Here is a 57,671-nt window from a genome sequence, read left to right as displayed (position 1 = left end):
GGCGTGTTCGGGCTGCAACCCCACACGGCGCAGGATTTCGCCCACACGTTCCCGACGCTCCGCAGGCGGCACGCCTATAGCCATCAGCGGCTCGGCAACGGATGTGCCGATCTTCAAACGGGGATTCAACGAGGAAAAAGGATCTTGGAAAACCATCTGCAACCGACGGGAATACCACGTGTCATCACGCCCCGGCACGCCGGGCAACACGGATTCGCCGTCGAAAAGGATTTCCCCGCCCGTCGGGGGAAGGAGCCGCACCGCCATGCGCGCCAATGTCGACTTGCCGCACCCGGACTCGCCCACCAAGCCGAGCGTCTCGCCGCGCCGTATGGAAAGCGATACGCCGTCCACCGCGCGAACCTCACCCCGCACCCTGCCAAGCACACCCTGCCGCACGGTAAACGAACGGCTTACGCCACGAAAATCAAGAAGCGGAGAAGAGGCGGAAACCATGCACACCCCGAAGTTGAAAAGGAACCCCCAAAACGCCAAACCGGAAAATCGGCTAGCATTTCAGCATTATTTCTGATAAAAAAATGGGTCTTTTACCGTTTAAAGACAAAAAGCATCGACAACCACCGACGCTTTTTGTCTTTTTGCTACGGCTGTTTTTTACACGTCAACCTCTTACAAAGCAAGGAAGACTATGAAACGGATTGCCTCCCTGTTGCTTGCCGCCTGCCTGTTGGCGGCCCCCCAGCTTACTGGAAAAGCCCAAGCGGAAGGGTTCGCCTTGTCCGACTTCGGCGCCCGAGGCACGGCTCTCGCCGGCGGCATGGTTGCCCGCGCGGACGATCCCTCCGCCGTGGCTTGGAACCCCGCCGGGATCACCCAGCTCCCCGGTACCCAGATGATGGTGGGCATGACCGCCATTCAGCCTTCCGGAACCGTCGACACGGTGGACCACTTCGGCATCGGCCGTTCCACCGACGTGGACAAGCATACATGGGTAAATCCGCACGCCTACCTCACCCACCAGTTCAGCGACAAGCTCTGGGGCGGCATCGGCATCTTCTCCCGCTTCGGCCTCGGCAACTCCTACCCCAATAACTGGCCGGGACACAACAACCTCGAATATGTCAGCCTCAAGACCGTTTCACTGAACCCCAACCTTGCCTTCAAAATCAATGATAACCTCTCCCTCGCCGTGGGCCTCGAATTCATGTATGCCACCATGCTCATGAAGAAAGATACCGACATTGCTATGATAGGGAACCAGCACCAAATGCTCACCGGTTCCAGCATCGCCCCCGGCTTCAACCTCGCCGCACATTACAAATTCAACGACGAATGGGCCGCCGGCCTGACCTACCGCAGCCGCGTGAAGCAGGCCGTGCGTGGGCATGTGGAATTTGATCAAAAGAATCATATCGCCAACATTCCTGGAATTGGACAGCTCCCTGTCAACCTGCCCAATTCCGATCTGCACGGCAACCTGAACCTTCCCGACACCATTTCCTTCGGCGTGATGTGGAAGCCCATGGAAACCCTGAGCTTTGAAGCCGGAACCGTCTATACCGTGTGGAGCAACTACCGCTCCCTGAACATCCACGTGGATAATCCTCAGTACGGCACGCAGTACAGCCCCAAAAACTGGCGCGACACGTGGGGCTTCAACATCAGCGCCGAATACAAGGCGCTCGACTGGCTGACCCTGCGCGGCGGCTATGTTTTTGAAACCAGCCCGATGAAGGACAGCACCTGTGACTACATGACCCCAAGCAACGGGCGTCACCGCATCACCGCCGGTGTGGGCTTCAACTGGGATCAGTGGACTGTTGACCTTGCTTACGGTTACCTGATCATCAAGGAACTCAGCTACGATAAGTCCAGTGCCGATGGCATATTGGAAGGACGCTCCCACAATGGGCGCAGCCACATTGCCGCCGTATCCGTCGGCTATAAGTTCTAGCGATTGAAGAGAAGAGATGATTGAGGGGGCGGGGAGGACTTTCTGAAGAAAGCCCTCCCCGCCCCCTCAAACTCCCCCACCCCTCCCAAAGACTTTCGTAAGGGTCAGTGACGATCTGGGGGACGGCCCAATCCCGTTTACCGGCCTACGTCCCCCGGTTCCACATCAAAAAGACAAAAAGCAAGGAAACATGCGCTTCCTTGCCTTTTTCATATGGTCAAACCCAGGTCGTACCACCAATTAGATATAATCTATTTAAATCATTAACTGCTTTAAAGCTGTAAAAGATTATATTTTAATTATTTCACATGGTTATATATAAAATGACGGCATAACCTAAAAAATGATCCTTTCCTCTACTCAACGCCTCACAGCCACAGAAAAAATCTGCAAGAAGGATTCAATAGGGACGACCCAGCCTCGTTTACCCGACCTACCTTCCCGGTTCCGCATCAAAAAAATAAAATTCTGCAAGGGATGTGGTTGCTCTATCTCCACAGCAAAGTAAAAAGGCAAAATTTTCTCCGTTTTCCCGTTGGCAGGCTCTATGGCTGAGGCATGTCATTGGTTTTATTCCTTTGGAACTTCAAGAAAAAACATCAAGCATTTCCCACAAACACAGCCAAAACAAAAGGCGAGAAAGCATTTACTTCCTCGCCTTTTTTCATACGGTCAAACCCAAATAAGGCTCTTTCCTCTGCTCAACGCCTCACAGCCACAGGAAAAATCTGTAAGAAGGATTCAATAGGGACGACTCAGCCCCGTTTACCCGACCTACCTTCCCGGTTCCGCATCAAAAAAATAGGCTCTGTTCAAGTTTACGGTTGATAAAGAGAAAGACTCTGTTATCGTTTATGGTTGTTTTATCTCCACAGTGCGGTGAAAATACAGCCTTTTTCTCCAGTTTTCCCCTTGGCTGGATTCACTGATAAGGCATTTTGCCGGTTATCCCTTTGGAACTTCAAGGAAAAAGCATCAACCATTTTCTATAACACAGCCAAAAAAATAAGATTCTGTCAGGGGATGTGGTTGCTCTATCTCCACAGCAGAGTAAAAAGAAAGAGTTTTCTCCGTTTTCCCGTTGGCGGGCTCTATGGCTGAGGCATGTCATTGGTTTTATTCCTTTGGGACTTCAAGAAAAAACATCAAGCGTTTCCTACAAACACAGCCAAAAACAAAAGGCGAGAAAGCATTTACTTCCTCGCCTTTTTTCATATGGTCAACCCCCAATAAGGCTCTTTACTCTACTCAACGCCTCACAGCCACAGAAAAAACCTGCAAAAGGGATTCGATAAGGTCAAAAGTCTTTGAGATAGGAGAGGAGGGGTTTGGGGAGGGGAGGGAAGAACTTTCTACAGAAAGTTCTTCCCTCCCCTCCCCAACATACTTTCTTCCCTTCCCGTTCCTACAAGTACGGATCGGGATTCATCAGATAGTTCTTGATGTAGTCCGAAACGCCGTCCTCAAGGCTGTGGAACTGAATGCCGCAGCCGAGGCGTTCCAACCACGCCATGTCCGCCTGCGTGTAATACTGATAGCGGCCTTTCAGCGTGGCGGGCATGTCGATGTAGTTGATGTCCGGGATCTTGTCCATCGCGGAATACACCGCATTGGCGAGATCGTTCCATGTGCGGGCCTTGCCTGAACCGATGTTCAGGATGCCGTTGGCTTCGGGATGCTCCAACAGCCAGAACATGACGTTGACGCAATCCTTCACATACACGAAATCGCGCATCTGGCCGCCGTCGGGATACTGCGGGCGATCCGACTTGAACAAGCGGAGCGAACCGGTTTCGCGCAGCTCGGTGAAAGCCTTGCAAGCTACGCTCTTCATCTCGCCCTTGTGGTACTCGTTGGGGCCGTAAACATTGAAGAACTTCACACTGGCGATACTCTTGAGCAAATTCTCGCGGTAGGCCCACAGATCGAACATCTGCTTGGAATAACCGTACATATTGAGGGGGCGCAGGGACAGCGTGGTCAGCAGGCTGTCGGAAAAGCCGTGCGAACCGTCACCGTAGGTCGCCGCGCTGCTCGCATTGATGAGGCGCGCGCCCTGCTCAAGGGCGTAACGGCAGACCATCTGGCTGTAGTGCAGGTTGTTGTCCATCAGGAAATCGGCATTGCGTTCCGTGGTGGACGAGCACGCCCCCATATGGATGACGGCTTCAACCTTCTGCGGGGCACGGCCTTCCTGCACCATGCGCCGGAATTCGTCACGGTGCACGTAGTCCCGGTACCGACGGTTGACGAGGTTACGCCATTTCTCGCTGGAAGCCAGATTGTCCACAACCAGAATATCGTCGATGCCCGCTTCGTTGAGCCGCCAGATCATGGCGCTCCCGATGAAGCCCGCACCGCCTGTTACGATGTACATGGTCACTCCTTAAAAATGCAATGACGCCGTCGGGAAACGGACGCCTCCGTTTTTTGTACGCTACAAGGCCGCATCCAGCAACAGATTGTCGCGATGCACCACTTCGGGGTAATGCGCGTCGCCGAGAATGGCGGCGACCTCATGCCTTTTCAGCCCCTTGATACGCAGCAGATCCGCCGCATTATAGTTGCTCAGGCCCACGCCCACCGTTTCGCGGCCAAACACGAGCCGCACGAGCGCCCCCGACTCAAAACTGCCGTGAACTTCCGTAATGCCGCCGGGCAGGAGGCTCTTGCCGTGATTTCTGACGGCATCCGCCGCGCCCGCGTCGAGGTACAGCGTCCCCTGCGGATCGGCCTGATATGCCAGCCAGTATTTGCGGCGGGAAACCGTGCGCTGTTCGGGCCGCACCCATGTTCCGATGGCCTCGCCAGCGAACAGGCGGGGGATGACGTCCGGTTCGCAGCCCGGCAGGATGGCGGTGGGCACGCCGAGCTGCGCCACCCGGTGCGCGGAAAGCAATTTGGAGTACATGCCGCCCGTGCCCACGGAAGTCTTGCCGCCGCACAGGGCATCAAGATTGAGGGAACGGATGTCCTCAATGCAGGGCATGATTGCGGCGTCGGGGGTTTCCAGCGGGTTGGCGTCCAGAACGCCGCCGATGGTCGTCAGGTTGACGAACAAATCGGCCTCCACCGGATTGATGAGCAGGCTGGCGAGGTTGTCGTTGTCGCTGAACTTGAGCTCGTTGACGGACACGGTATCGTTTTCGTTGACCACCGGGATAACGCCCCAGCCCAGCAGTTCACTGAACGTATTACGGATATTGAGGAACCGAGTACGGTTCTTGAGATCGTCACGGGTCAGCAAAACCTGCGCCGTCAGGATGCCCCGCTCGGCAAAGGCGTTGTCATACAGGTGCATGAGCCGCCCCTGCCCTACCGCGGCGGCGGCCTGCTTGCCGCTCAACCCCACGGCAACGGGTTCGCCGGGCAGCTTCTTCAGTGCAGTCCGCCCGGCGGCCACGGCCCCGGAAGACACCAGCACCACGCGGCGCCCCTGACGGCTCAACACGGCAAGCTGATCGACCAGATTGTCCAGTACGGGGAGGTTCAGTTCGGAACCGGTGCTGAGAACCGCCGATCCAACCTTGACCACTACGCATCGGGCCTCGCGCAGCGTCGCGTCCCGTTCTTCCTGCCAGTTCATGATGTACTCCGTATGATGCCTCCGGCGGGCTTGTACCCACAAGGGGCGACGCCCCTTGACCCGGCTTAATGGTCTGCACAACACCCCGGTTACACCACAAATTCCCCTCAAACGCCAGTCCCCGGCCCTTGAGACATCCACTTCTGCAATGAACGCCGTATTTCAACAATAATTAAAGGCTGTGTCATAGAAAAAGGTTGATGCCTTTTTCCTTGACGCTCCAAGGGAATAACCAACAAAAGGCCTCAGCCATGAAGCCCACCGAAGGAGAAATTTGAAAAAAATCTATATTTTCAATGTGTTGTTTTAATAAAAACAACCACGTACTATGACAGCGCCAAATTAAAAAATGGCTGTGTCATAGAAAATGGTTGACGCTTTTTTCCTTGAAGTTCCAAAGGATAACCAGAAAAATACCTTAGCCGCAGCTCCCGCCAAGGGGAAAACCGGAAAAAAGGCTGTATTTTCCACCGCACTGTGGAGATGGGAAACAACCACATACTATAACAGAGCCTAAAAAATACATTTTAAAAAAATCACCGAAAAAGCGAACATCCCGGCTCCTTGTCCCTACAACAAAAAAGGCGGGAAGCTCTCCCGCCCTTCATAATGCAATAAAAACTCTTGCCTCTTCCCCACCCAGCCGGAACGGACTTTGATCAGGTTTCTGGGCCGGACGCCTCCATCCCCTCTTCTCACCCAGACCGAAACGAGCTCATCATTATCCACTATAGATGAAGCATAGAAAAAGGTTGATGCCTTTTTCTATGACGTTCCAAGGGAATAACCAACAAAATGCCTCAGTCATGAAGTCCGCCAAGGGAAAAACTGGAGAAAAGGCTGTATTTTCACAGTGCGGTGGAGATGAAACAACCATGTACTATGACAGAGCCATGAAGAAAAGAACCATCTTCCCCCGGCCGGAACGAACTCCCGCCGCGCGGCCTCCCCACCAGTCGAAAATCTTTGAAGAGGAGGGGATGGGGTTTGGGGAAGGGGAGGGGAAACTTTCTCCAGAAAGTTTCCCCTCCCCTTCCCCAAGAAAAAATATCCAACTAATCCGTCTCGCGGGTGTACACCACCTCGATGTCCGGGAACTCCTCGTCTTCAAGAACCATTTCCTGATAGTGCAGCAGCGGCGCGTGGGCTTCCATTTCGGCGCGGAGACGCCACATGGCGGCAAGCAGCTCCTCAACGCCTTCGCCCTGATCCGCGGACATGAAGAAAACCTCTCGCCCGTCCCTCGCGGCGATGGCGCGGAGGGCATCCACTTCCTCAGGCGTGCGCAGGTCTATCTTGTTGATGACCTGCAACTGGCGGCGCAGGCCAAGCTCTTCATCAAAGGCGTTCAGCTCATCGTTGACAAGGTCAAAGCCCGCCCAAGGGTTCTCTTCGGGGTTCACGTCCTCAATGCTGAGGATGTGGACGAGAAAACGAGTCCGCTCCACATGCTTGAGGAAGCGGTGCCCAAGGCCCTGCCCTTCGCTGGCGCCTTCGATGAGGCCGGGGATGTCCGCCACCACCATACGCTGATCGGGATCGTACTCGTCGATCACGACGCCGAGGTTGGGCGTCAGCGTGGTGAAGGGGTAGGCCGCAATCTTGGGCCGGGCCGCCGAAATGCGGGAAATGAAGGTGGACTTGCCCGCATTGGGCAGGCCGATGATCCCCGCGTCCGCAAGGATCTTGAGCTCAAGGCGCAGGTTGCGCTCTTCGCCGGGTTCACCGGGCTGCGCAAAACGGGGGGCACGCATGGTCGAGGACTTGAAATGCTCGTTGCCCTTGCCTCCGCGTCCGCCCCGCGCCACCAGATATTCGTCGCCCGCTTCCGCAAGGTCGGCCAGCATATGCTCGCCTTCGGGGGTCTGCTCGAATACAAGCGTACCCACGGGCAGGTTGAGGATCAAATCCTCGCCTTTGCGCCCGTAACGCTGGCTGCCCATGCCGCCCTGCCCGTTCTGCGCCTCGTAGTGGCGCATGATGCGGAAGTCGTACAGGCTCAAAAGGCGCGAATCAGCGCGCAGGATGATGCTGCCGCCGTCGCCGCCGTCGCCGCCGTCCGGCCCGCCGCGAGGTACGAATTTTTCACGCCGGAACGATACGCAGCCGTTCCCGCCCTTGCCGGCCTTAACGCTGATCACAGCTTCATCCACAAAACGCATATAAATATCCTGTTCCTTACCATAAAATTATCTATCGCTGCCGCCCGTCTGCAAAAGCCGCCTCTTGCAGACGAACACGGCCAAGGCCAGCCCGACGGCATAGAGCACGCCGTCAACCGCCAAACCGTACGCGGATACCGGCGGCATCCCCCGCTCAGGCGTCCCCACCCAGACGAAAACCGTTGAGACGAGCAGCGCCAGCAAGACGCCGCAGACGGCCTGAATCAGGGAAAAAAATTCCTTCCCTTTGAGCATCCGCCACCGGGCAAGGGCGCAGGCCATCAGGAGCGGCCCTCCGCAGTAAACGATATTCCACAACGCCCCTTCGGGCACCCTGCCGGAATTGGCCCACAACAACGCCTGCATGCTGCGCCAAAAGGGGGCCAGTATCCCCAACTGGACGGCGAACACAAACATCTTGTCCATCACATCTCCTTGAGCCTTGCGCAATGCGGAGGAGGGGAAACGCCTTTTTGTGGAATGAAAAAGGAACGGGGAAGGAAGGCCGGGCCATCTTCGGGAAAACGGGGCGGGAAGGGCCTGCCCTTAGGGAAAGGCACCCTCCGCCCGGAGACGGCGCATACACCAAAAGGGAAGAAGCCTGACGGCCCCTTCCCTTGAAAAATCGTCTTTTCTGCGAACTATTCGGCAGCGGGAGCTTCGAAAGGCAGAATGTGGACGCGCTTCTGGATCTTGCGCTTGCGAACATAGGTTTCGTACTTCACCGTGCCGTCGATCTTGGCGAACAAGGTGTAGTCGCTGCCCATGCCCACGTTTTCGCCGGGATGGATCACGGTGCCGAGCTGACGAACGAGGATGTTGCCAGCGAGAACGGGCTGCCCACCAAAACGCTTCACGCCGCGGCGTTGTGCGTTACTGTCGCGACCGTTGCGGGAACTGCCGCCTGCTTTTTTATGTGCCATGAGGGGATCTCCTTACACTTCGGGCTTAGGCTTCGATGGCCTTCACCTGAATGGCGGTATAGTCCTGACGATGGCCCTGCAGCTTGCGGGAATCGTTGCGGCGCCACTTCTTGAAGACAAGAATCTTATCGCCGCGAACGTGATCCAGCACAGTGGCCGTCACCTTGGCATTTTCAACATAGGGCGCGCCGATCTTCAGTTCGGCCCCACCAACCATAAGCACTTTGTCGAGGGACACTTCGCTGTTCACGTCGGCAGCCATGCGATCCACGAGGATCTTGGTGCCTTCTTCAACGCGGAACTGCTTGCCGCCCGTTTCGATAATCGCGTACATTAAGAACCTCCGAAAAAAGAGAAGGGATTAGTACCCCCTTCTCCGCAACCTGTCAAGCGGATTGGTGTACTTTGCAGGTTCGCCCACGTGCGGTTGCTCTTAGGTGAAGGGTTCGTGCAGGCCAGCGGGCGCGAATTCCGTTTATAATCCTCTTTTTAAGGATATGGCAAGGGGGATAAAGGAGCCGCCCCGGCTAGGCGGCAAAAAGAGCTATTATTTACCGGCAGTTATTAAAAAAGAGGAAAAAATGCAAAAAAAATCCTCCTTCCCCCCTTCCCAACGCGCGCAGGGGAATTATTTAATGCCACGAGAGGCCGGAACACCACGGCCCACTTGCAAGGCTTACCCCCCCGGCGAGCGTCCATCCCGATTTGAAACGAGCGGCCTCTTCCGCTATATCGGGGATACGTCCGCCATTTCGGATGGCTTGCAGGGATTCCCCGCAGGCAGTCCGATGATGACGGGGCTGGTTGCAACAAAAAAATACCTTTTTTGGAGGATAAGTCGTCATGAGTTTGAAACCTTTGAATGACCGTGTTCTTGTGAAGCGCCTCGAATCCGAGGAACGTACCGCCAGCGGCCTGTACATCCCCGACACCGCCAAGGAAAAGCCCTCCAAGGGCGAAGTGGTCGCCGTGGGCCCCGGCAAGCATGCCGACGACGGCAAGCTCGTTCCCATGGCTGTGAAGGTGGGCGACATGGTCCTCTTCAACAAGTATGCCGGCACCGAAGTCAAAATCGACGGCGCCGAGCATCTCGTCATGCGTGAAGACGACATCCTTGCCATCATTGCCTAAGCAGCCCCGTTTTTGCCGCTGCGACTGAAACATCAATTCTTATTTTTTATAGATAGTTCTGGAGGATACTCTCATGGCTTCCAAAGAAATTCTGTTTGACGCCAAAGCCCGTGAAAAACTGTCCCGCGGCGTGGACAAGCTCGCCAACGCCGTCAAGGTGACCCTTGGCCCCAAGGGCCGCAACGTCGTGATCGAAAAGTCCTTCGGCGCCCCCGTCATCACCAAGGACGGCGTTTCCGTCGCCAAGGAAATCGAGCTCGAAGACAAGTTTGAAAACATGGGCGCCCAGATGGTGCGCGAAGTGGCCTCCAAGACCAACGACATCGCCGGCGACGGCACCACCACCGCCACCGTGCTCGCCCAGTCCATCTACCGCGAAGGCGTGAAGCTCGTGGCCGCCGGCCGCAACCCCATGGCCATCAAGCGCGGCGTCGACAAGGCCGTTGAAGCCGTTTCCAAAGAACTCGGCAACATCGCCAAGCCCACCCGCGATCAGAAAGAAATCGCTCAGGTCGGCACCATTTCTGCCAACTCCGACGCCACCATCGGCAACATCATCGCCGAAGCGATGGCCAAGGTCGGCAAGGAAGGCGTCATCACCGTTGAAGAAGCCAAGGGCCTTGAAACCACGCTGGACGTCGTCGAAGGCATGAAGTTCGACCGCGGCTATCTGTCCCCCTACTTCGTGACCAACCCCGAAAAGATGGTCTGCGAACTGGACAACCCCTACATCCTCTGCAACGAAAAGAAGATCTCCAGCATGAAGGACATGCTCCCCGTGCTGGAACAGGTCGCCAAGGTCAACCGTCCTCTGGTGATCATCGCTGAAGACATCGAAGGCGAAGCCCTGGCCACCCTCGTGGTGAACAAGCTCCGCGGCGCCCTGAACGTGGTGGCCGTGAAGGCTCCCGGCTTCGGCGAACGCCGTAAGGCCATGCTCGAAGACATCGCCATCCTCACCGGCGGCGAAGCCGTGTTTGAAGAACGCGGCGTGAAGCTGGAAAGCCTGCCCCTGTCCTCGCTCGGCACCGCCAAGCGCGTGGTCATCGACAAGGAAAACACCACCATCGTTGACGGCGCCGGCAAGTCCGACGAAATCAAGGCCCGCGTGAAGCAGATCCGCGCCCAGATCGAAGAAACCACTTCCGATTACGACCGCGAAAAGCTTCAGGAACGCCTCGCCAAGCTGGTGGGCGGCGTTGCCGTGATTCATGTCGGCGCGGCTACCGAAACCGAAATGAAGGAAAAGAAGGACCGCGTGGAAGACGCCCTCAACGCGACCCGCGCCGCCGTTGAAGAAGGCATCATCCCCGGCGGCGGCACCGCGTTCGTCCGCTGCATCAAGGTTCTCGACGACATCAAGCCCGCCGATGACGACGAACTGGCCGGCCTCAACATCGTCCGCCGCGCCCTTGAAGAACCCCTGCGCCTCATCGCCGGCAACGCCGGGCATGAAGGTTCCGTGGTTGTGGAAAAGGTTCGTGAAGGCAAGGACGGCTTCGGCTTCAACGCCGCTACCGGCGAATACGAAGACCTCATCAAGGCCGGCGTCATCGATCCCAAGAAGGTGGCCCGCATCGCCCTGCAGAACGCCGCTTCCGTGGCTTCCCTGCTCCTGACCACCGAATGCGCCATCGCCGAAAAGCCCGAACCCAAGAAGGACATGCCCGCCATGCCCGATATGGGTGGAATGGGCGGCATGGGCGGCATGTACTAAGCCACGGCTTAGCACGGCCCTCGCAGCCTAGCTGAATCAATCCCCCGGCAGCGCCATGTTGCCGGGGGATTTTGTTATTATTGGGGAGGGGGGAGGAAACCTTTCTGGAGAAAGGTTTCCTCCCCCCTCCCCAAACCCCACCCCTCTCCTTCCCAAGACTTTCACGTTTATCGAATCCCTGTTCGCCGCTTTCCCGATTACCACAATTTCCATACGGGTATGGTTCAGGAAGGCTGTGTTATAGAAAATAGTTGATGCTTTTTTCTTGAAACTCCAAAGGGATAACCGGAAAAATGCCTTAGCCGTAGATCCCGCCAAGGAGAAAACTAGAAAAAAGCTATACTTTTCACCGCACTGTGGAGATGAAACAACTACATGCTATAACAGAGCCATATTTTAAGGCTGTGTTAAATTTCCGGCTGATACAGCAATCAAAGGTCGTTCATCTGCCCCTGTTTCAGCGGAGCATTCGCTGCCGTGAATACGGCCGCACTTCCAGCGCAGTGAAAGGCATCCCCCGAAAACGGCTGATGCTTTATTCCTTGAAATTCCAAAGGAATAACCAATAAAATGCCCCAATCATGAAGCCCGTCAGCGAAAACTGGAGAAAAAACTGGAGATTCAGTATATTGTAGATATGAAACAACCAGATGCATGACAGAGCCCTTGAAATCAATCGAGAGATCCCATCCCTGTGATGTCCAGTTGAGGCTCTACGGCTTTGGAACGGATGCCTCCCAAGGCTATTATCGTATGGTATAAGTAGTCATGCGTAAAAGTTTTCCCTGATGTAGCAGCCTGTTTAAGCGCCGCAACGACATCTCCACGCTTTTCGGCAAACAACTCACTGTACCAAAAGAAGAAAGGGATATTTTTCTGCTCCGGGTATTCCGTTCCCGTCCCGCCTATTGCATGCAAAAACCTTCCATGTTCGCCAAGCAATTGCCCGTGATCGGATACATACACCACAATAGCGTCATAGCCTTTCAACTGCGCGTAGAGTTTCGCAAGAAAATCATCCGTCTTGACGATTGTATTGTCATACGCATTGATGACATTCTGCCGGTGCGCCATCATTGATTCGGGCGTATACTCATCCGGAACAAAAACCTTGAATGTATCCGTATAGTTTCCACGGTAATCGTAGTGCGATCCCGTCGTATGGAGCAACAGCAGCAGGCCGTTCGGATATGCCTTGAACAACGGTTCCGTTTCTTTCAACAAATCCTGATCCGTAGGGGAATGAAAGTACCGTATCTCTTTCGATGATCCGATGAGGGCGTCCGTCAAATGCCCTGAACGGCCAAGCCTATTCTGCCTGGAATAAAAACACGTCATGAAGCCATGCTTGTTGAATAGCGGGATAAAACTCCCCATCGTAGGGACTCTGTTTTCCTCCGTGGCGTTCGTCAGCATGCCGATGAGCGAGTTTCTCGTCTGCACGGCGAAGGAACGGGCAATCCCCAAGTTAATGATATGGCTTACTTGTTCCAGTTGGGGGTTCGTCTTCCTTTGGTATCCGTTCAGGCTGAAATGATCGCCACGGGCACTTTCGCCCAACACGAGGACAACGATGGGCTTGTCAGCCCCACATTCGGAGGGCAAATCCGCCGGCGAAGGCAACGAAGCCAAACGCTGTGATTTTTCCTCCTCTACCCAATACGTCTTGAAAACAGAAAAGAAGGACAGAGGGACAATGTTGCGCGTTCCCAGATACGTCCTGAGGGGAGACTCCGGATCCGTTTTGTCAATATAGAGCTTTCCTCCCTCTTTCAAAATCAGAAAAGCCGAAACCAAGAGAAGCAAACCGGCAATCCATTTTTTATTGCTTATGCGGACAAAACGCAGCAGATAGGCGTGGGCTGCGGAAACCACAAGGGCCAAGATGGCTGTGAAAACGAGAGGGATACTCAAAAAACTTTTTATTTCAAAGGCGTTGGCCTCAAGCATGGCGGCAAGGACATCATAGGTGAGGATTCTGCCGTATACCCAATAAAAATACGTCAATCCCAACCCGATGCCATGCAGGAGGAAAATGCCGACAGCCCCTACCTTTTTCCAACGGGCGAACAGCAATGAGCAGAAAAGGAACAGGCTCGCGTATAAAAATCCAAAGTATATCAACTGAAAACCACGGGCAGTGCTGAAGACTTCCGGATTGTACAAAAGACCGCAGAGCACGCTCACCCCAAAAAAGAGACCGGGCAATATTTTTTCCTTCATGCTTATTACCTCTTAAAAATTCTTCAGCAAAAGGGCTATACCTGTTCGACATCCTATCGTAAAGAGAAACGTCTCTTCTTGATGTCCCCTTCGTTGCCGGAAGAACGGCAGCCAAACACGCAGCCAAGGAACCATCATGAACATTGCCCTCGTCATCATCGACATGCAAAACGATTTCGTCCTTCCCGAAGCCCCGCTGTGCGTGAAGGGCGCGCAGGCCACCGTACCCACCATCCGCAAACTGCTCGACCGCGCACGCGCGGAAGGCTGGCGCGTGATCCACGTGATCCGCCAGCACCGCCGGGATGGAAGCGATGTGGAGATCGGGCGTGCGCCGCTGTTTACCCAAGGGGCAGGCATCTGCGTCCCCGGCACCAAAGGCGCCGAGATCGTCGATGGGCTCACGCCCCTGCCGGGTGAAACCATCCTGCGCAAACTCCGTTTCAGCGCGTTCTTCCAGACGGAACTCGACATGATCCTGCGGCGCCTCAAGATCGACACGCTGCTTATCGCCGGGACGCAATACCCCAACTGCGTCCGGGGAACCGCCACGGATGCGATGAGCCATGACTACAACACCATCGTGGTCACGGACGCCTGCTCCGCCCAAACGGACGAAATCGCCGCAACCAATATCCGCGATATGAAAAATATGGGCATCACCTGCGTCACGCTGGCGGAACTGCCCTCCGTACTGGCCTAGGCCATGCCGCCAATTAGATATAATCTATTGAAATTATTAAACTATTTTCAATCTACAAAAACATTATTTAAAAATTTCAAACAGTTATATATTAAACGACGGTACAGCCTAGAGGACTCTCCGTTATGTGGCCCAAAACAGGCTTCCCCTGTTCTTTCCGTCCAAAAGGGGAAGCCCTGCCTACGGTTGCGGTATGCCCTCCCCTACCCTTTTTCCAACAGGAACTCCCTCCGCGCCGCCTCCCCACCAGTCAAAAGTCTTTGGGGGATGAGAGGAGGGGGTGTGGGGGAGGGGAGAAGGGGGCTTTCTTCAGAAAGGCCCCTTCTCCCCTCCCCCACCTTTCACCCCCAAAGGATACGCCCATGCCTGAACTTTCCCGATCCGGCTGGATCCGCGAAGCGACCCGCACGCTGCAAGAGGCCGCAGTGGACTCGCCGCGCCTGTCCGCCGAACTCATCCTCCAGCACGTCTGCGGCATCAGCCGCGTGGAACTCGCCACCCGCCCGGAAACCCTCCTCACCAGCGATCAGCTTTCCCGCATGACCGGCCTGCTCCGCCGCCGGGCCGATGGCGAGCCCGCCGCCTACCTCCTCGGCCAGCGCGAATTCTACGGCAGGGACTTCCGGGTCACGCCCGCCACCCTCATCCCCCGCCCTGAAACGGAACACCTGATCGAAGCGGCCCTCAAAGGCTGCGGCGGCCCCGTCAGCTTTGCGGATCTGGGTACGGGCAGCGGCTGCATCGCCGTGACCCTGTGCGCGGAACGCCCCGACTGGCACGGCCTCATGGTCGACCTGTCAGGCCGCGCACTGGCCGTAGCCTGCCAAAACGCCGTGCGTCACAATGTCCGCCAACGGCTCCAACCCGTCCGCGCCGACTTCACCCGGCCTCTCCTGCGCCCGGAATCGCTGGATCTGCTGGTCAGCAACCCGCCCTATGTCGGCAAGGCCGAATACGAAGGGCTCTCCGCCGAAGTCCGTGATTTTGAACCCGTCACGGCGCTCATCCCGAATTTTGTGGACTCGGATAAAATCCCCAGCCATGACCACCATCATGATCACGGCGCCGGACACAAGCCCGCCCCTTCCATTTCCCCAGACAGGCCGGAAGGGTTGGAACACTTGATAGCCGTGGCTCAAGAGGCTTTCGTGGCCCTCAAACCGGGCGGCCTGCTGCTTATGGAGCACGGCTATGCGCAAGGCGCTGCCCTGAAAGTGTTGCTTGAAAGCCACAGATGGGAAAACGTCTTCATTCTCAAAGATTTGGCGGGACGCGATCGCGTGGCGAGCGCCCGGAAGCCTGCGGCTTGAGGGCCACAGTGTTGTGAAAAAGACACGATTGTTTTTTTGTCACAATACATTTTTTTCATATTGTTCAAGGGAGATACAAAAATAAAGAATTTGGCCCGCTTCTTGCTATAGGTTAGAGCGGAGGGATTCCATGAACCAGACTACTATTCAACGCGTCGTTACTTGTTCCGGCATTGGCCTGCACAGCGGCAACAAGGTGTACCTTGCCCTTCGTCCCGCTTCGGCCAACACGGGCATCATCTTTGACATCCATACCCCGGATGGCATCCGCCGCGTGAGTCCCGCCCCCAAAGCCGTCGCCACGACGGTGCTCGCCACCACTCTCGGCTCGAACGGGGCCACCGTCTCCACGGTGGAACACCTGTTGGCTTCCGTACTTGGCCTTGGCATCGACAACCTGATCATCAGCGTCGAAGGCGGTGAAATCCCGATTATGGACGGTTCCGCTGCGGCGTTTCTGGAGCTGTTCGCCGAAGCCGGCATCCGTGAGCTGCCCGCGCCCCGCAAGGTGATGCGCATCAGCCGCCCTCTGGAGCTGCGTGACGGCAACAAGTATATCCGCGCGCTCCCCTATGCCGGGTTCCGCGTGGACTGCACCATCGACTTTCCCCATCCGGCCATCGGCCGGGAACGCTTCAGCATGGAAGTCACCCCGGAAACATTCGCCCGCGTAGCCAACGCCCGCACCTTCGGCTTCTTCAAGGATGTCGAATACCTGCACAGCCACGGCCTCGCCCGCGGCGGCTCCCTGGAAAGCGTTGTCGTGCTCGACGACAACGGCGTCATGAATCCTGAGGGGCTTCGCTACAAGGACGAATTCGTCCGCCACAAGGTGCTGGACTTCATCGGCGACATGGCCATGCTCGGCATGCCCATTCAGGGCCAGTTTGAAATCTGCTGCTCAGGCCATCAACTGAACAACGCCTTCCTGCGCAAGGCGGAAAGCGAACGGGCGCTCCAGCTCATCGACCTCTCCCTTGAAGAGGCCCAAAACCGCAAGGCCCGCGAAAAGCGGCCCGCCTACGAAGGTTCGCTGGCTCTGGCATAAGGCACCCCATCCGACCTAACGAGGGGGACGGTATACCCTGCGGGCTTTTCCCCGCGCGGTACGCCGCTCCCCCTTTTCCGTACCCGCCGCCCCTTTCGGGACGGCAGGCGCTTTCCTTTTTCCTCACGGGCGGAAATGCCGCCAACCTTTTTTCGAGGCGCAACAATGACCACCTTCCAGACCATCAAGGCCGACAAAAAACAGTACCTCCCGCTCCTTCTGCTCGCGGATCCCTGCGAAGCCATGATCGATCGCTATCTGGAAGCCGGGGATATGCACGTCCTCTCCATCGGCGGCGCGCCCGTCTGCGTGGCTGTGGTCACCCCGTATTCCGATACGGCCTGCGAACTCAAAAACCTCGCCACCGATCCCCAATTCCAAAAGCAGGGGCACGCGACCCGTCTGATGGCGGCCCTGTTCAAATACTATGCGGCACGTTTCCAAACGATGTATGTGGGAACCTCAGGCAGCGGCGTGGCCTTTTACACCCGGCTCGGCTTCACGCCCTCGCACACCGTCACCGGGTTCTTTACCGACAACTACCCCGAACCTATCTACGAAAACGGCGTTCTCCTCACGGACATGCTTTACCTCAAAAAAGAGCTGGCCTGACTGGGACGTCCAAGGAAACACCAGTGGACTTCATCGAACACTATCTGCGGTTCATCAAGGAAGCCGAACGGCTGAAGGCCGTCACCCGCACGGCATGGGCACACGACGGACGGCGGGAAAGCACGGCTGAACATTCGTGGCGGCTGGCCTTGTTCGCCGGGCTCGCAGCGGGACGCCTTCCCGGACTGGACAGGGAAAAAGTGCTTATGATGAGCCTTATCCACGACATGGGCGAACTCTACGGCGGGGATATTTCGGCGGCCCTGTGCCCAGACCCGCAAGAAAAAAACGACGAGGAAAGCCGGGCCGTACACAAGGCCTTTTCCCTGCTCCCCGAACGGGAAGCCGAATCCTTGCTGGCCCTGTGGCGTGAATACAATGCGAACGCCACCCCGGAAGCCCGGCTCGTCAAGGCGCTGGACAAGGCGGAAACCATCATCCAGCACAATCAGGGGCGCAACCCGGCGGATTTCGACTACCGGTTCAACCTCGGCTACGGAAAAGAATACTTCAAGGGCAACGAATTCCTGCGCGAACTCCGCACGATTCTGGACGAAGAAACCGCCGCCAAGCTCCACGGCACGGATTGAACGCCCCAAAGACGGCAAAGGCATGGGAACCTTCCGGCCCACATGCCTTTGTTCTGCCTGACGGGAACCCCGCCGAAAACCTTCACCTACCCGCCCTCATTATGGGATGCGACCCGGCGGATTCCGGCTATCGGTTCAACCTCGGCTACGGAAAAGAATACTTTGAAGGTAATGAATTCCTGCGCGAACTCCGCACGATTCTGGACGAAGAAACCGCCGCCAAGCTCCACGGCACGGATTGAACGCCCCAAAAAACGGCAAAGGCATGGGAACCTTCCGGCCCACATGCCTTTGTTCTGCCTGACGGGAACCCCGCCGAAAACCTTCACTTACCCGCCCCCATTATGGGATGCAACCCGGCGAATTTCGACTACCGGTTCAACCTCGGCTACGGAAAAGAATACTTCAAGGGCAACGGATTCCTGCGTGAACTCCGCACGATTCTGGACGAAGAAACCGCCGCCAAGCTCCACGGCACGGATTGAACGCCCAAAAAACGGCAAAGGCATGGGAACCTTCCGGCCCACATGCCTTTGCCCTGCCTGACGGAAAACCCGCCGGAAACCTTCACCTACCCGTCCCCATTATGGGATGCGACCCGACGGATCCCGGCTATCGGCTCCATTTCGGCTGCGGAGAGAAAAAAGGGCTGTTAAAGGAAAGGGGCTGCGGAGGGGCGGCAAGCGCACCTGCCTATTCCCGGCCCCCTTCCCGTTTTTGTATGCAGCCGACTACTTGAACGCCGCGACGCCAGCCTTGGCTACGTTGGTATCCTCAGCCACGCTGCCGCCGCTCACGCCGATAGCGCCGACAATGACGCCGTCCTTGTTCTTGAGCAGTTCGCCGCCGCCGAAAATGACCAGCCCGTTGTTGGTGACTTCAATCCCGTACAACTCCTTGCCGGGCTGCGAAGCCGCGCCGAGGGCGGAGGTCGGCATGTTGAACAGGCGGGCGGTACGGGCCTTGCCGATGGAAACGTCGATGCTGCCGAGGAAGGCCCCGTCCATGCGCGTGAAGGCCTTCAGGTTCCCCCCGGCGTCCACGACGGCAATGTTCATGGGCACGCCCTGCTCTTTGGCTTTGGCGAGGGCGCCCTTGATGACCGTATCGGCCTGTGCCTGCGTGATGTCGCCGGGAAGCTGGAGTTTGCTCACATCCACACCGGCGAACGCGGTAAAGGAAAAAGCCAGAACCATCAGGCCGGACAAAAAAAGACGACGCATGGAAACCTCCATCTGTTGCGGTATGGGCAAAACGCCCCATCCCACGGAACGCAGCCCGGCGTTCCGCTTTCTCTTACGGTATCCACTTGCGCCTTTTTCCGCAAGGCACTATATCAAATGACATGAACGAAACACCTCCTCACGGCGGTTCACCTGCCGAACGCCGCGGCATCCACCTCCTTTCCCCCGAACTGCGCAATCAGATCGCAGCGGGTGAAGTCGTGGAGCGCCCCGCGAGCGTAGTCAAAGAACTTGTGGAAAACAGCCTCGACGCCGGGGCAACGCTGATCGAGGTCACGCTGGAAAACGGCGGGCAGAGCCTTATCCGGGTCAGGGACAACGGCGTGGGCATCCCCGCCGCCGAGCTGGAGCTGGCCGTCACGCGCCACGCCACCAGCAAGATAACCAGCATGGACGATCTCTGGCACATCAGTTCCTTCGGGTTCCGCGGCGAAGCCCTGCCGAGCATCGCTTCCGTGTCCAGCTTCCGCATGGAATCGGCTTTCCGCGCCTCGGAAGACGCCGAACCCGATGCGGCCTTCATCCAGATGGAACACGGCGTGCTCGCCCAGCAAGGGCCGAGCGGCCTGCACAAGGGAACGGTCGTCGAAATCCGCGATCTCTTCGCCACCATCCCCGCCCGCCTCAAATTTCTGAAAGCGCCCGCGACCGAACAGAAGCGCGCGCAGGAACTCCTCACCCGTCTGGCGCTCACGCACACGGACGCGGGCTTCATCTTCCTTGCCGGGACGCGGGAAGTCCTCCGCTTCCCCGCCGGGCAGTCCCTTCAGGAACGCCTCTCGGTCATCTGGCCCGACTCCGTTACGGAAACCCTGCTGCCGTTCGACCGCACCACCCATGACATCCGCGTCCACGGGCTGACCTCGCCGCCCGGACAGGCCCAGCCGCGCGGCGACCGGATGCTGCTCTACGTCAACGGCAGGGCCGTCAACGACAAGGTCATCCTGCGCGCCGTCCGCGAGGCCTACAAGGGGCGCCTCCTCTCCAAGGAATACCCGCAGATCGTCCTGTTCATGGAACTGCCGCCGGAAGAAGTGGACGTCAACGTGCACCCGGCCAAGATTGAAGTCCGCTTCCGGGATGAGCGTTCCGTGTTCGGGGCCGTACTCCGGGCCGTGGAAGAGGCGGTTGTCCGCAGCCTTCCCACGGGCGATCTTGATGCGGCCCCTTCCGGCGAAAAAGCGCGCCATGCCCCTGCATACGAACCCAAGCCCCTCGGCTTTTGGGGTGAAGCGGATCGGGAGCGGATCATGCGGCCTCAGCAGCAACCCCTCATACCGCCGGATCACGAGGAAACGCCTTCCTCCGTGCCCCCCATGTCGGGGCGGGCATCCTCCGAACCGGCCTCCGCCCCTGATCCGCTGCTGTACGGCGAGGAAGGGCTTCCTTGGGATATGGCTCCCGACAAGCCCGCCGCGTCTGCCTTCCACGAAGCCCCCCAAGCGTTCGCGGCTCCGCAGCCCCCAACGGCAGGTTCGGCTCCGTCGCCGGAAAACCCGCCGTATGCCGCCGTGCAGCCGTCAGCCGCACCAGCCGCCGACCGCGCCAAACCTTCCGGGCCGAAACAGTCCGAACCGGAACAGCCTGAAATCGAACAGCTCGGCGAAGGCCAAGTACGCGTCGGCCCTTATGTGTACATGGGGCAGATCGGCGGGACGTATCTGCTGCTCCGGGATATGCGCAACAGCCGCGAGAATGCGTCCCTGCTGATCCTCGACCAGCACGCCGCGCACGAACGGGTGCTGGTGTCCCGGATAGAGGCCGGGGGCTTTTCGGGCATGTCCCAGCCCTTGGTGCTGCCGCTTGAATATACGCTGCATCCGGCGGAACGGGAACGCATTCAGGAGTTCCACGAATCCCTCGCCGCGCTCGGCTTTGAACTGGCGCTGCGGGAGCAGGGGGCCGGAACCGTGCTCGAAGTGCGTGCCGTGCCGCCTTTGCTGGAGCGTGCCGCCGCCGGGGAATTCATCCGTGAGGTACTCGCCGGGCGTAAGGAGGATCTCCATTCGCTCTGGGCTACAATGGCCTGCAAAGCCGCGATCAAGGCCGGGGACGCCCTTGCCCCGGATGAAGCGGTCAACCTCATCGCCCAGTGGCTCATGACCGAGAACCGCCAGTTCTGCCCGCACGGGCGGCCCTGCGTCCTGCAATGGGGCACCAGCGATCTGGACAAGATGTTCAAAAGGATGGGGTAAGGGAATTGGAGGGGAGAGGGAGGGCCTTTCTGGAGAAAGCCCCTCCCTCTCCCCTCCAAGCCTCCCCTCTCCCTCCCCAAAGACTTTCGTATGGGTCGATGGCGGATCCGGGGACTGCCGAGCGTTTCCCGTCCGCATACGTCCCCCGGAACTGCGGAGGGCTGGAGCAAATGAACTCTAAAATTTGCTGTGACATAGGAAAGGTTAATGTTTTATTTCTTGAAATTCCAAAGAAATAACCAATAACGTGCCCCCAATCATGGGATCCGTCAGCGAAAAATTGGAGAAAAAGCCTCTATTTTCATCATACTGCTGAAATAAAACAACTATACCCTATGACAGAGCCTAACATTTTATAATATTAAAGTTTAAAACATACTTGCTCCGGCATTGAACAACGCAACATTGTACTTGTACCTTCGCAGCGACAGCCTGCTTCCCGCAATCGGAAGAGCATTTTCAACGTGAAAACGCTCTAGGCTATATTGTTATTTTATATAATTATTTGAAAATTATTTAAAATAATCTTTTGCGACTTAAAACAATTACATAATTTCAATAGATTATACATAATTAGCGAAACAACCTAATATACTGTCCGTGTGATAAAAACAAACCTAAAAAGTTTGGACAAGGTACTGTCATAGGATGTAGCCTTTTTATCTCTACCGCATGGTGAAAACACGGTCTTTTCTTCTGTTTTTTCATTGGCTGACTCTATGACCGGGGTATTTGTTGGCCGGTTCTTTGGAACTCCAAGAAATGGAATATCCATCTTCTGCCGTGACACAGCCTTGGACAAAGTAAAAACGAATGGCTCTGTTTATAGTATGTGGTTGTTTCATCTCCACGGTGCGGTGAAAAATAGAGCTTTTTTTCTAGTTTTTCCCTTGTCGGAATCCACGGATAAGGCATTTTCCGGTTATCCCTTTGGAGTTTCAAGGAAAACAGCATCAACCATTTTCTATAACACAGCCAAACGAATCAACTTCGGGCAGCTTCTTCTTTAGTTTTGTCGTGAAATACAATCCACCTATTCACATAATATATTGAATATTCCGTATTGTTATACTGTTCCACTGAAAACGCCATGACCGAGACGGCCCATTCTTTTTCTATTTTCCATTTCAAAAAATAAAATACCAATATGTTACGCTGGAACAGCCTCCCCTCTTAAAAACAACCTGCCTCAGAAAAAGCTGCCCGAAACATTTCGGGCGGCTTTCATATACAGGGAACACTGCAAACAAGGATTCAATAAACACAAAAGCCTTTGAAGAGGGGAGGAAAAACAAAATGCCAACAAGTTACGCTGGAACAGCCTTCCCTCTTAAAAGCAGCCCGCTTCAAAAAAAGCCGCCCAAAACTTTCGGACGGCTTTCATATACAGGGAACACTGCAAACAAGGATTCAATAAACACAAAAGCCCTTGAAGAGGGGAGGAAAAACAAAATGCCAACATGTTACGCAGGAACAACCTTCCCCCTTAAAAACAGCCCACCTCAGAAAAAGCCGCCCGAAACTTTTCGGACGGCTTTCATATACAGGGAACATTGCAAACAAGAATTCAATAAGCACAAAAGCCTTTGAAGAGGGGAGGAAAAACAAAATGCCAACGTGTTACGCTGGAACAGCCTTCCCTCTTAAAAACAGCCCGCTTCAAAAAAACCGCCCGAAACATTTCAGACGGCTTTCATATACAGGGAACATTGCAAACAGGGATTCAATAAACACAAAAGTCTTTGAAGAGGAGAGGGAGGGGTTTGGGGAGGGGGAGGGGAAACTTTCCTCAGAAAGTTTCCCCTCCCCCTCCCCAATTTTCCTACCTCCCGTCGATAAGGCGCATGTCCTCAGGCGCGGAGGCTTCGACGGTATAGCCGATGACGCTCTTGCCGGAAGCGGGCACGGTGAGGTTCCACGTATTGACGTGATCCTTCACAACCGGGGCGGGCTTGGCGATGACCTTCACCTCAATGGCGCTGTCGCCGATCTGCGGTTCGGGATCTTCCACGCGCACGGCAACAGGCTGCGTATGGTTGTTCGTTACCTCAATCGTCCACTTCCAGTCGCGGGTCTGACGCTTGCCCACAAAGCCCTTGCTGCCGCTCTGACGGAGATCCTGCTTCATGTCCACCGTCACACGGGAATCCCTGCCGAAAAACATATCCTCATGATCCCCCGACAGCGCAAACGTCCCCACCCCCACGGGCAGCCCATCCACCGAATACTGCGCCGGGCCATGCGGCCAGTCCACGGCTTCAGGCAAACGAACCTCGGCCATCAGCCACGCCGCCTTGCCGCCGTAGCCGGGGCGGGCCAAGCGGACGAACGACGCCTTCCAGCCGCCCCGCGCCAACTCGAACAGCACGGGCCGACCGGCTGGAACCGTGCGCGCCCCCAAGTCCCACACCGTAAACGCCGCCATTTCACGGACATCTATGGACGGAGCCGCCTTCATCATATTGGGGGCCGCATCCATCGCCGCCGACTTCATGACGGGGCCCGCAGCCAACGCGCGAGGCATACCTGCCGCCTTCCGCAACGTCCACTCCGGCAGGCTTCCCGGCTGCAACCCGCTGCCCGGATCGGAGGAAGCCAGCGTAAGGTGCACGTCCTTCCAGTCCTGCCCCGTCGCCTGCCGGATTTCCGCCTGCTGCGTGAAACGCACCAAGCCCTTTTCAGGCGCGGCATCAAACCGGTAGGCCGGAGCCCAGCCGCACCCGGACAGCATATACGAATAGCGTACCCGGACAGTTCCAGAGAGATCGTTGACCTGCGCCTCGATCCGGGTGCCCTCCGCAGCATCACCGTATTCGGACAGGGCCTGCTCAAGGCGCGCCACGCCTTCCCGCGCTTCCTTGACCTGCGGCTCCAGCGCGGCGGCCTGCACATACAACGCCTTGAGGCGTTCCGGCATAGCCGCATCCAGCTTTTCCATCTCCGCCATCGAAATTTCTTGCGCCAGCGCGCCCTTGCTCCACAGCGAGATCCGCGCCGCCACCGCCGCGGCTTCGCCTTCCAGCGCCGCCGCACGCGCACGCGCTTCGGCCAAATCCTGACGCAGCGCCGCTACGGCCTCACTGTCCGCCATCGGAACCGGAATTGCCCGGCGGCTGGTGACCTCACCTTTATCCAAAGAAATCACAAGGGAATCCAAGTCAGCACCCGCAGGAAGCACAAACGCTACGGCCCCGTTTTCCACAGCCAGCGTATCGTCGACCTGCACCTGCGCACTTGAAGGGTACAGCACAATATCCACCGCCGGGGCCGCAGCCGCGACACCGGACAGACACAACATCAAAGCCGCCAACAGCACCAGACGGTTCCGCATCACTACCTCACTTTACAGCTCAAAGAAAAAAGGAGGCCTTTCAGCCGCCTCCCCAATGTCCTTTTCCTTTTTCTATCCCAACAGGGAGGTGATTCAGTTTCTCAGAACTCCCTTGGAAAAGCCATGACAATCTCACGCGTTCCCAAGCCCATCCTCACCAGCGCCCACTAAAAAACGCCTCCCGCGGCAGCACCGGAGGCGTTTGCACATGCACTCTTTTCATGCGGCAGGAACCCCACGCATGGGAACCCGGTACACGAAAAGGTTTTTCGGGGCTGTGCCCTTCATCGGCAATCCGAGAGAAGGAAGGGCCTTTTCGGAAAGCCCTCCCTTCCCCAAAAGCTCTTTCACTACTTCTCGTTCGCGCCGCAGCACTTCTTGTACTTCTTGCCGCTGCCGCAGGGACAAGGATCGTTGCGGCCCGGCTTATTCTCGGCCCTGGCCTGAGCGGGGGCCCCAAGCAGTTCCTCCGGTTCGTTGGAATAGGAAAGCTGCTGCGGCTGCTCCTTGTGCTGGAACATCGGTTCCGGTTCGGGCGCGGCTACGGCTTCTTCCGCAACTTCCGCGGGGCGCTGCTCCACGCGTACACGGGTAAGGGCGCGGAACGCCCCCTCACGGATGTGTACGAGCAGTTCTTGGAACATGTTGAAGCCTTCGCGCTTGTACTCCAGCTTGGGATCGCGCTGGCCGTAACCGCGCAGGCCGATGCCGTCGCGCAGGAAATCCATGTTGCGGAGGTGCTCCTTCCAGCCGCGATCCAATTCTTCCAGAAGGAAGTAGCGCAGCAGGTCGGCGTACAGCGGCCCGGCCTCTTCCTTCAACTGGGCCAGAATGGACTGCACCAGCTCCTGCGCCTCTTCACGGGTCGGCAGGGGGGCATCGCCGGGCAGCACGCGGTCAATGTTCATGACCTCGGACAAACGGGCGCGCACGGGCTTTTCTTCCTCGATGTCATGCGCGGCCTTGGAAACTTCGAGCCCGTCATACATATCGTCCAGCAGATCGGACAGATACTCGTTCAGGATGGGCTCAAGATCCGGCTCCCGCATCAGATCCCGGCGCAGGCTGTAGATGACGGTACGCTGCTGGTTCATGACGTTGTCATAGTCCAGCAGGGTCTTACGGATTTCAAAATGATGGCCTTCCACCCGCTTCTGGGCGTTCTCGATGGCGCGGGAAACCATGTTGTTCTCAATGGGTTCGCCTTCCTGCATCCCAAGCTTCTGCATGAGCCCGGAAAGGCGGTCGGAACCGAAGAGGCGCATCAGATCGTCTTCAAGCGACAGATAGAAGCGGGATGAGCCGGGGTCGCCCTGACGCCCGGAACGGCCGCGCAACTGGTTGTCGATACGGCGGCTCTCGTGGCGTTCGGTGCCGAGGATGTGCAGGCCGCCAAGTTCGACGACGCCTTCCCCGAGCTTGATGTCCGTACCGCGCCCCGCCATGTTGGTGGCGATGGTCACCTTGCCGACCTGACCGGCCTGCGCGACGATTTCGGCTTCCTGCGCGTGGTGCTTGGCGTTGAGTACGCTGTGCGGCACGCCTTCGCGCTTCAGGAGCTGCGAAATGAGTTCGGACGTTTCGATGGAAATCGTACCCACCAGCACGGGCTGGCCTGTGGCGTGCAGCTCCTTGATGGCCTGAATGATGGCCTGCATCTTTTCACGCCGCGTCCGGTAGATGAGATCAGGCATGTCCCTGCGGATCATGGGGCGGTTCGGCGGGATGGTGGACACTTCCAGACCGTAGATCTGGGCGAATTCCACGGCTTCGGTGTCGGCCGTGCCGGTCATGCCCGACAGCTTGTCGTACATGCGGAAATAGTTCTGAAACGTGATGCTGGCGAGGGTCTGGTTCTCGGCGGCGATGGTGACCTGTTCCTTGGCTTCAAGGGCCTGATGCAGGCCGTCGCTGAACCGGCGCCCGGCCATGAGGCGGCCCGTGAATTCGTCGACGATGACGACCTGATCGTCCTTCACGATGTAGTCGACGTCGCGGCGGAATACGGTATGCGCCTTGAGGGACTGCAACACATGGTGCTGCGCCGTGATGTTGGCGGTATCATACAGGTTGTCGACGCCGAGCTTTTCTTCCACATACTGCACGCCTTCATCGGTGAGCGACGCGGTTTTGCCCTTCTCGTCAACGGTGTAGTGCTTTTCCTTTTCGAGGGTGCGGACAACTTCGTCCACCTTCTGATACAGATCGGTGGATTCGTCGGAAGCGCCGGAGATGATGAGCGGCGTACGCGCTTCGTCGATCAGGATGGAGTCCACTTCGTCGACGATGGCGTAGTGGTGGCCGCGCTGCACCAACTGCTCGGCGTAGAACTTCATGTTGTCGCGCAGGTAGTCGAAGCCGAACTCGTTGTTCGTGCCGTAGGTAATGTCCGCGCCGTAGGCTTCCTTGCGCTGCTCGTCGCTCAGGCCGGCGACGATGACGCCCACGGAAAGGCCGAGGAAGTTGTACAGCCGACCCATCCATTCGGCGTCACGCTTGGCGAGGTAGTCGTTGACGGTAACGACGTGGACGCCCTTGCCTTCCAGCGCGTTCAGGATGACGGCGAGGGTGGCGACGAGGGTCTTGCCTTCGCCGGTTTTCATTTCCGCAATCTTGCCGTTGTGCAAGGCCATCGCGCCGAGCAACTGCACGTCGTAATGGCGCATGCCGAGCACACGGGTACTGGCCTCACGGACAAGGGCGAACACTTCGGGGAGAACGGCATCCAGATCCTTTTCCCCGCTTTGCACCTGTTCCCGATAAACGGCCAGGCGCTGCGGCAGCTCCTCATCCGCAAGGGCCTGCATTTCGGGCTCAAGCGCATTGATTTTAGCCACCAGCGGCCTGAGTTTTTTCAGAAAACGATCGTTTTTACTACCGAAAATCTTGCGTACGAGGAAACCTATCATGAAAACTCCCAAAAAAGAGGATACACGGCGAGTACCGCATCCCTCAACTAATAAGACATGCTTCACCGATTGGCAAATGACGACGACAGGGTTTTCTTTATAACAGAAAGGGAAGGCCGCCTTTCCACAGGAAAAAGCGCCTTCCCCAAGCCCTCCCATGCCTTGCCCGCGCCCTCGCGTTTCCAGAGCCTTGTACCGTGAAGAGGGATGAATCGGGGGAGGACGCTTTTTGAAAAAAGCGCCCTCCCCCGTACCCCCTCCCGCAAAAACTTCGACGGGTGGGGAGGCTGCACGAAAGGAGTTCAGGGGCGAATCAGCGCAGCCCCCGCACTCTGCCCGTGAGCCCCGCAGACATCAACGTTTTTTCATCCGGCCTTGCCCGGCATACAACGCCGTACCTGACGCCGGTTACAAAAGCCTTTGGAAGATAAGGCGGTACGCGAGGGTGTGAAGCCAAACTATCAAAGGCCACGCCGACGCCTGAAATTCACTGTATAAAATGACAGCCCCGCTGCCGCATCCCTTCATCCGGCCCCGCCCGGCATACAACGCCGCGCCTGGCGCCGGTTACAAAAGTCTTTGGAAGATGAGACAGTACGCGAGGGTGTGAAGCCAGACTATCAAAGGCCACGCCGATGCCTGAAGTTCACTGCATAAAATGACAGCCCCGCTACCGCATCTCTTCATCCGGCCTTGCCCGATATACAACGCCACACCTGACGCCGGTTACAAAAGCCTTTGGAAGATAAGGCAGTACGCGAAGGTGTGAAGCCGAACTATCAAAGGCCACGCCGATGCCTGAAGTTCACCGCATAAAATGACAGCCCCGCTGCCGCATCCCTTCATCCAACCCCGCACGGCATACAACGCCACACCTGACGCCGGTTACAAAAGCCTTTGGAAGATAAGGCAGTACGCGAAGGTGTGAAGCCGAACTATCAAAGGCCACGCCGATGCCTGAAGTTCACCGCATAAAATGACAGCCCCGCTGCCGCATCCCTTCATCCAACCCCGCACGGCATACAACGCCGCGCCTGACGCCGATTACAAAAGTCTTTGGAAGATAAGGCGGTACGCGAAGGTGTGAAGCCGAACTATCAAAGGCCACGCTGATGCCTGAAATTCACTGCATAAAATGACAGCCCCGCTGCCGCATCCCTTCATCCAACCCTGCCCGGCATACAACGCCGCGTCTGACGCCGATTACAAAAGTCTTTGGAAGATGAGGGGAGGGGAGAAGGAAGCTTTTCTTCAGAAAAGTTCCTTCTCCCCTCCCCACATCATCCCACCATCCCAACTTTCCTAACAAATCCTCGGCAACTGGTCGCCTTCGAGCATGGACAGCAGGCGGCGGCCTCCGATGGGCGTCTGGAGCACGACCTGACCGGGACGGGACGGGGCCACGGCTTCGAGCACGGTGCCGATGCGGGCGGCCTCGCGGCCCTGCGGCTCGGAGCGGAGCACGTCGAGCGCGGCCTGCGCCTTGGCTTCCGGCACAAAACACAGCATCTTGCCCTCATTGGCGAGGTAGAGGGGATCAAGGCCGAGCACGTCGCAGCCGGAACGCACCGCATCGTGGATCGGGATCGCGGCCTCCTCAATGGAACAAACCACCCCGGACTGCCCGGCGATCTCGTTCAGCGTGGTCGCCAGCCCGCCGCGCGTGGGATCGCGCAGCACATGGATGTCCCCAACCTCAAGCATCAGGCGCTCCACCATCTTGTTGAGCGCGGCGCTGTCGCTCTCGACGCCCTGCAGGAACGAAAGGCTGTCGCGCTGCCCGAGCACGGCAAGCCCGTGATCGCCCACGGCCCCGCTTACCAGAATGGCGTCGCCGGGCTTGGCGCCGCTGCCGGACGGCGACGGATCCGCAAGGATTTCGCCTACGCCCGCCGTAGTGATGAACAGCTTGTCGCAGGCCCCGCGCGGCACGACCTTGGTGTCGCCGGACACGATGAGCACCCCGGCGCTGCGGGCCGCCTCCGCCATGCTTTCCACCACCTTGCGCAGCAGATCGAGATCGAGGCCCTCCTCAAGGATGAAGCCGCAGGTCAGGTATCTGGGCCGCGCGCCGAGCATGGACACGTCGTTGACCGTGCCGTGCACCGCCAGCGTGCCGATGTTGCCGCCGGGGAAAAACAGCGGGGTGACGGTATACCCGTCCGTACTCATGGCGATGGGGCCGGAAAGTTCCAGCCTGGCGGCGTCGTCCAGCGTCCAAAGTATGGGATTGTCGAACTGTTCGAGAAAGAGTTCGTTGATGAGCCGCTGGGAAGCCCTGCCGCCGCTGCCGCAATCCAGAAGAAGTGTCTTTGTCATAACCGACCTGTCTTAATGATGATTCCACGGATGGAGCAGCCGATGCGAAAGACGCCTGACGCGGCCGCCCATCCTTCCGAGCGAACAGAAGATGCCGAGCAGGTTGAGTATCCCGAACAGGGCGAAATTGACGTGCATCGCTTCCAAAAATTCCGGGATGTTGTTCGGGCCGAGCGCCTCGTCGCCCAGATAGGCGTTCATGGTCAGGGAAATGATGACCATGCTCGACAGCGTCCCGAGCGTGCGGGCCGTCCCCACCAGCCCCGATGCCTGCCCCATGTGGGCCTCGTCCACGCTGGTCATGATTGCGCTGGTGTTCGGAGACGCGAACAGCGCGGTGCCCGAACCTATCACAAGCTGAACCAGCGTGACCACCCACAGCGGCGACGCCCCGTCGAGGGAAGATGCCACCAGCAGGCCGACGCCGCACACCGCGATGCCGAGCGTGGCGATGACGTCCGCGCCGTGCCTGTCCGCCATGCGCCCGCCGAACGGCGAAATAAACACCTGAACGGCGGGCTGCGCCGACAAAAGCAGCCCGGTTTCGAGCAAGGACAGCCCGTGGACGCCTTGGAGATACAGGCTAAAATAGAAGGTCACCCCAAAAATGGAACTATAATTGATGAAGGAGGCCAGCGTGCTCAGGGCGAACGCCTTGTTCCTCACGAGAAACGCGACGTCCAGAATGGGGTGGTGCGAGCGGCGCTCCTCCCACAGGAACAGACCGAGGAACACTACCCCCAAGGCGAACAGGACGCCCGCCCATGCGCCGGAAAAGAGCCAGATGGCCCCGATGGACAATGAGCTGACGGCGAGCGTGTAGAAGAGGCTCCCCTTCCAGTCGAAAGGATCGTCCGGGGCGTCCTTCCAGTCGCAGCGGACGTTGCAGTACATGAGCAGCCACGCGATGATCCCGATGGGGACCACGCTGAAAAAGAGGAACTGCCAGCCGAGGGCCGTGCCGAGGAGGCCGGACAGGCCGGGGCCGAGCGACAGGCCGCTGTACACGCCGATGGAGGTGAGCCCGAGCACCCTGCCGAGCCGTTCCGGAGGCGCACAGCTCACCAGGATCGCCAGCGCGCAGGTGTTCATGATGGCGGTGCCCATCGCCTGCACGAAACGGCAGCACAGGAACAGCCAAATGTCCGTCACGAACGGCAGCAGGGCCGACATCACGACAAACAGCGACAGGCCGCTGAGGAAAAGCCTCTTGCGCCCGATCATGTCCCCCACCCGGCCCGCCACCAGATGGAAAATCGCCAGCGACAACGTATAGGCCGCGTTGATGAGGCTCAACTGCATGGCGCTGGCGTGCAGATCCCGCCCGATGGCGGGCAGCAGCGGCCCCGCGCCGGACAGCATGAACGGGAGCATGAATTGGGCGGCCCCCACAGCAATGATGACGGTTCGCAGGGAGACGACGGGACGTTCCACATCGCAGGAAGTATTCGGATGTTCAGTTCTCATGAAAATCTTGTACGTCCCCTTTGAGAGGGGGTCAATCGTCCGGATTGAACGCTTGAACAATCTTTCTAACGCCCCTCCTGATGCCGCCCCTTAATCTCCCTAAGTTTCGCAGCCCTATTGATTTGCCGCTTTTCATGAACGGACATGCCTTTTCAAGAGGCCGCCGCACTCAGGGCATTCACCTTTCAATGAAATCTGGATTCAACTATATGAAATTTAAAATATTTTTTATAATCCATCGAAAAGATGAATATCCCCTGCATGCGTCCATGCGCCTTGCCATTCCCGACTCCCCAGCATGGCAACCGGGAGAACGCTTGCCGAAATCACGCTGTCATACGCGCCGTTCCATAAAACACACCACGAACGGCAAGTGCGCGAACTTCCGGGTTCCCGTAATGCCGAAGCCATGCCGCTCGTACCAGCGCACCAATTCCCTGTTTTCGTACATGGCCCCGATGCGGATCGTCCCGCCTCCGGCCCGCCGCACTTCCTCCACGGCGTGCGCCACCAGCGCCCCGCCGTATCCCCGGTTCCGGCTCCACGGGGCCACGGCCAGCTTTTCAAGATAAAATGTCGCCCCGTCTTTCCGCTTGAGGGACATGCAGCCGGAAAGCCCGTCCCCATCGGACAGGCCGTACAGGACGGCCCCCCGATCCAGCTCCTCGGCCAGCGCCGCATCCCGCAGGAAGGCTCCGCTTGTGGGGCAGTTCTCTTCCGTGAGGTCAAAAGCCTCGGCGACGGTGGCGAACGCCTGCCGGATGACCTCCGCCGCTGCGGGGATGTCTTCAGGCGCAAGCTGCGTAATGGTGTGCATGGCCCTTCCCGGCCTGTTCCGGCGGCCTTGGCTCAGCCGATCTTGCTCGATGGTGTGCATGCCTCTTCCCATACCCACATATTGAAACATTTCAGCTTTGGGATGCGGTTCATGGCAAAAGTGCCTGTGCCGGAAAAGGCAAGCAGGGGTTCAGCCCGCAAAGCCGCTGGAAAAGGCGGGGCCCCGCACCGGCGTTTTTGGGGGCGGACGGGAAAGGCGTGCGGCCCCTTTCCCCCGGAAACGCTTTCCCTTTCAGCACCGGTGTTCCACCTCAAGCATTGTGTTCCACCGCCGTCAGCTCCATGTCGCCCCAGACGCCGACGGCCCCCCCGCACTGGGCGAAAATCCCGGTAAGGCCATACTTCACGAAACGCCGGGCATAGTCCACCACGGCCTTGACGTCGCCGGGGCCTTGCAGCCGGTTGCACAGCGCCGTCGCCAGCGCGTCCGCCAGCGCCCCGTCCGGGGAGCGCACAAGCACCAGCTCGCCCTGCCCGAAGCTCAGGGAATGCCCGATGGTTGCGGAAGACGCGCACAAGGCCAGCGGGCACGCCGACGCCGCCACGTTCAGCCCGATGAGCACCCCGGACGCAGGGTCGGGAAGCAGCCCCACCACACGATCGCGCCGCGAGTACATAAAAATGTCACCTCCGTTCTCTATAATGAGATCCGGGGAGCGATCCGAAAGCGATTCCGCCGCCATCTGCGCGATGGTTCCCGCCACCGCCGCGAACGGCCCCACACCGGCAATGGCCGAAGCCTCCGCCATGCGCCGGACGATTTCGGGGGGAGGCACGGGACAGGACAGCGGGACGGGCACAAGGCTGTGCCGGAATTCGGGATGCAGCACGATCCACGCCTCCAGTTCGCTGCGCAGGGCACGCACGCGGGCAGCCAAGGCGTCCTTGAAGCCTTCCGGCAGGGGCGACACCGCCGTCACCCGCAGATCCGTCTCCCCGATCACGATCTGGAACCCGCATTCGCCCTCGCGCGGGGCGCACCGCTCCCGGTACCTGCGGTGCGGATCAAGATGAATCCCTTTCACAGCCTGCCCATCCTTTACTTTTAGTGCGATTGATTCTAAAAAAATGTGTTCGCAAAGTCGATTTCCGCCCGCCGGGCATCACCTTTTCACTTTTTCCAAAGCGTCCATACAGGAGAACGTCATGCCAAAGCATTTCATGAGAATCCGCGACCTCGGACACAGCGGGGCATGGGAAATCATCCGCCGTGCCAAGGAAATGAAAGAGACCAACTATCGCGGTCACTGCATGGACGGCAAGGTTGCTGCGCTCATTTTTGAAAAAGCCTCCACGCGCACGCGCGTCTCCTTCGACGTCGCCGTCCGCCAGCTCGGCGGCACGACCATCTTCATGACCCCCGCCGAAAGCCAGCTCGGCCGCTCCGAGCCCCTGCGCGACACCGCCCGCGTGCTCTCCCGCTACGTGGACTGCCTCATCGTCCGCACGTTCGGGCAGGAAAAGCTCGACGAACTCGCCGAATACGGCTCCCTCCCGGTGGTCAACGCCCTCACCGATCAGGGCCACCCCTGCCAGCTCATGGCGGATCTCCTGACCATCTACGAGCGTACCCCCGACTTCTCCAAAGTCACCGTAGCGTGGGTGGGCGACGGCAACAACATGGCCAACTCGTGGATCGAAGCCGCCATGTACTTCCCGTTCCAGCTCAACATGGCCATCGCCCCCGGCTATGAGCCCGATCAGCAGCTCCTCTCCCTTGCGCTCCAGTCCGGCGCGAAGATCTTCCTGACCCACGATCCCAAGCTTGCCGTCGACGGCGCGAACTACATCTATGCCGACGTGTGGGCCTCCATGGGACAGGAAAGCGAACAGAAAAAGCGTGAGGAAGCCTTCAAGGGCTTCTGCGTGGACAGCGAACTCATGAGCCTCGCCGCCCCCGGCGTCAAGTTCCTGCACTGCCTGCCCGCCCATCGCGGCGAGGAAGTGACCGACGAGGTCATGGAAAGCGAAGCCTCCATCGTCTGGGACGAAGCGGAAAACCGCCTGCACGCCCAGAAAGCCATCCTCGAATGGGTTTTCTCCGACTAGAAGCCTCCGCTCCGGCCCCAATTCCGGGCCGGAGCGTTCCGCCCGGAAATCATTGACATCCTCCCTGTCGGGGAGAATGGTTTCAAACCAGCCTTTCTCCGGCGTTCCGGCACAGACGTGTTCTCCGCCCGACAAAAGGAGGATTCATGGAATCGCCCTTCCCTTCCCGCGCCGAACTGGACCCTCCCGAACAAGCGACGCACGTTTGCCTTCTGGCCTGCAGCCCGCACCCCAACGGCAGCACCGATGCCGCCGCCCGCCTGCTGGAACAGGCCCTTTCGTCGCGCGGTGCGGCCGTCGATCGCATCAGCCTCAGGGACTACACGATCCATCCCTGCATCGGCTGCGGCTATTGCTCCTCACATCCGGGGCGCTGCGCCTTTGACGGGGACGGCGCCGCCGGGCTGTTCCGGCGGATGGAACGGGCGGACAGCCTCATCCTGAGCATCCCCGTCTATTTTTATGGCCCCCCGGCACAGCTCAAGGGCTTCATCGACCGGGCACAGCTTTTTTGGGAGCGGCAGAGAACGCCCACGCCGCGCCGCCCCGCCCATGCCGTCCTTTGCGCGGCGCGTACGCGGGGCGACAGGCTCTTTGAGGCCAACCTCCTCATCCTGCGCTGTTTTTTGGATACGCTGGGGTTCAGCCTGCACGAGCCGCTGCTTTTGCGCGGCGTGGAGCGGCCCGACGATCTTTTGCATCCACATCTTATTGCCCAGATTGAACGATTCGGGCTCGAAGCCGCCGAACAGGCCACACGTTTGCATCATGAATGAACGAAGTTTTCGTTTCCTCCAGCCGTTACGGGATCTGCTCCACGCCACTTCGCTGGACGAGCGGCGCTGCATCCTGTGCCATATCCCCTTTTCCCCGCTGAGCGGGGGGGAACTCCCCGCCGATGGCGGCAGCGGGCAGCGCATGCGGATCCCCCTCTGCCCTGCCTGCCGGGCCCTGCTCCGTCCCCGCAAGGGAGGGTACTGCCCCTCATGCGGCGAGCTCCGCCCCTTCCCGGATTCCGAGCCCGCCCTGTGCGAGGCATGCCGAAAAACGCCGCCGCCGTGGGAACATTTCCGCTTCTACGGCGCATACAGCGGCGCGCTGAAAACGCTTCTCCTGCGCGGCAAGTTCGGCGCCGACCCCGCGGTGCTGCACCTGCTCGGACGGTTCCTCGCCCTTTCCTGTAAGGATCTGCCCAAGCCTGACGCCATCGTCCCCGTCCCCCTGCACTCCACCCGGCTGCGCGAGCGCGGATTCAACCAGTGCCAGGAGCTGGCCCGCCCCCTGTCCGACGCCCTCGGCGTGCCGCTTATGCCCGATCTGCTGCTCCGCCGGCACCCCACGCGGCATCAGGTGGGCTTGAGCGAAGCCGAACGCGCCGCCAACCTCAAGGGCGCGTTCCTCTCCCTCCCGGAAGTCCGGGGCAAGCGTATCCTGCTCGTCGACGACACCTACACGACCGGCACGACCTTGCGCCGCGCCGCCCTCGCCCTGCTCGATCCGCATGCCGGGGCCGCCGCCGTGGATGTGGCCGTCGTCGCCAGAACGCCGCGCGAAAAACACGATTTCCAATACAACTGGAGCTCCCCACACGAGCCGCTCCCCCAAAACAGATGAGAACCCCGACTGCGGAGGCCTTTCATGTTCGGACGTATCCTGATGACCATCGGGCTGGCCATGCTTCTGGCCGCTCCGGCCCATGCCGGTTTCGGCCTGCTCCTTCCCGACAGCCCCATTGTTGACGACCCGGAAAAAACATCCCTCAACCTCGTCATCTGCGCCGTCGATCCGGCAACGGGCGCGGGCATCCCCATCGAACGCCCGCAAGTCTTCACCGCACTGCGCTACAGCGGCGACACCTTGGATCGGAGCGAGCACCTTTCCGTCCTCGACGAAGCCGTCGCCTACGGCGCCCGCGCATGGACAACGAACATCTCCCTGCCCCACCCCGGCGTCTACCAGCTCGTCATGCAGACCAAGGCGGGCTGGGTTCCCGAACAGGACAAGTTCGTCCAGTATGTCACCAAGGTACAGATCCCGGCCTACGGCTCCGCCGAAGGCTGGGACAAGCCCGCCAACATCAGCTTTGAAATCTCGCCCCTGAGCCGCCCCTTCGGCCTGTGTTCGGGCATGGCCTTCTCCGGGCAAGCCCTCTTTGACGGCAAGCCCATCCCCGGTGCGCTCATCGACGTGGCCCGGCTCGATCCGGCGATCAAGCCCAACGTCACCCAGCCGGAAGATCCCAACGCGCCGCCGCAGGACGGCAAGGCCCAGCCCAAGGCGAAAAAGCAGGATAAACAGCCCACGCCGCAGCCCATTTCCGCCTTCGGCGACACGCAGCAGGTCAAAGCGGACAGCCAAGGCGTCTTTACGTTTGTCTGTCCGCTCCCCGGCTGGTGGGCCTTCTCGGCCAGCATGGCAGGCGATCCCCTCCAAGATCCGGAGGGCAAGCAAAAGCCTCTGGAAATCAAGACCATTTTCTGGGTCTATATGAACAGCTGCCCTAAAGCGGCTCCGGGAAAGAAATAAGCCATGCGCGAGGCCTCGTTCCACCTGTTCGACCGGGCGGCATGGCCCCGCAGCGGGCATTTCGAGTACTACATCCGCACAGTGAAATGCCGCTATGACCTGACCGCCCACCTGACCGTCACCACCCTGCGCGAACGCGGCAAGGCCCTTGGGCTGCGCTTTTACCCGCTCCTGCTCTATATCGCGGCACGGGCCGTCAATGCGAACCGGGAATTCCGCATGGGCTTCAACGAGCACGGCGCGCCCGGCTACTGGGATTTCATCAACCCGTCCTATACGATCTTCCATGACGACGACAAAACGTTTTCGGACGTCTGGAGCGAGTACGACGAATCGTTTCCCGTTTTCTACCAAAACGTCCTGAGCGACATGGAAACCTACAAAGATGTCAAAGGCGTCCGGGCCAAACCGGGCAGGCCGGCCAACTGCTGCCCCATGTCCGCGCTGCCGTGGCTGAGCTTTACCGGCATGGCCCATGTGCAGGCCGCGGAACCGCCCTTCCTGCCGCCCATCATCACCTTCGGCAAGTACTTTGCGCAGGGGGCGGACACGCTTCTGCCGATCTCGGTTTCCGTCCATCATGCCGCGGCAGACGGATACCATACCAGCAAACTCATCAACGACATGCAGGCCCTTGCCGCCTCCGCCGCCCAGTGGATGCGGCCCTGATGCCCCGAACGGATGAGAAAGCCCGGCTGCGTTTCCCAACAAGGACGTGCCGGGCTTGCTTTTTTCCCACTTCGTCCTTACCCTGTACACTGCAACACCCAAACCAGCGGCAGGAAACGCCTGCCCAACCATCCAGAGGACACATCATGCCCAAGTCGTTTTATGCCTGTCTCAGCACCGTACTGGTTCTGGTCATGCTGGCTTTCGCCTATGGTGAGGCCGATGCCGCCCGTATCGGCGGTGGCCGTTCCTTCGGCGGACGCCCGTCCATGAGCCAGCCCTACACGAAACCGCTGCCCTCTAATCCTTCCTCCTCATTCAACCAGCAGACCAACCGCCAGAGCCAGCAGATGGCCAATTCCGCCGCTCCGAGCCGTGGTCTCTTCGGAGGCATGGGCGGTATGCTCGGCGGCCTTCTCGCCGGCAGCCTGCTCGGTTCGCTGCTCTTCGGCGGCGGCTTCAATGGCGGCGGCTTCCTCGACATCATCCTGATCGGCGGCCTCCTTTTCCTTGCGTTCAAGTTCTTCAGCAGACGCCGCGCCGCGACGCAGGGCGCCGGACAGCCCAATGCGGGCGGTTTCGACTCGCTCCGCAGCACGCCCGACTCCGATTCGACGCATCAGCGCACGGCGGCTCCCCAAAGCGGCAAGGGCGGCTTTGACTGGGATGCGCTGACTGCCCCTTCTTCCGGCCAGCAGCCCCTGTATCAGGACGAGCCCAAGAAGCCCGCCGGATTCGATGAAGAAGAGTTCCTTCGCGGCGCGAAGGCCGCCTATACCCGTCTGAACAGCGCGTGGGACAAGCGCGATCTCTCCGACATCGCCCAGTTCTCCACCCCCGCGTTCCAGAAGGAGATCCAGCAGCAGGCCGCCGAGGACAAGACCCCCGGCAACACCGAGATCATGCTTGTGAACGCCTCGCTCCTCTCCGTGGACACCATCGGCAACGAGCAGATCGCGCAGGTCTATTTCAACGTCCTGCTCCGCGAAGACCCCTCGCAGGAAGCGCCCATCGACGTCCGCGAAATCTGGCATTTCGTCCGTCCCGCCTCCGGCGACGGCACATGGAAGCTCGACGGCATCCAGCAGGTTGAGAATGTGTAGGTGAATGAATCGGGGAGGGGAAAGGGCCCCTTTTGAAAAAGGGCTCCCTTTCCCCTCCCCGAACCCCTCCCCTATCCCCCTAAAACTTTTATAAGGGTCGATGGCGGGACGGGCCGCACGGGAAGCCGCCCCCTATAGGGCGTCTCCCGGCATCTCAGCAAAAAGCAAGCCCCGAACCTTTATGGTTCGGGGCTTTTTTGAGCCTTGCCACAGCATATGGTTGTTTCATCTCCACACTGGAGCGGGGATACGACCTTTTTCTCCAATTTCCCGTTGGCAGGAGCTATATCGAAACCTTTCATCCGTTATCGCTTGAGACATGCAACGGCTCCATCATAGTAAAAGCTCGATGTTCATTTTATGTAATTCAAAATAAGTGCCGACGACTAGTTGAGGAGGGAAAGCCCCACTCTTTTGAAAAAGGGCTCCCTTTCCCCTCCCCGAACCCCTCCCCTATCCCCCTAAAACTTTTATAAGGGTCGATGGCGGGACGGGCGGCACGGGAAGCCGTCCCTCTACAGGGCGTCTCCCGGCATCTCAGCAAAAAGCAAGCCCCGAACCTTTATGGTTCGGGGCTTTTTTGAGCCTTGCCACAGCATATGATTGTTTCATCTCCACGCTGGAGTGGAGATACGGCCTTTTTCTCCAATTTCCCGTTGGCAGGAGTTATAATCGAAATCTTTCATCCGTTATCGCTTGAGACATGCAATGGCTCCATCATAGTAAAAGCTCAATGTTTATTTTAGATTTTTATCGGTTTGACTTAACCGATTGAAGAATAAACTTTTAGCGAATTATTTGAGAAATAGAGGTAACGATTTAGCAACTGTGCGAATTTCAGCGTTTTGCGTTGCTATGCTGTCAAATAACTCTCTTATGTGCAAAGATACGAATTTTCTCAAAAATAGAAAATGTGTATGAATGTTTTTCTTGTTTATATAGTCTCTAATTTATAATGTTAGTATTTACAACTGATTATTAATCAATAATTTACGAGCAGTAAATCGGAAATATGGTCGTAATCTTTAATCGTGTATTCTAAAGGGAGAAGATTTTAAAACAGTAAACATCAAATCTTCCTGCGACTATATACCACCTCTATTATGCCGTTGTATTTCTTGGTACGAATCATTTCCAAGTCAATTTTCTTATCGGTAGCACCAAACAGCCTTGTGCCGTTACCGAGAAGAACCGGTATAATCGCCAGATGATAAATGTCTATTTGATTGTTTGCGATGAGTTGTTGCGCCACTTCTGCACCTCCGCAAATCCACACATCTTTACCCGATTCCTGTTTCAACTCCTCTACCAGTTGGCATACATCCATATTCCTGAAACGGATATTTTCTGTGCCCTCTTCTTCACTGTGATGAGTCAATACATAGGTCATCGCTTCCCCGTAGGGCCATTGGTCGGGAGAAAGTTCGGTCACAATTTGGTCGTAGGTTCTCTTTCCCATAATGACCGTGTCCACACCACTGAAGAATGGAGTAAAGGTGTCTTCCATCTCCACGTTTTTATCTTGTCCGCTTATCCATTCAACGGAACCTTCGCTGTCAGCGATATAGCCATCCAGACTGACGGCAATATAAAGGATTACTTTTCTCATAGGTGTATTATTGTAAAAGAGGCAGCACCATTTCAAACGGTTTATTTATTGTAGGGATATTCTTGCTTTTGCTTGCTTTACCCTTTGGCTTTAAGCAATTCTTCAATCCGACCTTTCATAAACCCGGTAAGCGCGAGCGTTTCATTTTCCATTGTTTCCCATTCGTCAGACAGGTTTCCCAAATAGGCTTCCTTTGCCGTTTTCAACAGGGAAGAAAAGGTTTCCGGCAATTGGGGAATCACCCACTCCGCAGCAACATCTTTCGTTGTCACGTCTTCGGTTTCTAATGTAAACCACATGCGGGATAGCGTCAATAGCACATTTCTTTCATCTCCCTTAACATTGGAAATCAAACCGGGTAGAGAAAATTGAATAGCCTTTTGTATTTCGCGGAACGGAATCGGGAGAATAAGTTGTTTGCAATCTGCGCCCTTCAGCGTCATACTACTTTTTCTCGCCTGCCATAATAGAATCGCTATATCAGGGTCGAAACACGCCTGCGGAATCATTCCGGCTTCCATCTCTTTCCGAAGCCACTCCCCATACATATACTCGCATTTGGGCGGAAACTGCCACGGAATAATGTCTTTTTGATGGATGACAGTTATCTCCAATGGTCTTTTTTCGGCGCAACCTACGAAGCCGGAAATTTCCAATAATTGCTTGGTCAACTCCTTTTTCGTTGACAGATTCAATTCTTGTCTGGTTATTATCAATATATCTATGTCACTGTCCGGACGCAATTTATTCATTGTCGCAGAGCCATATAAATACATTCCCAATATCTGCCCCTGCAATAGGGTTTCTGCTATGGAAACGACTTGCTTCACTTGTTGTGGGATTTCATTCCGATTGTTCATTGTATTTTCCATATAGATTTGTTTCCTTTATTCTTTGATTAATACAACAGCGTCAAATGCCAGTTCCAAGGCGGTGGATACACTTGCTTTTCCCCACTTCCGTTCTTGGTATTTATGAGGATTCGAGAGCGTGTCGGCTGTAAAAAGCAACATAGCCCATATTACTTCTCTAAATTCTGCACATGCAGCCAGTGCAGAACATTCCATTTCCACTACTTGACAGCCTTCCTCTTTGCGGTATTGCACCATTTCCAGTGTTTCTCGATAAAAACCGTCTGTTGTCCATGTCTTGACTTCCAAATATGGGATTTTCTTTTGATTTAAAGCAAATTTGATTGCACTTATTCCTGCTGTTGAAATCTTTATGTCTCTGGATGGCGGAAGATAATGGTAAGAAGTTCCCTCATCTCTCAATGCAGAAACGGGTATTAAGAATCTGTTCTCCGGAATATCTTCCAATACACCGCAGGAACCGACAGAAATAATTTCTGTCACACCTCCTGCTATTAAATACTCTAAAATCTGGACAGCAGCAGCACTCCCAACCGGAGCCGGACATAAACATATCCTTTCCTGATTATGAAAGCATTCATAGATGGGATATAATTTTGTTGCACTCTCAAATTCATCTATCTGTATTCCACTGTGGGCATGTGCATACTTTTCCACTTCATCCCCCAAAAATGCAAATACGGCTTTTTTAGGGAAGTGCTTTTTCCCATTTCCCGGCTGAAAGATTGCTTTTGATGCGGTATCGTATTCCAAAATAGGATAATCGTGCTTTACTAATGCCATACTATCATCTCCAATAAAAATTTTCTTTCTCACATTTTCTGCATCTATTTTTTGCAAAGTTACTTTTTTCATTTGGCTATACATCAATAAACTCTTAGTATTTTGAGTATATTTTTTCGTGAAGCTATCTTTTATCTTCTCATCGAAAAGCCTCTCTTCTGCTGTTGGTCGTACCGCCCCTCTACCACGTTATCGACTTCCCGTCTGGCTTTGATTTGCTCCCGGTTATCCAGTTTGCCTTTCTGCGTGGCAGTAATATACAGAAAATCCCCGGCTGCACGGTGAGACTGCTTATCATCACCGAAGAGGTTAAGGACACTCTTGATGTCCGATACTTGCTCCGTATCGAAACGGGGCTTGTAATAATCCCTTGCCAGACGGATAATGCCGTGTACCGCCTTGCGGAAGATGTCGCTTGTTTTGAGCAGCAGGAAACTGAGACAGCCGATAATGTGGTTTTGCCACAAAATCCGATTTTTGAGCCTCGTGGTTTCCTCCGTATGCGCAGCCTCCTTACGGCTAAGTTCCGACAAGTTCTTGGCTTCCAGCTCCATCCGTTCACGGTGATGGTCGTTCTGCATGGTCTGTATTCGGGTTTGCAGGGCTTCGATGGCTTCCCCGTGCGTGGCTACCTCTCTGTGCAGGGCGGCGTTCTCCCGCTCCGGCGTCTTGACCTTGTTACTGCCGAAAAGAGAACCGACACTCTCGGCGATGTTGGCGGCTGCGGTCGTGGCTGCCCCTTTCAGCTTCTCGGTCTGTATCTCTTTTTTCGTCCGTCTTAGTTCCTCCTGCGCCGTTTCTTTCTGACGCTGCAAATCCACCACCTCCGCTTTGAGGCTGTCGGCGAGTTTCTTCGTTTCATTGTAATACTGCTGCGTGGACTTGTGCCGTGCTTTCGAGCCGTCTATGCCCCTTTGCAGCCCGTATTTCGCCATCGCCTCGGCGTAGGTGTCTTGGTAGGATTTCAGCCTTAGGCGTGTCATAATATCGTCGGCGCACAGCCTCACGGTGTCGGTCGGCTTCTTGCGGTATCGCTTCTTCGCCTGCTCCTCCCTTTTCCTGCGCTTGCGCTCTCCCTTGACGATGGGAACGAGCGTGACGTGTATGTGGGGCGTTTCCTCGTCCCGATGCAGGTGCGCCGCCACGATGTTCTCCTTTCCGAACGTGTCGGCGAAGTATTTCATATTGTCGGCGCACCACTCGTCCAAACGCCCCTCCCTTTCGATGCGTTCCATGTCCTCGTGCGTTCCCGACACGTTGATTCGGATTGCCCGTACTTGGTTGTTTCCGATTTTGCGTGTCAGCCCCGCTTCTTCCAGTCTTCTCCGGATAGCCGCCGAACGGTCTTTTATCCCGTCGGGGTAGGCAACGAGTTTTCGGTTCAGGTGCGTGCGTGTGGGGTCTGCGTTCTTCGGTATGATGAAACGCTCTATGTGGGCGGTCGTTCCGCTGTCGGAACCGTGCGCCTTTTCCATATGCAATACTACGAAACCCATATATATTCCTTTCTTTTTTAGCTTGTGAAACAATGATTCTTTGTATCTTCGGGGGCGGCAAAGAGCCGTCCCCGACGGGGTGTGCAGAGGGGCTTGCCCCTTGCCTTATTGGGGAATTTTCAGCGATATGGAGTATTGCGGCTCGGAAAATTCCCTAATAAGCTACGGTATTTTCTCCGTAAATACCCTGCGGTGTGCCGGCGGTCTGCCCGTGTCTTATCGGCTCGGCGGTTGAATCCGCTTTGTGTACTTGGCTGTCTGCGCTCGTTGTGCCGACTTTACCGACTATACCGAACCCCATCTTATTATTTTTCCCTTTCGGTCGATGGTGGGCGGCGGGGCGGTCGTTTCCGTTTTCAAAGGCTTCTTTGCTCGGGGCGGTCGGATGCAAGGTTTAGGGGAAGAATCTACCCGAAGCATGAGGGTGGAGATTGTTCCCCTAACGGCGTAGCCGCCCGACCTTGCAGCCGACGGAAAGCCCCGTGCTTGCTTCGCCTTTGTAAACGGGAATGACTGTTCCGCTTTCCTGCGGTCGGGAAACAGCCCCTTTCTGTCCGTGCGACGGTATGACCGTATGAATGTATGACCGTGTGACTGTATTACGGACTGATACCCCGACCGACTGACCGTTACGCCATCCATCGGCGGCTTGGCTCGGTGTCGGCAACGACAGACACGATAACCGTCGTTTTCTCTTTTCGCCCGTTCATAATCCTGTCTAATAATAGCTTGCGGACTCTCGCCGCCCCGAACGATTCGACACGGAAAGCGAGGGCGGCTATCGTTTCGAGGTCGTAAACCTCTATGCTGCTTCTGTCCGATAGACGGACAAGGCGTTTGATGCCGTACTCTTTCAATACCCCGCTCTTGCAGAGTGCCTTTATCCCTGCCCGAACCGTCGGGGTGATAACCCCGAACAGTTCGCAGATTTCCCACTCGGTCATGGCGGTTGCGCCTATGTCGGTCGGTAGGGAGATATTGCCGTATTCATCTATCATGATGATGTTCCTTTCTTCTTTCATCGGTATGCTGTTTTAAGGTGACTAAATGGCTCGGCAGATGTTCTTCTCCATCTCCTCTAACTTGTGCGACAAGGTTTCCATGTCTTGGCTTATCTTCTGGGCGGTGATTTTGGCGTATATCTGCGTGGTCTTGATGTTCGTGTGCCCCAACAGGCGGCTCACGGTTTCGATGGGTACGCCGTGCGACAGAAGTACGGTCGTGGCGTTCGTGTGGCGGGCAACATGATAGGTCAAGCGCACCTTGAAACCGCATTGTCTGCCTATCTCTTTGAGTATCTTGTTGCAACTGCCGTTGCTCGGAACGGGGAAAACATGACCGTCCCTTGCAAGTCCCTTGTATTTCTCGATGATACGCTTGGGAACGTCCAAAAGACGGATGTTCGATTCGGTGTTGGTTTTCTTCCGTCGGGTGATTATCCACAGGTTGCCGTCGAAGAATGTTTGCAGGCGGTCGGCGGTGAGGTTCTTCACGTCCGAGTACGCCAAACCCGTGAACACGGAAAAGACGAACAAGTCCCGTACGAGTTCATGGTAGGTGTTCTTCATCGGTGCGTCCATGAGCGTCTGTATCTCCTTTTGGGTAAGGTAGCCCCTATCGACGCTTTCGGGAGAGTTGATGTACCCTGCAAAGGGGTTGAACGGCAGACGCCCGTCGTTCCTCGCTATGGAAACGATGTGTTTCAGCACGATCATGTAGCCCCACACGGTATTGGTGCGGCATTTCTTCTCCGTGCGCAGGAAATACTCGAAGTCGTTGATGAATGTAAGGTTGAGTTCCTTTAGCGGAATGTCCTCACGCTTGTAGGTATGGGGCAGGAACTCCCGAATGTGGTTGCAGACCGTCCGATAACGGGTGAATGTCCCCTGCGCCCTGCTGTGCCCGACCTTCTTGGCGAACTCGGCGTTGTGCTGCTCGAACAGCTTCAGCAAGGTTTCCTGCTTGACGCCGATACCGAGATAGGCGTCTTTGAGCTTGGCGGCGGTAACATACCCGTCCGTCTGCATCAGTTCTTGGTAGCGGCGGTTTACCTCCACTCGGATTTTATCCACCGCGAGGTTGATTCTCTGCGCTTCGACGCTCTTGCCCGAAGCACGGTTGTTTTTCACGTCCCACAACCGCAGGGGAACGTCCATCTTGCAACTGAACTGTTTAATCTCTCCGTCCACCGTGAGGCGGCACATCAAAGGCAGGTTGCCGTTCGGCTTCTCGCTGCCTTTCTTCACGTAAAATAAGACCTTGAATGTACTTCGCATAACTCACTCCTTTTTTTGGTTACAAAATTAGTTTATAGTGAGTTACCGACAGCTATGCAGAATTACGCAAATCGCAGAAAAAGAACCATTTAGCAAGAAATCTGCACCCGTTACGGGGGTAATGAGGTGGTAACTGAACTTCTGCACCGTTTGGCTGTATCGTGGTTTTCTTTGGCTTTTCGCCAAGAGAAAAATATAGCGTAACGAACGCTATTTCAGCTAATTCGCTACGCTTTACTCAAATTTGCAAATCCGCTATGTGTTTATTTTATGCAATTTAAAATAAGTGCCGACAAGCAGTTGAGGAGGGAAAGCCCCCCCCTTTTGAAAAAGGGCTCCCTTTCCCCTCCCCGCCCCCCCCCTCCCCTATCCCCCTAAAACTTTTATAAGGGTCGATGGCGGGACGGGCGGCACGGGAAGCCGTCCCTCTACAGGGCGTCTCCCGGCATCTCAGCAAAAAGCAAGCCCCGAACCATAAAGGTTCGGGGCTTTTTTGAGCCTTGCCACAGCATATGATTGTTTCATCTCCACGCTGGAGCGGAGATACGGCCTTTTTCTCCAATTTCCCGCTGGCGGGAGCTATAGCGAAACCTTTCATCCGTTATCGCTTGAAACAAGCAATGGTTCCATCATAGTAAAAGCTCGATGTTCATTTTATGCAATTCAAAATAAGTGCCGACGAGCATTTTTTGCCACGGAAATCTTCGGCAACTACCTTAAAAAACGCAATGAAGACAATGGCTCTAAAATTACGCCAATCCAATGCCATGACAGAGCCGCTTCAATAAATAAGGCATTAGGACGTGTCGTTAATTACATATAATATATTGAAATTATTTAACTATTCTTCAAAATCTAAAAAAATATTTTCAATAATTTCAAATAATTATATTCAAAATAACGGCACGACCTAGAATAAAGCACCTATCGTCTGCCATGAAACGGCCTTTTTCTAAAAGGCGCTGCATCAAATGATCGTATCTTAACAACCAGCTGTACTGTATATAGGATAAGAAATTGGAACTATTCAAAGGACGGTACCCTCTTGTTTTGTTGAACATGCAAGCGGAAACCGGGACAATCACCTTTGAATGGTTTAGGCCATGTCGTCATTTTACATATAACTATTCGAAATTATTAAAAATAATATCTTATAGCTTTAAAAACAGTTAAATAATTTGGCTCTGTCATAGTATGCGGTTGTTTCATCCCACAGTGTGGTGAAAATACAGCCTTTTTATCCAGTTTCCCCCTTGGCGAAACCTATGGCTAAGGCATTTTGCTGGTTATTCCTTTGAAACTTCAAGGAAAAAAGCATCAACCATTTTCTATAATATAATTAATAATTTCAATGTATTATATCAAATCAACGCCACAACCTAGAAAAAAGGAGTTTTTTAAGGAAAGGGAAAATAGCCTTCGGAAAGCGTTCCTTCACGTCCCCAGCGATTCACTGCACTTGCCCAGCAGCATTTCCAGAACGGCATCGGCTTCCATGGCGGCAGCCATGACGACGCGAGGGGCAAGGGGCGGCATGCCGGGCCCAATGCCGCTGACATGATCGCCGACCACGACAAGACGGCTTCCGAGCTTCCGGGCGGTCATCGGAGCGCCGCCCCATCCAGCCATGCCGGAAGCGGAAACCACACGATGCCCGGCCAAAAGCAAGGCTTCGACGAGGCTCTTTTTCACTTCGGGATCATCTACGGCCTCGACAACGATGTCGCATCCGGCAAACAACGCGCAGGCCGAAGGGCCATCAAGGGCCCGCTGCTCAAGCCGCAGGACAGCGGACGGGTTCAGCTCCCGCAAAACCGCGCCCAACGCCTCAACCTTCGGCAATCCCAAATGCCGGGGGAAAAAATGCTGCCGGTTCAAATTGGACAGCGCCACCACATCCGGGTCCGCAATCACGAAATCCCGAATGCCCGTCCGGGCCAAAAAGACGGCGCAATTGGAACCTAGCCCACCCGCTCCGGCCATGCCGATGCGCGCCGACGCCAACACCCTGCGCTGTCCCGCCGTAAGATGCCCTTCCAATACGGCATCCCAGCCGACAACCCCATCCGCCATTCCGCACCTCCCCACAACGCCCCGCACAACGGAACTCCCGCCGAGCGGCCTCCCCATCAGTCAAAAGTTTTAGGGGGATAGGGGTGGGGTCTGGGGAGGGGAAAGGGAGCCCTTTTTCAAAAGGGGCCCTTTCCCCTCCCCAGTCTCCCCAATCCCCGACCTCCACCCTTCCCCTACGCCGACTTGCCGCAGGCGTAGGCTTCGTCAAGGGGCTCCCACGACTTGCACACGGGCTGATAGCCCTGCGCTTCAATAGCGGCAATCATCTGATCCACATCCCGGTTGTCGGCAATCTCAAACTGGGCGGTATCGTGCTCCCCGGCGGCATCCTGCGCGGCGTGGGCATGCCCGCCCACGGCGGTGGAAACGCCCGCCGAAATCTTGGTGACGCCAAGCCCGATGAGCCTGTCGCGCAGGAACGGGCGCTCGCGCGTGGACAGCGTGATCCCCGCAGCGGGCAGATAGAGCCTGAGCGCCTGGATATACTGCACCAAATCCCGCTCGGAAGCCGGATGGATGTCGTTGAACGAACCCTCATGCGGACGCATGCGCGGCGCGGAAACGGCGATGTCCACACCGGGATACGCCGCCTGAATCCAGTCCGCGTGCAGCCCGGTGTAAAAGGCGTCGCGCCGCCACTGATCGAGGCCGAGCAGCGCGCCCACGTTCACCGAACGCATACCCGCGCGGGCCGCCCGATCCGGGGCGTTCAGGCGGAACCGGAAATCGCGCTTGGGCCCGGCGGGGTGCAGCTTGAGGTACAGCTCCTCGTTATAGGTCTCCTGAAACATCGTGAACGAGTCTACCCCGGCGTCCACAAGCATCCGATACTCATCCTCGCTCATGGAATAGACCTCGACGCCGATGCTTGGGAAATACGGGCGCAGGCGACGGGCCGCCTCCGCGATGTACGCGGGCCCGGTCAGCTTGGGGGCGTCACCGGTCAACAGCAGGATATTGCGGAGCCCGGTCGCGGCGATGGCCTTGCCTTCGGACTCCACCTCCTCCATCGTCAGCATGGAACGATGGATATGGTTTTTCGTATTGAAGCCGCAATATACGCACTGGTTGGTACAGTAGTTGGCAAGATAAAGCGGCGTGAACAACTGGATGGAACGCCCGAACTGCCGGATCGTCACGTCGCGGGCAATGCGGGCCATCGTTTCAAGGTGCGGAGAAGCGGCGGGAGACAGCAGCGCCATGAAGTCCCGCGCGCTCAGACGGCGGCCGTTTGCCGCCAGCTCCAGCGCGGACAGCACATCCGTTTCCGTGGCCGAGGCCAGCCCCTCCTCCACCGCATCCAGAGGCCACTCCGGCAGGATGTCGGAAAACAGACGGCTCATGACGCCGCCCCTTCATCATGCCCGCCGAGGAACCCGGTCAGCGGCGAAGAAGCCGACGCCCCACCCTGCAAGACCGGGCCCGCCTTGGCGAGGAAGGCGCTGCGCCCGGCGCGCACGGCTTCGCCGAAAGCCGCGCCCATGCGTACCGGATCGCCCGCCGTGGCAATGGCGGTATTCACAAGGCAGGCCGCCGCGCCCATTTCCATGGCTTCACAAGCCTGCGAGGGTTTGCCGATGCCCGCGTCCACAACGATGGGCAGGCTGATTTCCTCGATGAGGATGCGCACCATTTCCTTGGTCTGAAGGCCGCGGTTCGTGCCGATGGGCGCACCAAGGGGCATGACGGCGGCGGCCCCGGCATTCACGAGATCGCGGGCCACATACAGATCGGGGTTCATGTACGGCAGGACAGTGAAGCCTTCCTTGGCGAGGATTTCCGTTGCCTTCGCGGTTTCGTAGCCGTCAGGCAGGAGGTGGCGCGTGTCGGAAATGACTTCGATCTTGATCCAGTCGCCGCATCCGGCGGCACGGGACAGACGGGCGATGCGCACGGCCTCGTCAGCGGTGCGCGCGCCGGAGGTGTTCGGCAAAAGCCGCATCGTGCCGGGGATGTGGCTCAGCACGTTGTCTTTCGGGTTGCCGAGATCCACACGCCGCAGCGCCACGGTGATGACTTCCGCGCCGGAAGCTTCCGCAACCGCCGGGATCAGGCTGTCCGAACCGTATTTTCCCGTACCGATGAACAGGCGGCTGTGCAGTTCCACACCGCCGATGATCAATGCATCCGAACTCGTTTTCATGGCCCATCCTTGAGTGAACACTCGGAAAATATGACGGGGCAAACACCCCAAAAGAACGCCCCGAAAAAGCACCCGGCGGTGCGGAGCAACGCCTGTCGGGTTCCCTCAACAGCCGAAGCATGAGGGAGAACAAAGGAAGGCGGAGGCCAGAGGGATTCACGTTTTCAATGAACGTTGCATTTCAACTATCTGAAATGCAAAACCTATTTTTTAGGCCGTGCCGTCAATTAAATATAATCAATTGAAACTATTTAACTTTTTTCAAGCCACAAAAAGATTATTTTAAAATAATTTCAAATAATTATACGAAAAACGATGACATAACCTAGAAAACCATTGAAAAGGCAACTGTCCCGGAGGCCATCCCCCTTCAAGAGAATATCTGCTCCGGGAATCCTTACCCGCCGCCGACAAACTGCAGCAGTTCAAGCGAGTCGCCGTCCTGCAGGGCGGTTTCGGCAAACGTCCCGGCGGGCACGATGTCCCTGTTCCGCTCCACCACGATTTTTTCGGGCGACAGCCCAAGCCGGAGGATAAGGTCGAGCAACGTCGCCCCCTCGCTGCATACGGTGATCTCGCCGTTTACGGTGATATTCATGAAAGCCTCGTGCGGTTGGCCATCAACCAAAAAACGCCCGTCACGAGGGACGGGCGTTTCAGGATCAGGCATGATGACGCTTCCCTACGGCAGTACCAACTGCATCAGGTTCCAAGGGTCTGGGACGAACCCACTCTCAGCCTTTGACAGGCTCCCCTAGCTCGGATGACTATAGCGGGCGGCCCCCCTTCTGTAAAGAGCCGTTTTCTCCCTTCTTTCCGCTACTTTTTGATGATCAGCAATTCCTCAAGGGGACGTTTCGGCACATGATGGACGCCCTGCGCGTCGCGCCAGTACTTCACGGATCCGTCAGCGCCCACGGTTTCAACGCAGCGGGCTTCCTTTTGGAAGCCGAGCGCCAGCACGAGCAGCGGCTCAAGGTTCTCCGGGATGCCCAACGCCTCGCGGATCTTGCGCGGATCAAAGGACAGGAAAATGCAGCAGCCGAGATCCCGCGTGTACGCCGCCAACTGGATGGTCTGTGCGGCGATGCCCGCATCGATGGCATTCAATTTTGCCCGCGCCCCCGCTTCACCAAGAATGGCCACATAGCCGGTGGGACGTTCGCCTGCTTCGGGGCCGTCCCAATCGGGCAGCATCCCCGCCCACTTCAAGGCCGGAAAAACGGCGGCGCAAGCTTCCGGGGATTCCGCAACGGCAAACCGCAGCGCCTGAGCGTTTCCGCCGCAAGGCGTCACGCGGGCACACTCAATAAGCCAATCCAGCATTCCGGCGGGCATCCCCTCGGCTTCCCGGAAGCGGCGGCAAGTCCGGGCCCCGGTTACAAGCTCAAGAAAATCCATAAACAGCTCCTTGGTTGGGATTGTAAGCACCGCTTCTTTCTAGCACCCGCCGGGCCGGCCTACAACGGGTTGCGTCCTGACGGGGCGCGGGATAGTGTGTCTTCGCCCGGTTACGGGGCCGTGTCCCTTGCGGGGCCCCCTCCGCAGGGTTTCCCGCACCATGAGACGCCGCTTCCCTTCCGGGGCATACGACCCATTCCGCAAAGGATTTTTATGAAGTATCTCGCCATAGACTACGGCCAGAAACGCACCGGCATCGCGGTTTCGGATACCGGGGGCAGCATGGCCTTCCCCCGCAAAACCATCCTCATGCGTACCCGCGCCGCCTTTTTTGAGGAATTGCTCGCCCTCATTGAGGCCGAAGCCGCGGACGCCATCGTCATAGGGCTACCCATCGACCTTGACGGCGAGGAGAGCCTCACAACCCGGCAAGTCCGCAACTTTTCCAAAAGCCTCGCCCGGCGCACCACCCTCCCCTTGTTTTGGATGGAGGAAGCCCTCAGCAGCTACGAAGCCGAACGGGATCTCCGGGACGCCGGACGTTCCGCAGCCAAGGGCCGGGCCGTACTCGACCAGCAGGCCGCAGTACGCATCCTACAGTCTTTCCTTGATCAACCGGAAGCCAAACGGAAAGCCATATGAACGAGTCCCCCGAAGCAGGCAAGAACGCGCCCGCCGCCTCACGCCCGGAAGAAACGGGCATCCCTTCCGTCCCGCCGGATGCGCGGGAACAGCAGGATACTCCAGCTCCACAACATCCCAATGCGTCCCCCCCCGAAGCCGAGGGGGGACGGCAGGCCGACAAGGAGCCCGACGCAACACCTCCCCTCCCCCTTGAAAATGATGAAGAAGAGGAAACGCCGCCACCCGCCTCTGCGTCCGAGACGCCCAAACCCAAGCGCCTCTGGCCGCGCTTCCTGTTCGGGTTCATGCTGCTGGTTTTGCTGGCTTGCGGCGGAGCCGGTTGGCTGGCCTACGACTTCCTGAACAGCCCCGGCACCGATCCCGCCGTCGCGCCCGCTCAGAATGTGGAAGTGACCGTCAATCCCGGCACGACGTTCCGCACCCTGACGCCTGAGCTCGTCCGCCTTGGGGCCGTGCGCAACGCCGACAAGTTCATCCTCCTGCTTCGCTGGATGAACTACAGGGACATTCCCCACGCGCTCAAGCCCGGACGCTTCCGGCTCAACACGGGCTGGACGCCGCAACAGGTCATCGATCAACTGGTCAACGGCTCCCCCCTGCTCGACCGGGTAACGATCCCCGAAGGCCTCGCATGGTGGGAAGTGGGCAAGCGGCTGGAAAAGGCCCGGATGGTGCGTTTCGAGGATTTCGCCAAGCTCGTCCATGACCCGGCCTTCCTGCGGCACTGGGGCATTCCGTTCGACAGCGCGGAAGGCTTCCTGTTCCCGGACACCTACCTGATCATGCGTCCGCTGGAACTCAATGAAACCACGGCAAAATCGGTCGTCGGGCGGCTTATCGACAACTTCTGGCGCAGAACCGCCCCGCTCTGGCCCGGCGGCAAGCGTCCGGGCCCCTCCGGGCGGGACGAGGTGCGGCGTCTGGTCACGCTGGCTTCCATCGTCGAGCGGGAAACCGCCGTCCCCTCCGAGCGCCCCCGCGTCGCCGGGGTATATGCCAACCGTCTGCGGCTCAACATGCTGCTCCAAGCAGATCCCACCACTGCCTACGGGCTTGGGGAAGGCTTTGACGGCAACCTGCGGCGCAGGCACCTCGACGACGAATCCAACCCCTACAACACCTACAAACGCCCCGGCCTGCCGCCCGGCCCCATTTGTTCACCGGGCCTCGCCTGCCTCAAGGCGGCCGCCAATCCAGAAAAGCACGACTACATTTATTTTGTCGCGCGCGGGGAAGACGGCTCCCATGTGTTCAGCACCAATTTAGCCGCGCACAACAGGGCCGTCCGAGAGTATTGGGCGAAAAGGAGGGGGAAGTAGATACTTGGAGGGGGCGGGGGGAACTTTCTATAGAAAGTTCCCCCCGCCCCCTCCAAACCTCCCCCACCCCTCTCAAAGATTTTTGACCTTATCAAATCCCTCATGAAGGTTTTACAAAAAACAAGGCCGCATCATAGAAAAGGGGTGATGCTTTTTTCTTTGAAGTTCCAAAGGAATAATCAGCAAAATGCCTTAGCCGTGGATCCCGCCAAGGGGAAAACAGGAGAAAAAGGCTGTATTTTCACCGTGCTGTAGAGATGAAACGACCACATACCACGACAGAGCCTTACAAAAGACAAAGCCCTTTGAAGAGTCCCTTCAAAGGGCTATCATTTTAGCCAAAGGCTATGATAACAACCGGTTGATATTTCAGGCTGTATCACAATAAATTTTAACATTGATTATGTCATAGCAATTGATTGATATTTTATTAAAATTCCAAATGGATAACCAGTAAAATTCAGATAAGAGCCTCAGTGACGGAAAAGCAGATAGAAACTGTATTTTCATCATATTAGAAATATAAAACAACTATATCCATAGCAAATACTTAATATTTTATTTTTCAAAATAGTAAATAAAAATTCAACTGAACCAGTTAACCACGATAGGGCTCCATTCCTACGCAGGTTTAAGAACGGAATTCATCGCCAGAAAAATATTCTATATACATCCCGATATATGGGAATACTCATTATATTTATGGCTGTGTTATAGAAAATGGTTGATGCTTTTTTCCTTGAAGTTCCAAAGGGATAACCGGCAAAATGCCTTAGCCGTGGATCCCGCCAAGGGGAAAACAGGAGAAAAAACTGTATTTTCACCACACTCTGGAGATGAAACAACCACAAACTATAACAGAGCCATATTCATAACAGCGCATTATGAAAGATAAAAAAGGCTCTGTCATAGCATGTGGTTGTTTCATCCCACCAGTATGCTGAAAATACAGCCTTTTTCCCCATTTTTTCACTGATAGGCTCCATGATTGGAAAAATTTTATTGATTATTCCTTTGGAATTTCAAGAAATAAAGCATCAACCGTTTCCTACGGCACAGCCATAAAAAATGGCTGTGTTATAAAAAATGGTTGATGTTTTTTTCCTTGAAGCTCCAAAGGGATAGCCGGCAAAATGCCTTAGCCGTGGATCCCGCCAAGGGGAAAACAGGAGAAAAAGGCTGTATTTTCACCGCACTGTGGAGATGAAACAACCACATACTATAACAGAACCTAAAAAATACCTTTCCTTGTCAGATTACGCCGGGCCTGAACAATATCAGCGTACTGGAAAGGTGTTTTTTGTACATACCTCTTGTTTACACCGCACATAGCGGGCGTCTTATTGTTTCAGCCGTTTCGCACCCTCAACAGGCTAAAAGCCATAAACAAATCCTGTTGAAAAATCTTTCAACAGGCCGTCACCTTTCCCCAATCTCCCGCAGGAACGAACTCCCGCCGCGCAGCCTCCCCACCAGTCAAAAGTCTTTGAGGGGGAAAGGGAGGGGGTTGGGGAGGGAAAGGGGGAACTTTCTTCAGAAAGTTCCCCCTTTCCCTCCCCAATTTCCTTCACCCTTCCATAACCTTGATCCGATCAAACCCGGAAAGCAAACGGCGCTCCAACACGCGCACCCTGCTGACCAAAAGGACGGCGGCGACGGATACGCCGACGATAAACGCCGTCCAGAACCCCTGCGGGCCGACGGGGTCGCCCCACAGATGCGTCCTGCCGAGCGTGTAGCCCAGCGGCAGGGCGAGCATCCAGTAGGAAACCAGCGTTACGCACAGGATGGCCCGCGTATCGTTATACCCGCGCAGGATGCCGACGCTGACCACCTGCACGGCGTCCGTAATCTGATAGGTCGCGGCGAACAGCAGCAAGTGCGACGCCAGCCCGAGCACTACCGGATCATTGTTGTAAACGGCGGCGATCTGATGCCTCCAGAGGATGGTCACCGTCGCCGTGCAGCACGCCGCCATGCAAGCCAAAAGCCATGAGGAGCGGCTTGCCACGCGGACGGCCTCCACCGACTTGCGCCCAAGGGCAAACCCCGTGCGGATGGTTGCCGCCGTACCGATGGACAGCGGAACCATGAACAGCAGCGAGCTGAAATTCAGGGCGACCTGATGCCCGGCCACCTGAATGGCCCCAAGCGGCGCGATGAGCAGCGCCACCGCCGCGAACAGCGTCACCTCAAACAGCATGGCCAGCGCACCGGGGAAGCCGATTCCCACCAGCTTCTTGAGCGTTGCCCAAGCGGGGAGTTCCCATACCCGCCAAGCCATCAGTTCCCTCAGGTAGGGATGGCGGGAGGCATACACCACCATCGTCAGGAACATCGCCCAATAGACAATCGCCGTGGCGACGCCCGTACCCGGCCCGCCGAGCGCCGGGAGGCCGAACTTGCCGAAAATCAGGATGTAGTTGCATGGGATATTGATGAGCAGCCCCATAAAGCCCGCGAACATCGCCGGGCGCATAAGCGCCATTCCCTCCATGCCGCAGCGCAACGCCACGAACAGCAGATAGGCCGGCGCGCCCCAGATGATCGCCCGCAGGTACTGCCCCGTCATGAGCCCAAGAGAGCCCTCCACGCCCATATCGGCGAGATGGAACGATATCAGATAGACGATAATGATGAGCGGAACCGAAATGAACAGCGCCATCCAGATCCCCTGCCGCATGACGTGCCCGACGCCCTGCATGTGTTCGCCGCTCCGCATGGAGCCGGCCCCGCGAAGCTGCGCCACGCACGGCGTGACCGCAAGCAGCAGCCCCTGCCCGAACAGGATGAGCGGAACCCAAAGCGACCCGGCCAGCGCCACAGCCGCCATATCCACGGCCCCCACCCGGCCTGTCATGACCATATCCACAAACCCCATCGAAACCATGGCGATCTGCGCCAAAAGGGCTGGGACGGCAAGGGTAAACTGCGTTTTCATTTCAGTGAGATAGGCCCGACGCTTCGTAGACATGAAAAACCTCAAAAAGAAAAAAGGAGAAAGACAGCCCTCCCTGAAACACAGTTTCAAGGAGGGCTGTTGGACTATAGCTGGAACAGATAAAAAGGCAATCGCTTCCCATGCCCAAGAAAACGGAAATGGGGGCTTCGTTTGAGGGATGAAATCCCCTTTCCCATCGGGGGATGGTTCCGCATTGCGGAGTGTTCGTCCACCCGGAAACGCCCTTTCCTGCCGGGATGGAGGGGACGCACCCTGTCTGGAGCGCCCCGCTTCCGGCTTAAACGCTCAGATCATCGGAAGGCCGGATCTTCCGGCCCCGGTCAGCAGCAGCGCGAAACCAATCCCCTCCAGCGGAAATCCCCTTTCCCATCGGGGGAAGGTTCCGCATTGCGGAGCGTTCGTCCACCTGGAAACGCCCTTTCCTGTCGGGGTGGAGGGGACGCCCTTGTCTGGAGCGCCCCGCTTCCAGCTTAAACGCTCAACTCATCGGAAGGCCGGATCTTCCGGCCCACGGTCAGCAGCAGCGCGAAGCAAATCCTCTCCAGTGGAAATCCCCTTTCCCATCGAGGGAACTTCCACATTGCGGGGCGTTCGTCCACCCGGAAACGCCCTTTCCTGCCGGGATGGAGGGGACGCCCCTGTCTGGGAGCGCCCCGCTTCCGGCTTAAACGCTCAGATCATCGGAAGGCTGGATCTTCCGGCCCACGGTCAGCAGCAGCGCGAAGCAAACCAACGCAATGGCGATCCCCACGATATTGGACATCTCGTAGGACATGCCGAAGCCCATGCTCTTCTCAAAGCAAATATATACGGCACTTACAGCCGTCATGAAGCAGGCGGGCACGGAGGCAATCCAGTGGAACTTGCCCCGGTGCAGCAAGTAGGCGGCTGCGGCCCACAGCATGATGGCGGCGAGGGCTTGGTTGGCGAACCCGAAGTAACGCCACAGCATCCCAAAGGGAATGAAGTTCAGGGCGACGCCCACGACAAACAGCGGGACGGCAATCATCAGGCGGTTCTTGTGCGGGCGCTGATCATAGCCGATGGCGTCAGCGATGGTCAGGCGGGCCGCACGGAAGGCCGTATCGCCGGATGTCACGGGCAGCACCACAACGCCGAGGACGGCGAGGGCGCCGCCAAACGCGCCGAGCAGCTCCACGGAAATGTTGTTCACGACCAGAGCGGCGTTCCCCTTGGGGCCGAGGGCGGCGTCAAGGGCGGCGGTATCCGTATAGAAGGACATGCCGAGCGTCACCCAGATGAGCCCGATAACGCCTTCCGCAATCATCGCGCCATAAAAAATCTGCCGTCCATGCTTTTCGTTGCTGATGCAGCGGGCCATCAGCGGGGACTGCGTGGCGTGGAAGCCGGAGCAGGCGCCGCAAGCGATGGTGATGAACACCAGCGGCCAAGCGGGCAGGCCGGCGGGGTTCTGCGTCGTCCATTCAATATTGCTGTAGAAGGTGTATCCCTTGAAGGCCAGAGCAGCCAACAGGCCGACCGCCATGAACACCAGCAGTACG

At 57.0% G+C, this 57,671-nt stretch carries 49 protein-coding genes and 1 riboswitch (2 of these 50 only partly in view); of the genes, 20 read left to right on the top strand and 29 right to left on the bottom strand.

The window, feature by feature from the left end; all coding sequences use genetic code 11:
• Nucleotides 1–456: the 5' portion of an ABC transporter ATP-binding protein gene (locus tag AC6I1V_RS11490; RefSeq protein ID WP_302551511.1), read on the bottom strand. It extends 522 nt beyond the left edge of the window; the window shows 456 of its 978 coding nt (coding positions 1–456); it begins with the start codon at nucleotides 454–456; its stop codon lies beyond the left edge, outside the window.
• Nucleotides 457–649: 193 nt separating this feature from the next.
• Here AC6I1V_RS11490 and AC6I1V_RS11485 point away from each other — a divergent pair, with 193 nt between their 5' ends.
• The gene (locus AC6I1V_RS11485; RefSeq protein WP_486854367.1) at nucleotides 650–1,915 is read left to right on the top strand and encodes an OmpP1/FadL family transporter; all 1,266 of its coding nucleotides are present in this window, start codon (nucleotides 650–652) and stop codon (nucleotides 1,913–1,915) included.
• A gap of 1,405 nt (nucleotides 1,916–3,320) precedes the next feature.
• Here AC6I1V_RS11485 and rfaD read toward each other — a convergent pair.
• The 6 genes from rfaD to rplU all read right to left on the bottom strand — a co-directional run bounded on the left by rfaD (nucleotide 3,321) and on the right by rplU (nucleotide 8,920).
• The gene (gene rfaD / locus AC6I1V_RS11480; protein WP_302551513.1) at nucleotides 3,321–4,292 is read right to left on the bottom strand and encodes an ADP-glyceromanno-heptose 6-epimerase; all 972 of its coding nucleotides are present in this window, start codon (nucleotides 4,290–4,292) and stop codon (nucleotides 3,321–3,323) included.
• Between the two features lie 60 nt (nucleotides 4,293–4,352).
• Nucleotides 4,353–5,501 (bottom strand): glutamate 5-kinase, encoded by a 1,149-nt coding sequence (gene proB, locus AC6I1V_RS11475; protein ID WP_308772237.1) that lies wholly within the window; start codon nucleotides 5,499–5,501, stop codon nucleotides 4,353–4,355.
• Between the two features lie 1,055 nt (nucleotides 5,502–6,556).
• The gene (gene obgE / locus AC6I1V_RS11470; RefSeq protein ID WP_302551515.1) at nucleotides 6,557–7,663 is read right to left on the bottom strand and encodes a GTPase ObgE; all 1,107 of its coding nucleotides are present in this window, start codon (nucleotides 7,661–7,663) and stop codon (nucleotides 6,557–6,559) included.
• A gap of 27 nt (nucleotides 7,664–7,690) precedes the next feature.
• The gene (locus AC6I1V_RS11465; protein ID WP_302551516.1) at nucleotides 7,691–8,089 is read right to left on the bottom strand and encodes a hypothetical protein; all 399 of its coding nucleotides are present in this window, start codon (nucleotides 8,087–8,089) and stop codon (nucleotides 7,691–7,693) included.
• Nucleotides 8,090–8,304: 215 nt separating this feature from the next.
• Entirely contained in the window at nucleotides 8,305–8,586 is a 282-nt protein-coding gene (gene rpmA, locus AC6I1V_RS11460; protein WP_005030497.1) for a 50S ribosomal protein L27, read from the bottom strand.
• A gap of 25 nt (nucleotides 8,587–8,611) precedes the next feature.
• Nucleotides 8,612–8,920 (bottom strand): 50S ribosomal protein L21, encoded by a 309-nt coding sequence (rplU, locus tag AC6I1V_RS11455; RefSeq protein WP_302551517.1) that lies wholly within the window; start codon nucleotides 8,918–8,920, stop codon nucleotides 8,612–8,614.
• A 509-nt stretch (nucleotides 8,921–9,429) separates the two neighbouring features.
• Between rplU and groES the strand changes: the two genes are divergently transcribed.
• Nucleotides 9,430–9,717 (top strand): co-chaperone GroES, encoded by a 288-nt coding sequence (gene groES / locus AC6I1V_RS11450; RefSeq protein WP_005030493.1) that lies wholly within the window; start codon nucleotides 9,430–9,432, stop codon nucleotides 9,715–9,717.
• 73 nt (nucleotides 9,718–9,790) lie between these two features.
• Entirely contained in the window at nucleotides 9,791–11,434 is a 1,644-nt protein-coding gene (gene groL, locus AC6I1V_RS11445; RefSeq protein WP_302551519.1) for a chaperonin GroEL, read from the top strand.
• A gap of 431 nt (nucleotides 11,435–11,865) precedes the next feature.
• On the opposite strand, the gene AC6I1V_RS11440 is transcribed toward groL, so the two are convergent.
• Together AC6I1V_RS11440 and AC6I1V_RS11435 are read right to left on the bottom strand one after the other, a co-directional pair.
• On the bottom strand, nucleotides 11,866–12,090 hold the full coding sequence (locus AC6I1V_RS11440; RefSeq protein ID WP_486854639.1) for a hypothetical protein: 225 nt from the start codon (nucleotides 12,088–12,090) through the stop codon (nucleotides 11,866–11,868).
• 16 nt (nucleotides 12,091–12,106) lie between these two features.
• Nucleotides 12,107–13,657, bottom strand: a complete 1,551-nt coding sequence (locus AC6I1V_RS11435; RefSeq protein ID WP_486854640.1) for a sulfatase-like hydrolase/transferase — start codon at nucleotides 13,655–13,657, stop codon at nucleotides 12,107–12,109.
• A gap of 136 nt (nucleotides 13,658–13,793) precedes the next feature.
• Between AC6I1V_RS11435 and AC6I1V_RS11430 the strand changes: the two genes are divergently transcribed.
• The 7 genes from AC6I1V_RS11430 (at nucleotide 13,794) to AC6I1V_RS11400 (ending at nucleotide 18,405) form a co-directional block, all read left to right on the top strand.
• Nucleotides 13,794–14,360, top strand: a complete 567-nt coding sequence (locus AC6I1V_RS11430; RefSeq protein WP_302551523.1) for a cysteine hydrolase family protein — start codon at nucleotides 13,794–13,796, stop codon at nucleotides 14,358–14,360.
• 362 nt (nucleotides 14,361–14,722) lie between these two features.
• Complete coding sequence (gene prmC, locus AC6I1V_RS11425; RefSeq protein ID WP_486854117.1) at nucleotides 14,723–15,670, top strand: peptide chain release factor N(5)-glutamine methyltransferase; 948 nt, start codon at nucleotides 14,723–14,725, stop codon at nucleotides 15,668–15,670.
• Nucleotides 15,671–15,800: 130 nt separating this feature from the next.
• Complete coding sequence (lpxC, locus tag AC6I1V_RS11420; RefSeq protein WP_302551525.1) at nucleotides 15,801–16,718, top strand: UDP-3-O-acyl-N-acetylglucosamine deacetylase; 918 nt, start codon at nucleotides 15,801–15,803, stop codon at nucleotides 16,716–16,718.
• A gap of 165 nt (nucleotides 16,719–16,883) precedes the next feature.
• A complete protein-coding gene (locus AC6I1V_RS11415; protein WP_486854118.1) occupies nucleotides 16,884–17,330 on the top strand; it encodes a GNAT family N-acetyltransferase in 447 nt (148 codons plus the stop codon).
• A gap of 23 nt (nucleotides 17,331–17,353) precedes the next feature.
• Entirely contained in the window at nucleotides 17,354–17,920 is a 567-nt protein-coding gene (locus AC6I1V_RS11410; protein WP_308772216.1) for an HD domain-containing protein, read from the top strand.
• Nucleotides 17,917–18,162 carry a hypothetical protein gene (locus tag AC6I1V_RS11405; protein ID WP_486854119.1) on the top strand — a complete coding sequence of 82 codons (246 nt, stop codon included), beginning with the start codon at nucleotides 17,917–17,919 and terminating at the stop codon, nucleotides 18,160–18,162. Before AC6I1V_RS11410 ends, AC6I1V_RS11405 begins: the two co-directional genes overlap by 4 nt.
• A 102-nt stretch (nucleotides 18,163–18,264) precedes the next feature.
• Nucleotides 18,265–18,405 (top strand): hypothetical protein, encoded by a 141-nt coding sequence (locus AC6I1V_RS11400; RefSeq protein WP_486854120.1) that lies wholly within the window; start codon nucleotides 18,265–18,267, stop codon nucleotides 18,403–18,405.
• A 246-nt stretch (nucleotides 18,406–18,651) separates the two neighbouring features.
• Here the strand turns inward: AC6I1V_RS11400 and AC6I1V_RS11395 are convergent, their stop codons facing one another.
• Nucleotides 18,652–19,143, bottom strand: a complete 492-nt coding sequence (locus tag AC6I1V_RS11395; RefSeq protein ID WP_308772219.1) for a GlcG/HbpS family heme-binding protein — start codon at nucleotides 19,141–19,143, stop codon at nucleotides 18,652–18,654.
• A 122-nt stretch (nucleotides 19,144–19,265) separates the two neighbouring features.
• Here AC6I1V_RS11395 and mutL point away from each other — a divergent pair, with 122 nt between their 5' ends.
• Both mutL and AC6I1V_RS11385 read left to right on the top strand, forming a co-directional pair.
• A complete protein-coding gene (gene mutL, locus AC6I1V_RS11390) occupies nucleotides 19,266–21,359 on the top strand; it encodes a DNA mismatch repair endonuclease MutL (protein WP_486854121.1) in 2,094 nt (697 codons plus the stop codon).
• A gap of 1,296 nt (nucleotides 21,360–22,655) precedes the next feature.
• Entirely contained in the window at nucleotides 22,656–22,949 is a 294-nt protein-coding gene (locus AC6I1V_RS11385) for a hypothetical protein (RefSeq protein WP_497736995.1), read from the top strand.
• A 232-nt stretch (nucleotides 22,950–23,181) separates the two neighbouring features.
• On the opposite strand, the gene AC6I1V_RS11380 is transcribed toward AC6I1V_RS11385, so the two are convergent.
• From AC6I1V_RS11380 to AC6I1V_RS11355, 6 genes are all read right to left on the bottom strand, one after another.
• A complete protein-coding gene (locus AC6I1V_RS11380; RefSeq protein ID WP_486854122.1) occupies nucleotides 23,182–24,690 on the bottom strand; it encodes a DUF4139 domain-containing protein in 1,509 nt (502 codons plus the stop codon).
• A 350-nt stretch (nucleotides 24,691–25,040) separates the two neighbouring features.
• Nucleotides 25,041–27,599, bottom strand: coding sequence for a preprotein translocase subunit SecA (gene secA / locus AC6I1V_RS11375; RefSeq protein WP_486854123.1), 2,559 nt, complete (start codon nucleotides 27,597–27,599; stop codon nucleotides 25,041–25,043).
• A 1,302-nt stretch (nucleotides 27,600–28,901) separates the two neighbouring features.
• Nucleotides 28,902–29,918 carry a hydrogenase expression/formation protein HypE gene (hypE, locus tag AC6I1V_RS11370; protein ID WP_486854124.1) on the bottom strand — a complete coding sequence of 339 codons (1,017 nt, stop codon included), beginning with the start codon at nucleotides 29,916–29,918 and terminating at the stop codon, nucleotides 28,902–28,904.
• Nucleotides 29,919–29,930: 12 nt separating this feature from the next.
• Nucleotides 29,931–31,385, bottom strand: coding sequence for an MFS transporter (locus tag AC6I1V_RS11365; RefSeq protein ID WP_337431131.1), 1,455 nt, complete (start codon nucleotides 31,383–31,385; stop codon nucleotides 29,931–29,933).
• Between the two features lie 334 nt (nucleotides 31,386–31,719).
• Nucleotides 31,720–32,262, bottom strand: a complete 543-nt coding sequence (locus tag AC6I1V_RS11360; RefSeq protein WP_486850183.1) for a GNAT family N-acetyltransferase — start codon at nucleotides 32,260–32,262, stop codon at nucleotides 31,720–31,722.
• Between the two features lie 211 nt (nucleotides 32,263–32,473).
• A complete protein-coding gene (locus AC6I1V_RS11355) occupies nucleotides 32,474–33,247 on the bottom strand; it encodes a UPF0280 family protein (protein WP_486854125.1) in 774 nt (257 codons plus the stop codon).
• Between the two features lie 121 nt (nucleotides 33,248–33,368).
• Between AC6I1V_RS11355 and argF the strand changes: the two genes are divergently transcribed.
• The 6 genes from argF to AC6I1V_RS11325 all read left to right on the top strand — a co-directional run bounded on the left by argF (nucleotide 33,369) and on the right by AC6I1V_RS11325 (nucleotide 38,569).
• Nucleotides 33,369–34,271, top strand: coding sequence for an ornithine carbamoyltransferase (gene argF, locus AC6I1V_RS11350; RefSeq protein WP_302553322.1), 903 nt, complete (start codon nucleotides 33,369–33,371; stop codon nucleotides 34,269–34,271).
• A 146-nt stretch (nucleotides 34,272–34,417) separates the two neighbouring features.
• The gene (locus AC6I1V_RS11345; protein WP_486854126.1) at nucleotides 34,418–35,047 is read left to right on the top strand and encodes a flavodoxin family protein; all 630 of its coding nucleotides are present in this window, start codon (nucleotides 34,418–34,420) and stop codon (nucleotides 35,045–35,047) included.
• Nucleotides 35,040–35,885 carry a ComFC family protein gene (locus AC6I1V_RS11340; protein WP_482330374.1) on the top strand — a complete coding sequence of 282 codons (846 nt, stop codon included), beginning with the start codon at nucleotides 35,040–35,042 and terminating at the stop codon, nucleotides 35,883–35,885. The genes AC6I1V_RS11345 and AC6I1V_RS11340 overlap by 8 nt, the downstream gene beginning before the upstream one ends.
• A gap of 24 nt (nucleotides 35,886–35,909) precedes the next feature.
• Entirely contained in the window at nucleotides 35,910–36,797 is an 888-nt protein-coding gene (locus AC6I1V_RS11335) for a DUF4198 domain-containing protein (RefSeq protein ID WP_302553319.1), read from the top strand.
• Nucleotides 36,798–36,800: 3 nt separating this feature from the next.
• A complete protein-coding gene (locus AC6I1V_RS11330) occupies nucleotides 36,801–37,466 on the top strand; it encodes a CatA-like O-acetyltransferase (protein ID WP_486854127.1) in 666 nt (221 codons plus the stop codon).
• A gap of 146 nt (nucleotides 37,467–37,612) precedes the next feature.
• Nucleotides 37,613–38,569 (top strand): Tim44 domain-containing protein, encoded by a 957-nt coding sequence (locus tag AC6I1V_RS11325; protein ID WP_482330371.1) that lies wholly within the window; start codon nucleotides 37,613–37,615, stop codon nucleotides 38,567–38,569.
• A 1,069-nt stretch (nucleotides 38,570–39,638) separates the two neighbouring features.
• Here the strand turns inward: AC6I1V_RS11325 and AC6I1V_RS11320 are convergent.
• The 11 genes from AC6I1V_RS11320 to AC6I1V_RS11270 form a co-directional block, all read right to left on the bottom strand.
• On the bottom strand, nucleotides 39,639–40,178 hold the full coding sequence (locus AC6I1V_RS11320) for a dihydrofolate reductase family protein (protein ID WP_042519993.1): 540 nt from the start codon (nucleotides 40,176–40,178) through the stop codon (nucleotides 39,639–39,641).
• A 77-nt stretch (nucleotides 40,179–40,255) separates the two neighbouring features.
• Complete coding sequence (ant(9), locus tag AC6I1V_RS11315) at nucleotides 40,256–41,038, bottom strand: aminoglycoside nucleotidyltransferase ANT(9) (RefSeq protein ID WP_197065809.1); 783 nt, start codon at nucleotides 41,036–41,038, stop codon at nucleotides 40,256–40,258.
• A gap of 27 nt (nucleotides 41,039–41,065) precedes the next feature.
• Complete coding sequence (locus tag AC6I1V_RS11310; RefSeq protein WP_497736994.1) at nucleotides 41,066–41,917, bottom strand: nucleoside phosphorylase; 852 nt, start codon at nucleotides 41,915–41,917, stop codon at nucleotides 41,066–41,068.
• Between the two features lie 47 nt (nucleotides 41,918–41,964).
• The gene (mobV, locus tag AC6I1V_RS11305; protein WP_227740912.1) at nucleotides 41,965–43,329 is read right to left on the bottom strand and encodes a MobV family relaxase; all 1,365 of its coding nucleotides are present in this window, start codon (nucleotides 43,327–43,329) and stop codon (nucleotides 41,965–41,967) included.
• A 629-nt stretch (nucleotides 43,330–43,958) separates the two neighbouring features.
• Complete coding sequence (locus AC6I1V_RS11300) at nucleotides 43,959–44,327, bottom strand: hypothetical protein (protein ID WP_249853633.1); 369 nt, start codon at nucleotides 44,325–44,327, stop codon at nucleotides 43,959–43,961.
• A 45-nt stretch (nucleotides 44,328–44,372) separates the two neighbouring features.
• Entirely contained in the window at nucleotides 44,373–45,605 is a 1,233-nt protein-coding gene (locus AC6I1V_RS11295) for a site-specific integrase (protein WP_044065638.1), read from the bottom strand.
• Between the two features lie 1,434 nt (nucleotides 45,606–47,039).
• Nucleotides 47,040–47,678, bottom strand: coding sequence for a sulfur carrier protein ThiS adenylyltransferase ThiF (thiF, locus tag AC6I1V_RS11290; protein WP_486854844.1), 639 nt, complete (start codon nucleotides 47,676–47,678; stop codon nucleotides 47,040–47,042).
• 173 nt (nucleotides 47,679–47,851) lie between these two features.
• Complete coding sequence (gene thiH / locus AC6I1V_RS11285; RefSeq protein WP_486854845.1) at nucleotides 47,852–49,021, bottom strand: 2-iminoacetate synthase ThiH; 1,170 nt, start codon at nucleotides 49,019–49,021, stop codon at nucleotides 47,852–47,854.
• On the bottom strand, nucleotides 49,018–49,821 hold the full coding sequence (locus AC6I1V_RS11280; RefSeq protein ID WP_302553314.1) for a thiazole synthase: 804 nt from the start codon (nucleotides 49,819–49,821) through the stop codon (nucleotides 49,018–49,020). Before AC6I1V_RS11280 ends, thiH begins: the two co-directional genes overlap by 4 nt.
• Nucleotides 49,822–50,218: 397 nt before the next feature.
• Entirely contained in the window at nucleotides 50,219–50,419 is a 201-nt protein-coding gene (thiS, locus tag AC6I1V_RS11275; RefSeq protein WP_302553328.1) for a sulfur carrier protein ThiS, read from the bottom strand.
• 64 nt (nucleotides 50,420–50,483) lie between these two features.
• Nucleotides 50,484–50,587, bottom strand: a riboswitch (TPP riboswitch).
• Nucleotides 50,588–50,640: 53 nt separating this feature from the next.
• Nucleotides 50,641–51,222, bottom strand: a complete 582-nt coding sequence (locus tag AC6I1V_RS11270) for a nitroreductase family protein (protein WP_486854846.1) — start codon at nucleotides 51,220–51,222, stop codon at nucleotides 50,641–50,643.
• A 213-nt stretch (nucleotides 51,223–51,435) separates the two neighbouring features.
• On the opposite strand from AC6I1V_RS11270, the gene ruvX reads away from it, so the two are divergent.
• Both ruvX and mltG read left to right on the top strand, forming a co-directional pair.
• Nucleotides 51,436–51,864: a Holliday junction resolvase RuvX gene (gene ruvX / locus AC6I1V_RS11265; RefSeq protein ID WP_302553312.1), complete on the top strand. Its 429-nt coding sequence runs from the start codon at nucleotides 51,436–51,438 to the stop codon at nucleotides 51,862–51,864.
• A complete protein-coding gene (gene mltG / locus AC6I1V_RS11260) occupies nucleotides 51,861–53,186 on the top strand; it encodes an endolytic transglycosylase MltG (RefSeq protein ID WP_486854847.1) in 1,326 nt (441 codons plus the stop codon). Before ruvX ends, mltG begins: the two co-directional genes overlap by 4 nt.
• Before the next feature lie 1,567 nt (nucleotides 53,187–54,753).
• Here the strand turns inward: mltG and AC6I1V_RS11255 are convergent.
• Both AC6I1V_RS11255 and AC6I1V_RS11250 read right to left on the bottom strand, forming a co-directional pair.
• Nucleotides 54,754–56,160, bottom strand: coding sequence for an MATE family efflux transporter (locus AC6I1V_RS11255; protein ID WP_308772147.1), 1,407 nt, complete (start codon nucleotides 56,158–56,160; stop codon nucleotides 54,754–54,756).
• Between the two features lie 652 nt (nucleotides 56,161–56,812).
• On the bottom strand, nucleotides 56,813–57,671 hold the 3' portion of the coding sequence (locus tag AC6I1V_RS11250) for a carbon starvation CstA family protein (RefSeq protein WP_497736993.1). 575 nt of this gene lie beyond the right edge of the window; only the last 859 of its 1,434 coding nucleotides appear in the window; its start codon lies beyond the right edge, outside the window; its stop codon occupies nucleotides 56,813–56,815.

The sequence above is a fragment of the Bilophila sp. T19-St14 genome (assembly GCF_059728385.1).
This window is presented reverse-complemented; position numbering and strand designations above follow the sequence as displayed.

What these genes read in the sequence shown, in the direction of transcription:
- rplU (WP_302551517.1), bottom strand. Translation starts at nt 8,920, where the DNA reads ATGTACGCGATTATCGAAACGGGCGGCAAGCAGTTCCGCGTTGAAGAA.
- mobV (WP_227740912.1), bottom strand. Translation starts at nt 43,329, where the DNA reads ATGGGTTTCGTAGTATTGCATATGGAAAAGGCGCACGGTTCCGACAGC.
- AC6I1V_RS11340 (WP_482330374.1), top strand. Translation starts at nt 35,040, where the DNA reads ATGAATGAACGAAGTTTTCGTTTCCTCCAGCCGTTACGGGATCTGCTC.
- AC6I1V_RS11360 (WP_486850183.1), bottom strand. Translation starts at nt 32,262, where the DNA reads ATGCACACCATCGAGCAAGATCGGCTGAGCCAAGGCCGCCGGAACAGG.
- AC6I1V_RS11300 (WP_249853633.1), bottom strand. Translation starts at nt 44,327, where the DNA reads ATGATAGATGAATACGGCAATATCTCCCTACCGACCGACATAGGCGCA.
- AC6I1V_RS11325 (WP_482330371.1), top strand. Translation starts at nt 37,613, where the DNA reads ATGCCCAAGTCGTTTTATGCCTGTCTCAGCACCGTACTGGTTCTGGTC.
- AC6I1V_RS11395 (WP_308772219.1), bottom strand. Translation starts at nt 19,143, where the DNA reads ATGCGTCGTCTTTTTTTGTCCGGCCTGATGGTTCTGGCTTTTTCCTTT.
- rpmA (WP_005030497.1), bottom strand. Translation starts at nt 8,586, where the DNA reads ATGGCACATAAAAAAGCAGGCGGCAGTTCCCGCAACGGTCGCGACAGT.
- AC6I1V_RS11465 (WP_302551516.1), bottom strand. Translation starts at nt 8,089, where the DNA reads ATGGACAAGATGTTTGTGTTCGCCGTCCAGTTGGGGATACTGGCCCCC.
- groL (WP_302551519.1), top strand. Translation starts at nt 9,791, where the DNA reads ATGGCTTCCAAAGAAATTCTGTTTGACGCCAAAGCCCGTGAAAAACTG.
- AC6I1V_RS11430 (WP_302551523.1), top strand. Translation starts at nt 13,794, where the DNA reads ATGAACATTGCCCTCGTCATCATCGACATGCAAAACGATTTCGTCCTT.
- AC6I1V_RS11380 (WP_486854122.1), bottom strand. Translation starts at nt 24,690, where the DNA reads ATGCGGAACCGTCTGGTGCTGTTGGCGGCTTTGATGTTGTGTCTGTCC.
- ruvX (WP_302553312.1), top strand. Translation starts at nt 51,436, where the DNA reads ATGAAGTATCTCGCCATAGACTACGGCCAGAAACGCACCGGCATCGCG.
- thiF (WP_486854844.1), bottom strand. Translation starts at nt 47,678, where the DNA reads ATGGCGGATGGGGTTGTCGGCTGGGATGCCGTATTGGAAGGGCATCTT.
- AC6I1V_RS11320 (WP_042519993.1), bottom strand. Translation starts at nt 40,178, where the DNA reads ATGAGAAAAGTAATCCTTTATATTGCCGTCAGTCTGGATGGCTATATC.
- groES (WP_005030493.1), top strand. Translation starts at nt 9,430, where the DNA reads ATGAGTTTGAAACCTTTGAATGACCGTGTTCTTGTGAAGCGCCTCGAA.
- AC6I1V_RS11335 (WP_302553319.1), top strand. Translation starts at nt 35,910, where the DNA reads ATGTTCGGACGTATCCTGATGACCATCGGGCTGGCCATGCTTCTGGCC.
- thiS (WP_302553328.1), bottom strand. Translation starts at nt 50,419, where the DNA reads ATGAATATCACCGTAAACGGCGAGATCACCGTATGCAGCGAGGGGGCG.
- thiH (WP_486854845.1), bottom strand. Translation starts at nt 49,021, where the DNA reads ATGAGCCGTCTGTTTTCCGACATCCTGCCGGAGTGGCCTCTGGATGCG.
- mutL (WP_486854121.1), top strand. Translation starts at nt 19,266, where the DNA reads ATGAACGAAACACCTCCTCACGGCGGTTCACCTGCCGAACGCCGCGGC.
- secA (WP_486854123.1), bottom strand. Translation starts at nt 27,599, where the DNA reads ATGATAGGTTTCCTCGTACGCAAGATTTTCGGTAGTAAAAACGATCGT.
- AC6I1V_RS11270 (WP_486854846.1), bottom strand. Translation starts at nt 51,222, where the DNA reads ATGGATTTTCTTGAGCTTGTAACCGGGGCCCGGACTTGCCGCCGCTTC.
- AC6I1V_RS11295 (WP_044065638.1), bottom strand. Translation starts at nt 45,605, where the DNA reads ATGCGAAGTACATTCAAGGTCTTATTTTACGTGAAGAAAGGCAGCGAG.
- AC6I1V_RS11415 (WP_486854118.1), top strand. Translation starts at nt 16,884, where the DNA reads ATGACCACCTTCCAGACCATCAAGGCCGACAAAAAACAGTACCTCCCG.
- mltG (WP_486854847.1), top strand. Translation starts at nt 51,861, where the DNA reads ATGAACGAGTCCCCCGAAGCAGGCAAGAACGCGCCCGCCGCCTCACGC.
- AC6I1V_RS11330 (WP_486854127.1), top strand. Translation starts at nt 36,801, where the DNA reads ATGCGCGAGGCCTCGTTCCACCTGTTCGACCGGGCGGCATGGCCCCGC.
- AC6I1V_RS11255 (WP_308772147.1), bottom strand. Translation starts at nt 56,160, where the DNA reads ATGTCTACGAAGCGTCGGGCCTATCTCACTGAAATGAAAACGCAGTTT.
- proB (WP_308772237.1), bottom strand. Translation starts at nt 5,501, where the DNA reads ATGAACTGGCAGGAAGAACGGGACGCGACGCTGCGCGAGGCCCGATGC.
- AC6I1V_RS11310 (WP_497736994.1), bottom strand. Translation starts at nt 41,917, where the DNA reads ATGTATAGCCAAATGAAAAAAGTAACTTTGCAAAAAATAGATGCAGAA.
- rfaD (WP_302551513.1), bottom strand. Translation starts at nt 4,292, where the DNA reads ATGTACATCGTAACAGGCGGTGCGGGCTTCATCGGGAGCGCCATGATC.
- AC6I1V_RS11365 (WP_337431131.1), bottom strand. Translation starts at nt 31,385, where the DNA reads ATGAGAACTGAACATCCGAATACTTCCTGCGATGTGGAACGTCCCGTC.
- AC6I1V_RS11485 (WP_486854367.1), top strand. Translation starts at nt 650, where the DNA reads ATGAAACGGATTGCCTCCCTGTTGCTTGCCGCCTGCCTGTTGGCGGCC.
- AC6I1V_RS11280 (WP_302553314.1), bottom strand. Translation starts at nt 49,821, where the DNA reads ATGAAAACGAGTTCGGATGCATTGATCATCGGCGGTGTGGAACTGCAC.
- AC6I1V_RS11345 (WP_486854126.1), top strand. Translation starts at nt 34,418, where the DNA reads ATGGAATCGCCCTTCCCTTCCCGCGCCGAACTGGACCCTCCCGAACAA.
- AC6I1V_RS11440 (WP_486854639.1), bottom strand. Translation starts at nt 12,090, where the DNA reads ATGCATCTGGTTGTTTCATATCTACAATATACTGAATCTCCAGTTTTT.
- lpxC (WP_302551525.1), top strand. Translation starts at nt 15,801, where the DNA reads ATGAACCAGACTACTATTCAACGCGTCGTTACTTGTTCCGGCATTGGC.
- argF (WP_302553322.1), top strand. Translation starts at nt 33,369, where the DNA reads ATGCCAAAGCATTTCATGAGAATCCGCGACCTCGGACACAGCGGGGCA.
- prmC (WP_486854117.1), top strand. Translation starts at nt 14,723, where the DNA reads ATGCCTGAACTTTCCCGATCCGGCTGGATCCGCGAAGCGACCCGCACG.
- obgE (WP_302551515.1), bottom strand. Translation starts at nt 7,663, where the DNA reads ATGCGTTTTGTGGATGAAGCTGTGATCAGCGTTAAGGCCGGCAAGGGC.
- hypE (WP_486854124.1), bottom strand. Translation starts at nt 29,918, where the DNA reads ATGACAAAGACACTTCTTCTGGATTGCGGCAGCGGCGGCAGGGCTTCC.
- AC6I1V_RS11385 (WP_497736995.1), top strand. Translation starts at nt 22,656, where the DNA reads ATGCCAACAAGTTACGCTGGAACAGCCTTCCCTCTTAAAAGCAGCCCG.
- AC6I1V_RS11435 (WP_486854640.1), bottom strand. Translation starts at nt 13,657, where the DNA reads ATGAAGGAAAAAATATTGCCCGGTCTCTTTTTTGGGGTGAGCGTGCTC.
- AC6I1V_RS11400 (WP_486854120.1), top strand. Translation starts at nt 18,265, where the DNA reads ATGGGATGCAACCCGGCGAATTTCGACTACCGGTTCAACCTCGGCTAC.